A 57671-nucleotide genomic window follows, 5' to 3' on the forward strand; every position below is an offset into this window, starting at 1 on the left:
CGGGCTTTATTTTCCAGGGAGGAGAAAAGTCGGATATAACCCCGGACACAGACTTAACCCATCTGCTTGGTTAAATGCCTATATCACTTTAAGTGAGAAAAATAAGGCGCTGTCACCAGGAAATGATGATAGCGCCACATCAAACCTATTATTTTTGATAATACTGGCTAATAGGCCCCAGGCCGGCAATAAACTTCATGTGCTGATGCAATTTCGGCGCACAGCTTTCCACCAGATCCGTAGGAATAAAATCCAAATGACCGGCGCTTAATGCCCGGGTCCAGACAAACACTTTCAAATCGGCTATGCTCAGGCGATTTTCAATAAAATAATCTCCCCCGCCTTGTTCGAGTTTAGCTTGTGTCCATTGCAGGTACTGCTTTAATGGCCCGGCAACCAGGCTCTGACGTGCTGTTTTTAATTCTTCCCCCGACAAACCGAAGGTTGCCACCAGTTTATGGGTGGCATCTTCAATAGCATCTAAAATTTCATCGCACAATAACGCCTGAAAATCATCTTGTGGGTATAAATCCGCCTGTTTGCCAACATAACGGAGAATACTGTTGGATTGGGTTATTTGTCGCTCATTTAACATCAGCACCGGCACCTGGCGCAAAGGTGTTTTTTCCCGTACGCTGGGAAATTCACTGAAACCAAAGCGTTCATCGACAAATTCAATACCGCTAATATGCAGGGCAAGTCTTATCGGCTCGGCCCGTCCGCCGTCAATGTCAAAATAGGTTAATGTCATATTATTCATGATAGATCCCTTATGTTTTTAAATGCCTTCGGGGTTAACTTTGGGATCTCAGTGGAAAAAAGCAAGGCTGAACCAGGCTTTTTCCATTCAGAGCCAAATGAGCAGTGTTACCGGACAAACCCGAAAATGCCGACATTTACCGTGCAAACAGGAAATACTTGTTAACGAAAACACACAAACAAACAAGTTTGTTACATTTTGTAAACATCATTGTTAAATTATTTAGCATCCTGTATGTTAACGGCACTTTCAGATGGCGATATGTTTTTATCGCAACATCATGAAAAGTCATAAGAATAGTTTTACATTTTAAATTATAAAGGAAGATTTAAATGATTATTAAAAAAACAATTTTATCCGCTTTATCCGCAGGCTTATTTGTATCTTCAGCAAATGCTGTTGAAGCACCCGTTACCGCAGCAGATAATGCTGCAGATGCGCCTGTTCAATTGGCCGCAATCAAAAATTGCCCAAATTACTTTTTAATTCCAGGTTATGTCTATGAGTCGTATATCGGCGAAGATGGCTGCCGTCACTGGGTATTAATCTCAAAAGGCTAATCCTTCAATTATTAGCCTGCTCTCAAAAGTGCTTATGGCGCTTTTGAGACAAGGTATGAAAAATAAAGATCACAAGTTCCCCTCCTCCAAACGAGCACTTTACCCCCTGTTATCTTGACTGACCATGGACCATGGCAAAACATCACTCATCTATTATTAACTGTTAAAGCAACAATATACCGCCTGCAATGTTACAACACCTATTATGATCACAACCACGGCTAACCATTACAAGCCCGGACTATTACCGATGGAAATAAAAAACGCCTAATCCCGGTCTTGGCTAAACAGAAATGAAAGCCATTAAAAAGACACAAGCATAAATCACTTTAAGAGACATATTTTGTAACCCTTAATTTGAAAATATCGCCCCCTTGATGCTGTCTTTTTATTACCAGCCATGAATAATGATCTGGTTCCATAAAAGCAAATAACAACAATCTGGAGAATAAATATGCTCAAACCAATTTCCGCTCTGTTACTCGCCGCCACCTTAACGACCCCGGCCATGGCGGATGATTTTTCCGATAAGATCAAGCAGGCATTAAAGTCTGAACTGCGCAGCGAAAAAGAAAAAGAACGCGACAGAAACCGTAAACCGGTTCAAACCTTAGAGTTCTTTGGCATTAAAGACGATATGAAGGTAATGGAGCTGATCCCCGGCCGCGGCTGGTATACCAAGTTATTAGCCCCCGCTTTACGTGATAACGGCCAACTTTATCTTGCCCTCGGCACAAGCCGCATCGAAAAATCGTTGGAAAGCGAAAAAGCCCTGAATAAAGTGAAAGTACTCGCTAAAGACAGTGAATTTAAATACAACGAAAACGAAGAACTTTATGATCTCACCAGTACAGATCTTAAGGTTAAAGATCTCGATGCGGTATTAACCTTCAGGAACTACCATAACCTGACGCTTAAAACCCGTACCCAGCTCAATGATTCCGTCTTTAAAGCATTAAAGCCCGGCGGTATCTACGGGGTTGTTGACCATACCCGCCGTCATATGCAGGGTACTGACAATGAAAATGGCCGCCGCTTTGATCCGGTATTGGCGATCAAAGAAATTCAGGCTGCAGGGTTTGAATTTGTCGACTATTCCACACTGCACTATCGTCCGGATGATGAGTTACGTTATGAAGTAGGCCGCAAATCCGTAACCGGCAATACCGATCGCTTCACTTTCTTATTTAAAAAGCCTGAGTAATCAGGCTTAGCCGAAAATGCCCCAAAGCCATTGCTTGGGGCATTTTCGGGGTATGAACTATCACATAAGCAAATTTCCCTTTCCAAATCAGTAGAACAGATGCAGCTCCAGGAAAAACCTGTCCTGATTCCACAGGGAGTTTTGCGGAATGGCATCATAAACTCGAATTCCGGTACGTAACTGGGAAAAACGGTTCAGGAAATACTCCCCCACCACAGAGCCGCGCACGCGCTCATTCTCATCAATATCATCGTCGGGATCCAGGTACTCATAGGTAAACTTCAAATTTGTTTTCTTGTTCACCAGATAATTGACTTCAAACAAGGTCGCTATCATATCGGTTTGCTGATCGCCGTTTTCATTTTCAATCCAGTCTACTTCCCCCAGCAAGGTAAAGTTTTGCCAGTTAACACCGGCAAAAACATTATAGGAGGTGCTTTTCTGACGGTTCGGCGCTTCATTAGTCGAATAAGAAACACCAAGGCGGTAACTTCGCTGGATATAGGAGCCGACAAAAGAAAATTGCTTGTCCTTATTATTTTCCCCGCTGCCCTGAGTGCCGTTGGTCACGCCGAGACTAAAAGAAAAATCCCCCGGCTCTATGCCCACTTCCAGGCCGATATCGGAATTATCGAAATTAAAACCGGTGACTTCACGGATAAAAGCGCCATCATCTTCGAGCCTGAGGCCATAAGGCAGGAAAAATTTCCCCGCCTTGATATAACTGCCGCCGCTGAGGTTTTTCCAGATCACCGCCGCTTCCCTGGTTCTCCCTCCTTCAGGGGCCACCTGCTGATCCAGGTAAAACAACAGATCCGGCGTGAATTGCGCCCCGATATACAAGGTGCCGTTGGTAACCTCGAAACTGCTGGTATTGTCAAAATCAACCGGCTCAGTACTCGCCCCCTCAACCGCATCTGCCTCATCAAAACGGGTATAGCCATAGCGGCTGCGGATATTACCGCCGATCAGCAAATGATCATTAAGTTTAGGAGAGAAAGTACTCTTGCCCGCAGGCAGCAGGGTTTGCGGGTAAACAAAGCCAAAGTCCGTTCTCTGTCCTCCGCCGGTGATATTGGTATGGCAGGCCGAGCATTTTAATCCTTCTCTGACCGCAAAATAGGGCTCTGCTGCCAGCTGCGAAGATAGCAGACAGGCAAAAATCAGCCAGATCGCCACTTTAGGGCGAAGGGCTAACGCTGTAATGTGAATATTCATAAAAAAATCCTAGTGCTCAAATTAAACGCATTTTTAATAACAGTGATGTGATCAGGCAGGCTGCTCAGCCCGCCTTCCCGGACGCTAATTGTTTGTCGTAGCTTTGAGCCGGGTGAAAATCGCCATATCAGCAAAGTTAAAAGGATCATTTTCATGGTGGAAGACATAATCCTTGCCGTAACCACTGTCGGGGTTGGCCTGGCTATGACAGCTGGCACACATCCCATCCATCAGATTGGCCCCCCGGGTTTCATCACCGTTATCATCAAGCATGATCTCCAGCGAATCCGGATCTAACATAAACCACTCCCAGTCCTGATGATCCGGACTGAAATCGCCGCCCCGCTTCACCATGGCAGTGATCTCGACGATAACGCCTTCTTGCTCGACTTCTTTAACCAAGATGGTGCCTATCGGGTAGCCCTGCTCCATGCTATCGGGATTGGCATATAACTGTTTCTTGAAAATCCGCCGGGTCGAGTCGGGATTGTCGCCGCCATGGGCCATGCCGCCCAGTAAAGGGTTTTGATCCGAGCGCTCTTCAATTTCACTCCAGCTGCGAAAATCAGCAAAGTCACTGTTATCCGCCTGGTATTCACTCGGGTGCTCAAAAACATAATCTCTGCCGCCGCTTTGCGAGTTGGCCAGCGAATGACAGGTATTACAACCGTCATCCATCAAATTGCCCCCGCGCCCGACAATTTCAGAGACATCAGGATTAAGTTCAAACCATTCCCAACCACTATTGCCGGGATTAAACTCCCCGCCGCGTTTTACCATGGCCAGCAGGCCGCCGGCTGCAGAAAATTCTCTTTCCCCGTTTTGCCAGCTGGTAACTTCCTTAACAAAAATAGACCCGTTGGGATAGCTGTCGGTTGCCGTCAGCGCCAGTGCATTGGCATATACCCGGCGCGAGTAGTTATCATCTTGTGCCTGGTGGGCGCCGCCAAGGGCATTATTGGTGGCGCCTATGGAGTAATCTATCGCCGACCAGCTGCCATAAGCACTAAAGTCACTAAGCTCGGCAACAAATTCAGCCGGCGTGGCCACTTGTGGTGGTGGAGCGCCGTCATTAACCCAGTCAATCACCAGCTGGATTTGGCTGTCATCGAGAAATGGCGGGCCGCTCAGGGGCATTTGCCCGCCGGAAATATCTTCATCGCCACGAATTTTTTTTACCAGGTAACTGAGTTCGGGTTCATCCGGCTCGATCAAATTCAGCGTCGGCTGTTGATTGCTGGCGACGCCGACGATATTGCCATAGGCATTACCTTCAGAAAGATCCAGCCCCTGGGGAGCCTGGGCGCCGATATGGCAGGCAATACAGCGTGCGGTAAAAATATCGTCCTGGATTTGTACAAACAAGCCTATCACCGGCTCAGGCGTATCTTCAACAAGTGGCTGGCCATTGGCGTCCAAACCTTTGCCATCACCGGCTTTGCAGCCGATCAGTATAAAAGCGATCACGCAGATCCTGGCATAAATTAACACCGCTCTTATCTTTTCTATATTATGCATAGAGTTGCCCTCTGCACTGGCAAATAAAAAAGGTAGAAAAGTTGCTCAAACCCTAAAGTATTTTAAGGTAACTAGTTAGGATAGTTTAAAGTACGAAAAAAGCCGTAGAATATTCACAATTTTATAGAAAAAACCCGGCAAGCAGGTTTTAGTGCAGATAAGGCATCACTGCATCAAGCTATAACAGGCAAGGGCTGAGTCGCTCGTGACGGGCAGAAATAGCGTTATACTTAGAGCAAATCCGCAGATGTGAAATTGAGAAGCCTGTTTTGCTGCAACCTGGGTCACTTCTACGTTCATATGCCCGAGCTTACTTTACTACGCTGTTAATCGCTGTCATACCGGTTAACGCATGGAGCGGAGACTTTTTAATCAGCAAGCCGACGAATGCCCGAACCGTAGAATTATGCGCCCAAATGATCATACCCGCTTACCAGGCACTGGGAATAAATGCCGTAATGGTAGATCTTCCCGGCAGACGGGCGCTGTTTGCCTCTAATTCAGGTAAAACAGATGCCGAATTATGCCGGATTGATAATATTTCACAGCACTATCCGAATTTAGTCAAAGTAGAGCCCGCCCTGCAGCACTTAACCATAGTGGCACTGAGCATCAAGGCGTTACCACAGGTCAAAACAATGGCGGATCTGAAAGCATATAAATTGGGATCGCAAAGAGGCATGAAAGCGGCGGAGAATTATTTTCGACAAGGTTTTATTCACTATGTCAACAACTACCAGCAAGTGATACAGTTACTCGATGATGGTCTGATAGACTACGCGATTTTACCGCTTGAAGCGATAAAACGTCACCAGCAGGCGAATTACCGTAAAGATTTTTTCATTCACCAACCACCGCTATTTCAACATAAGCTCTACCACTATATTCATAAACGTCATCAGCATTTGGTTGCAGCATTGGCCTTGGAGATCTCCCTAATACAATACCGACAACAACAGAAATAATACCGTTATACTTATGATCACCCCTGCCAGTTAAACTTGAGACAACTGCCTTGTTGCAATTGACATCATTTTTATTTTCCTGTGCCCGCTCTTTCTCTATTGTGCTGTTAACGGCAACAGTTGTGGTTAACTCAGCCCGGGCCGGGGATTTTTTGATCAGCAGGCATGAGAATGTCGCCTCGATACAAGTATGTGAAGATATCCTGCACCAGGCATACCAGGCATTAGGGATCACCCCGGCAATCGTCGAATTTCCCGGCCGGCGGGCATTATTTGCCGCAAATACCGGAACAACCGATGCCGAGTTATGCCGGATAGACAATATCTCCCGCCAATATCCGAATTTAATCAAGGTGGGACCGGCGCTGGTTGAGTTTAGCATCATCGCCCTGAGTATTGCCCCCTTGCCCAAGATCAAAACCAAGGCAGACTTAACCGGCTATAGCTTAGGCTCGCAAAGAGGTATGAAAGCCGCGGAAAATTATTTTCAGGAGCATAATGTCTTATATGAAAACAACATAGAGCAAGTGATAAAGTTACTCGATAACGGCCTGGTAGATTACGCCATTTTACCCTTGGCTGCGGTCAGAAAATTCCAGCAAACTCGTGTGCGGGATGACTTTGTTATTCACCTGCCCCCTCTGTTCCATCATAAGCTTTACCATTATGTTCATAAGCGCCACCGGCATTTAGTACCGGCGCTGGCCTTGGAAATTTCCCGGATAAAGCACAAGCAAAGACAACAAGACTGAACATGCCCGGCCAACTCACTCTTGGCCGGGCACTGTTATTTAAACGCTAAACTAGCACTGCGGTATCAATTAAAGCGGCCGCTTCATCAATATCCAGGCAATCCCCCAGGCGGGCAATAAGCGGCATCGGCAATAACTGGCTGAGTTCAGCAATGTTTTCGTCAAGATAAGGCATCTGCTGCTGGCAATTGGCCACCCAGCCAACGCACTGTAAACCGTCAGCCTTTATGGCTTCATAGGTCAGCATGGCATGGTTAAGGCAACCTAATTTCATATTAACCACTAAGATCACCTGAAAAGTCCCCTGTTTGGCAAAATCAGATAAATAATGTCCCTGTCCCAAAGGCAAACGCCAGCCTCCAGCTCCTTCGGTGACAACAGTATCCGCCTTAAGTGTTTGAATCTGCCGGTAACCCGTCATGATCTCGGATAAAGTGATCTGCCGCCCTGATTTTTCTGCAGCAATATGCGGGGCTATCGGCTCGGCAAAAGCAATAGGATTTATCCGGGAGATACTTTGCTGACAATTAGCGCATGACTGCAATAGGCTTGCGTCTTCATTAACCAGCTGCCCGTCGATTAATTCACACCCGGCGGAAACCGGTTTATAGACGGCGACTTTTTGCCCCTGGCTGACTAATGCCGTCACCAGTGCCCGGGCAACATAAGTTTTACCGGCATCGGTATCCGTTGCCGTAATAAAAAATTCATTCATTGATATCGTTACTTCTTTTTGCGGTCACAGCAAAGTTAATCGCTGAGTTTTACCATCAAACCGGAAAACACCTTATAGGTTGCCGGGTAAACACCGCCCGGCTCCTGGAAATCCTGATAGGAGTCGGTCATTTTCTGCCATTTATCTTTTCCTGCCAGTCCTTTATTACCCTTGGCAGGCACCTGGTTGGCACCTAAGCCTTTAAGCTCATGGGCCAGATGCAGGACATTTTCATATTCGAGCACGATATCCTGACACTGGTGCTGTAATAATTTCGACTGAGGGCTGTCAAACATCGCCAGTAATTCCTGCTCGCGCTTGAAGTTAATCACATGGCGATCATCATCCACCTGGGCCCAGGAAGATTTCAGCTCATACAAGGTGCCGTCGGTTAAGGTAGTAAAAATAAACAGGCCGCCGGGTTTTAAAACCCGCAAAATTTCCTGCACCACATCTTCTAACGGATTACACCACTGGATCATCAAATTGGAATAGATTAAATCTATGCTTTGATCTTGAAGGGGTATGTGATGAGCATCCGCCTCCAGCCAGTGAATATTGTTATTCCGATTTCTTTGGGCAAAATGCAGCATTTTTTTCGAGAAATCCAGACCTATTACCTGATGGTAAGAGCCCGCCAAAATATCGGTAAAAAAACCGGTGCCCGCGCCTAAATCCAGCACGGTTAAATCATTACGGTTGGGTAACCAGGGCATTAAATGTTTGCCGCTAAAGCGCTGCAAACGGGCGGAAACATCGTAAGAGTTACTGGCGGAGCCAAAAGAGCGCGCAATTTTTATTCTGTTTTTTGTTTCTGGCATTAACCAAGAGCCTCATTCAAACAAGCTGCTAAATATTTGATATCATTGTCATTGTGGTTAGCGCATATAGTAACACGTAACCGGGAGCTGTTAACAGGAACCGTCGGAGGTCTGATCGCGGTGAGCCAGATGCCCTTCTTTTTCAATTTTTCACTGATGGCCAGCGCAGACTTTTCATCACCGATAATTAACGCATGTATCGATGACTCGGTCGGGGCTAAGGTTATCCTGGGATCAAGTGCCTGTGATAAAGAAAAACTCAGCTGTGCTATTTTATCTCTTCGCCATTGTTCTTTTTGTATTAGCTCAATACTTTTAACCGTTGCCCACGCCACAGCCGGTGATATTGCCGTGGAATAAATATAGTGCCTGGAAAAGTTGACCAGATATTCAAACAGGTTTTCTTCGCAGGCAATAAAAGCACCGCTACTGGCAATTGCCTTGCCAAAGGTGGCCATGACAATATCGACATCCCCCTGGCTGACACTTCCCTGACCCTGCTGGCCAATCACCCCTATGCTATGGGCATCATCTAAATATAGCCAAGCTTTGGCATTTTTTGCCACTGCTGACAGTTTTTTTATTTTAGCCTGGTCGCCGTCCATGCTAAACACCCCTTCCGAGACGATAAGATTATCATCATCTGGCGAGCACTTCAAAAAACCTTCCAGCTGGTCAATATCATTGTGACGAAAACGTTTCATGCTGGCTTTGCCGCCGCTAGTTTTGTCGCCATGACTAGCACCAAGTGCACCGTCAATTAAAGAGGCATGGCAAAGTTTATCCAGCAAAAAATGACATTTCTGCTGACCCAAGGCCTGCAATACCCCGGTATTGGCAGCAAAGCCGCTGGAGAATAACAGACAGCGGGGTTTATTCAGCCACAGGCAAATCTGCTGCTCTAACACCTGGTGGGCATAACTAAAACCTGTGATCAAACTTGAGCCGGTAGCACACAGGCCAAAACGGTCGATGCCTTCTTGCATCGCCCGGTTAATCTCGGGATGATTATTTAACCCCAGGTAATCATTGGAGGAAAAATTAAGGTAGCTTTTACCCGCGATAACCACTTCACGTCCGCCCCCGGAGGCAATAGATACCCTTTGGCGGTACCGGGACTGGCTTTGCCTTTGAGCCAACTGCTGATCAATAAATTCAAACGCCATGGTACTTCTTATAAAAGCTTTAAAAACAATGGGACTTGGGAAAAGCAAAATTTTCCCAATCCCGATAACAAATTCTACTTAGCGACAGATCTTAAATTCGGTTAACAGCTTTATTCTGCGTTGTAGAACAAATCGCTGTTTTCCTGATTAACAACCGCGGTACGTAACCTTTGCGCTTCATCACCTTCATCCAGCTCATGGTTACTGACGGTTTCGGTATTGATGCCGAGCTTTTTAAATAACATCATATCCTGGTTGGTTTCCGGATTGGCGGCGGTCAATAATTTACAGCCATAAAAAATTGAATTGGCGCCGGCCAGGAAACACATTGCCTGCATTTGTTCATTCATGGCTTCACGCCCGGCGCTTAAGCGAACATGGCTTTTTGGCATCAGAATACGAGCCACGGCAATACAGCGGATAAATTCAAAATGATCGAGATCTTGTACTTCGGATAACGGCGTACCTTCGACTTTTACCAGCATATTGATCGGCACACTTTCCGGTTGCTGCGGCAAATTCGCCAGTTGTACCAGCAAGGATGCACGGTCTTTCGCCTGCTCCCCCAAACCGACAATGCCGCCGCTGCACACTTTCATACCGGCGCTGCGGACATTATCCAGGGTATCTAGCCTGTCCTGATAAGTACGTGTGGTGATGATCTGGTTATAATGCTCGGGTGAGGTATCCAGGTTATGGTTGTAGTAATCCAAGCCGGCAGATTGCAGCTCATTGGCCTGATCCTCAGAAAGCATGCCTAAGGTCATACAGGTCTCCAGGCCCATGGCTTTCACCCCTTTGACCATATCTACCACATAAGGCATATCCCGCTCTTTCGGGTTACGCCAGGCGGCTCCCATACAAAAACGGGTCGAGCCCTGGGCCTTGGCTTTTTTCGCCGCTTCAAGCACCTTTTCCACTTCCATCAAGCGCTCTTTGTCGATATCGGTTTTATAGCGGGCGCTTTGCGAGCAATATTTACAGTCTTCCGGACAGGCACCGGTTTTAATGGATAATAAGGTACTGACCTGAACTTCATTGGGGTTAAAATGCTGACGGTGCACGGTTTGCGCCTGAAACATCAAATCATTAAACGGCAGGTCAAACAGCGCCTGTACTTCGGCCAGCGTCCAGTTATGACGGACAGCTGTGTCCCCGGCCTGGTTGGTTTCATTATTATTCATTGGCTGGGTTACACCCGGATTTGCTGACATAAAACTCTCAATTGCATCTTTATAAGTTAACGGGTAGTCTAGCCAGCCTAATAATGATGTCAACGTCAGCCAAACAAATTAGTTAACGAATGAATAAAAAAGATACAGAATTACTTACATTTGACCGGGAAAACATCTGGCACCCCTATACTTCCATGTCATCTCCCCTGCCTTCTTATCTGGTAGAATCTGCCAAAGGGGTAGAAATCACCCTGGCATCCGGCGAAACCCTCACCGACGGCATGGCGTCCTGGTGGGCAGTACTGCACGGCTATAACCACCCGAAACTGAACCAGGCCATTATCGAGCAGACAGAGAAAATGGCCCATGTCATGTTTGGCGGTTTAACCCACCAGCCGGCGGTGGAATTGTGCCAAAAACTGATCGCGCTGACACCAAAATCCCTAGAGCGGGTGTTTTTAGCCGACAGCGGCTCGGTCGCGGTGGAAGTGGCCATAAAAATGGCGCTGCAGTACTGGCACAGTAAAGGTGAGAAAAACAAACATCAGCTGTTAACGGTGCGCAACGGCTACCACGGCGATACCTTTGCCGCCATGTCGGTTTGCGATCCCGTCACCGGCATGCACCAGTTATTTGACCAGGTATTAATGAAAAACCTGTTCGCCCCGGCACCGGGCATTGCCATAGACCAAGAGTGGCAAGCACAGGATACCCAAGCCCTCGAAACCTTATTTGCCGAAAACCACCAGCATTTGGCTGCCTTTATCATAGAGCCTATCGTCCAGGGCACAGGCGGCATGCGTTTCTATCACCCCGAATATTTAAAAGCCTGCGCCGCGTTATGTAAAAAATATAAGGTGCTGCTGATAGCCGATGAAATTGCCACCGGCTTTGGCCGCACCGGCAAGCTGTTTGCCTGCGAATGGGCGGATGTTTCACCGGATATCTTATGCCTGGGCAAAACCCTGACCGGCGGTTACATGAGCTTGGCGGCCACCTTATGCTCAAAAGAAGTCGCCACCACCATCAGTGACGGCGAAGCCGGCTGCTTTATGCACGGCCCGACCTTTATGGGCAACCCGCTGGCCTGCGCCGTTGCCAGCGCCAGCATAGACCTGTTAACAGAGAACAACTGGCAGCAACAGGTGGCCACCCTGGAAAGCCAGCTAAAACGGCACCTGCTGCCGTTAGCCAAACATGCACGAGTTAAAGACACCCGGGTACTGGGAGCCATAGGCGTGGTGGAAGCGCGCCAGCATGTCAATATGGCCCAGATCCAGAAAAGATTTGTTGAACTTGGTGTCTGGATCCGCCCCTTTGGCAAGCTGATTTATATTATGCCGCCTTATGTATCCACCAAGGAAGACGTGCTCAAGTTGGTCCGGGCAATTGCCACGGTATTGGATGAAGAGCAATGTTTTACGCTTGATTAGCCCCTAAGCGCTAACGCCGCAGCTCAAAAAGCCTGGATAATAATATAGGTTATCCAGGAAACCGATACCAGAAACAGCAACACCAGGTTGAAATGCAGGTTATCGGTGCTGCGGCGGTTACGGAACCTGTCAATAATAAAACAGGCGATACTGCTAAAGGCGCTAAACCATAAGATCAGGTATAAATAGTTGGTGAGCGGCATCAGCCAATGGCTTCGGATCGGCAACTGGTAATAACGTACCAGACCATAATTTTTTTCCGGGGCGGCATAAAAAGAGACAATTAACGCGCCAATAAAGCACAACCAGCCGCCGATAGCTAAAAGCCGGGCAAAATATATCCAGCTGTCCGGGGCTTTGCGCCGATCTTTACCCCGCCAAATCATGGCCACAACTCCCTTTTTATTCCCTTATTCAGGTTAATAGGTTTATTTTCATTAATTATCGTACTATTTAGCAAGTTTTACTTGAGAAAAGCAATAGTCGCGGTAACATACCAAACCCTACAATTAGGATAATTATTAAAGAATAAGAGGTCGATAAATGTCTGTTATATCGATTACGGATGTATTAGCAGGAAAATACCCCGTTAACGAAACCATCACGGTACATGGCTGGATCCGCACACGTCGCGATTCCAAAGCCGGTATTTCATTTTTAGCCATTCACGATGGTTCATGTTTTGATGCCATTCAGGCCATAGTGCCGAATGAGTTAGACAATTATCAAACTGATGTACTTAAACTCACCACAGGCGGCGCGGTAAAAGTGACCGGCACCTTAGTGGAATCTCCGGGCCAGGGACAAGCTTTTGAGATCCAGGCAACGGCAGTTGAAGTATTAGGCCTGGTGGAAGACCCCGATACCTACCCTATGGCAGCCAAGCGCCACAGCATCGAATATTTACGCGAGCACGCCCACCTGCGCGCCCGCACCAATATCGGCGGCGCGGTGACCCGGGTACGTAATACCCTGGCACAAGCAATCCACAGATTCTTGCACAGCAAAGGATACTTCTGGATCAGCACGCCATTAATCACCGCCAGCGACTGTGAAGGCGCCGGTGAAATGTTCCGTGTCAGCACCTTAGACATGGAAAACCTGCCGCGCACAGACAAAGGCAATGTCGATTACAGCGAAGACTTCTTCGGTAAAGAAGCCTTCTTAACGGTATCCGGCCAGTTAAACGTGGAAACCTACTGTTGTGCCATGTCCAAGGTGTATACCTTTGGCCCGACCTTCCGCGCCGAAAACTCCAACACCAGCCGTCACCTGGCGGAATTCTGGATGGTTGAGCCGGAAATCGCTTTTGCCGACCTGGCCATTGCCGGTGATCTGGCCGAAGAAATGCTGCGTTATGTCTTTAAAGCCCTGTTAGAAGAGCGCGCCGACGATATGGCCTTCTTCCAGCAGCGTGTCGATAAAACCGTCATTGACCGTTTAAACACTGTCATTGAAAAAGACTTCGTGCGCATGGACTATACCGACGCCATCGAAATCCTGCAAAACTGCGGCAAGAAATTCGAAAACGAAGTTTTCTGGGGTGTGGATCTGAACTCAGAGCACGAGCGCTACCTGGCAGAAGAGCATGTCGGCGGACCTGTGATCCTGCAAAACTACCCGAAAGATATTAAGTCTTTCTACATGCGCTTAAACGACGACAAGAAAACCGTTGCCGCCATGGATATCTTGGCACCGGGCATCGGCGAACTGATCGGCGGCAGCCAGCGTGAAGAGCGTTTGGATGTGCTTGATGAGCGCCTGGCAGAAATGGGCTTAGATCCGGTAGATTACAGCTGGTACCGCGACCTGCGCCGTTACGGCACAGTGCCGCACTCAGGTTTTGGTCTAGGTTTTGAGCGCCTGGTGGCTTATGCTACCGGCATCCAGAACGTACGTGACGTCATTCCTTTCCCGCGTACGCCGAACAATGCCGCTTTTTAATCTGGCTTAAATTGTTAAAACAATTAAAAACCCTCATTTGAGGGTTTTTAATTACCTATGTTTTTTGCTTATTTCTCGGCATATCCCTGCCTACTAAGCTTATGATTCACCGGTTTAAGCAACTAAAGTCAAAGCTTAAACTCCCGCATTTTCTCTTCAAGATTTGTGACTAGAATACTGATCCTTTTTACATCTCCCTTATTTGCATCCGCTTTTTCAGAAATCTGTTGTGAGGTGCCGGCAATTTCGGTGATATTCTCATTGATATCATTAACCACTGTCGTTTGCTGCTCGGCAGCGGTGGCAATTTGTGCGTTCATATCATTTAATCGGGCCACTAATTCCACCACTTGACTCAAAGTATCTCGGTTATCGCTGCTGGCACTAATACTGGCATTGGCCATTTTGCCTGATGCTGCCACCATTTTAACCGCGGTGGATGTTTCGCTTTGTAGCGCATTAATTTTATCACGAATGTCTTCTGTAGATTGTTGGGTTCTGCTGGCTAAAGTTCTCACTTCATCTGCGACAACCGCAAAACCCCGTCCCTGCTCTCCCGCCCTGGCAGCTTCAATTGCGGCATTTAGTGCCAATAAGTTAGTTTGTTCAGCAATAGATTGAATGACATCCAGCACCGAGCCGATTGACTGGCTTTCCTGAGCCAGCTTTTCAATTGATGCCGAGGCCGACACCATTTGCTGATTTAAATCATCCATATAGCCTGTTAGCAAACCCGCAGCATGGCTGGTGTCCTGACACTTGCCGTCGGTTTCTCTGACAGTTTCTGCCGCCGTGGCCGCATTTCTGGCCACTTCCTGTATGGTCGACAGCAGCTCATTGGTGGCAACGGCAACACTATCGGCGTTTTGGCATTGATGTTCGGTTTGCCCCGTGGTTTCGTCCATCCCCTTTAGCATTTTGTTAGTTGACTGGTACAAGGTCTTGGCCAAATTTTCTACGCAATGGAGAATTTCCTGGATTCCGGTTAATAAGTGATTAAATGAATCGGCCAATGAGGATAGTTCATCCTTACCGCGATAGTTGACCCGGGTGGTGAGATCTTTTTCTGCGGTCACGGAATTTACCTGGGCAATAAAACTCTGGATAGGGTTTGAGATCCCACGACCGACCATATAGGCAACCGCAGAAATCACAGGCAATAACACCAGCATGATCATCATCATCACCCACCAGATTTGCGCGGTCAATTTATCCTTATCAGCCATGGCTTCTGCAACATCAATTTCACTGAGGATCCCCCATTTGACCCCGGGTATGTCTAAAGGAGCAAAAGCCGACAGCACCTCGACCCCCCGATAATCTTTGATTGTTCGAATACCGGTCTTCCCTGAAATAGCTGCATTTGCACCTTCGGTATCAACGGCTTGCAGCCCTATAGCGGTATCACTGGCATTAATTTTTTTCAATACCATCTCATCGAAACCAGCCTTTTTAAGTGCCGCCAGATAATTGGCCTTATCTTCCATCAAAAAACGGCTCTGGCTACGTAATAAATCATCGTCCCCCACAAGGTAAGTTTCACCACTATCCCCGAGGCCAACATCCCGCCAGCCTTGCTGGTAAGTCATCAGGTCGTTGATCCTGTCAATCGGCATTTGAAAAATCAGCACCCCTAATTTCTTACCATCGGGGGCAAATATCGCCGCGCCAATAAAGGCCGCTGCCGCATCATAAGAAGGAAAATAGGGCTTAAAATCTACCAGGATCCCGCTCGTTTCCGCTGTACTTTGATTAGCCATGGCATAGGCCTTGGCAATGCCGGTATCTTTATAGGGCCCGGAAGTGAGCGAAGTAGCAAAGTCCAGCTCTTTAAATACAGAATAAACAATATAACCGTTATCCGGTTCCACCAGGAAAATGTCATAGTAGCCAAATTCATCAAGAAAATGATTGAAATGTTTGTGGTACTTGCCATGGAGTAAGCTGTATTGGCTGCCATCATCAGCCATATCCAGGGCATTCTTACTCCCTAAAGCATGGGGATTTCCACTGATGTAAGCATGCTGCAGTGACTTGCTATTTTGGGGCAATTGCTGCAATTTCCCCGTAGCACTAACATCGGTACCGGGATTTTTACGCCGGTATTCGGGATCGAATTCTCCGCTATAATATTGTGCCAGGGCATCATTGTCCCTGAGTGAGGTTTGCTGATCAAATTTAAAAAACAGCTCAGGAAAGTCACGCATGGCATCGATCACCATGGTATTATCCGACAACGCTTTGAGCTGGCGCTTAATGGTCAGAAAATAATTTTCTATTTGGGTCTTCTGCAATTCTCTGACAGCAACTAGCTGCTCAAAAGCACTTTTTTCCATGGCTTTTGCCGCAACCGATGATGCTTGCCAACTCACTAACAATCCTGCTATTAATATTCCCATCCCTGATAATAATACTGACGCTAAAATTATCTTAGAGGAAACCTTCATACAACAACTCACTAATTTAACGGTACTTTTAAGTCTAGCGGATTTTGATCTCTTTGCTTAACACTGAAATCTTTGTCCTTTATTACTGTTTTTGTTTTGTGTATTTGATGGAAGATAAATGTCAACAGACAAATACAATCATCAGACAGCTCCATAAAGAAAAAACATACTTCTTGCCTTTAATCAATGAGATAAAAATCAATCTCATCAATATCCACACCTCAGTTGCCACTCCTCCATATATTTCAAAAAAATTAAACGAGCTTCTGTAAATATCACCAAGCCAAAACTCCCCCGAAGATGAGTTTATCTCCGATAAGGCCCTGATAATACGATAGCAAAGAGGCTGTTTTGAGCTTACAGCGGATACTTTTTTAAAATCGCCATTATTTCACCGTTATCCTGCATGGCCCTGATTTGGGCGTTTATTTGATGAAGATGATGCCTAAATGCAGAGCTTCTGGCTATAAACAGGGAAAAATCCGGGTTATACAGCAATGGCGATATTTGAACTAACTTATGTCCTCCCGGCATTTTATCTGTCAGTGACCGTGCGGTATGCTGATTTAACACCACCAGATCCAACCGGCTCTTCAATAACAGCGCCAGTGAGGCTTTTTCTGTGCTCGACCAATAAAGAGATATATTTTCTCTTTCCATGGCATCAATGAACTCAGGTCCATAATTAAAATCCCGGGTTGCCCCTATTTTATAAGGCCGTAACTGTTGCCAGGAATGCCATTGTCCAAGCGGAGCAGGATGTAGCGCATAAAAATAAAAGGGGCTGGACAAAATGCGGCTTGAATATAAGCCATAACGACTGCGCTCCCCGGTTTTAGATACCATAAGCGCCATATCAGCACTGCCGTTTTTTATACTATTAAGCACCCGGGTAAAAGGCATTACGGTAAAATCGGCTTTAATGCCGATATTCACCAACAACTGACGGGTGATATCAACAAAGATACCGCCGGTAACTGGCCCGCCTTCTTCCCCTTCTATCCAGGGAGGCCAGGGATCGCAGGCCACCTGAATCGTTTGCTTACCTTTATGGCTGTCATCGGCATTTATCAGGGGAGCATACAGTAAGGGGAAGAATAACAGAGCAAGGACAATCACTTGACTTAATCGGATATTTCGTCTTTGAGCCGTTCGTTTCATTGCTGATATCAAATCCTATATCACTGACCATAACTATAGCCCAGGGCAAAGGTGATCACTATCTACCAGTTTTACGTCTGCTTTCATTATCCAGCCCAACTCAGCAACGAATGCACTAAAGACTTGATCATTAATCTATTTATAGACCCTGTCACTTGACTAAAATCAAAAAAAACAACAACCAAGAAACCAGGTGCTAACAAGAAATTGACAAGTTCATTTTTTGATAATACTGTGCGGGCGCGTATTTCATTACGCAGCAAAAAGTATTTGGAATTTTTAAAAAGGAAGTATTAATGAACAAGCAAACCGCACTTACCCTGCTCTCTGTATTCTCCGTATTTACCTCATCGCAGACACTGGCAGACTCAACCCCCAAGAGCTGGGGCATGTATCGCCACCGGTGATTATGCTACGGCATTTGGTCTGAGTGCACAGGCTAAGGGTAATTTCTCCACCGCCTGGGGATTAGGTACAGTAGCAGATCAAGAGTTAGCTATCGTATGGGGACATAGCTCAAAGGCCATGGGGATACGTTCAACCGCCTGGGGCATGACCTCGCAGGCTTTGGGAACAACATCTACGGCATTTGGCTCCAACGCGATTGCCGAGGGTAACGGCTCAACCGCCTTTGGTAACAACCCTGTCGCCCAAGGTCACAACTCAACGGCCATTGGCCAGTATGTTACCGTTACCGGGGACAACTCAGTTGCCGTGGGTTTTGGTACTTCAGCCGAGCGAAAATACCTGGATCAGCCAGATAGCTTTGGCGTCATCGGTGGCACGGTAAAATTCTGTAATGCCGCCGGGGTCTGTATCGATGATGTGCAAAACGCCATAGAAACCCTGCAAAATGAAAACAATGCCTTAAAAGATCGTGTGCAGGCACTGGAAAACAGCAGTGGCGGCGATATAAATGATCTGCTTAACCGGGTTCAATATCTGGAATATAAAAATAGCGACTTAACCAATACCATCTTTGATTTAAGTTACCGAATCCGTAAACTGGAAGAAAGTGCAGCTAACTAGTTGCTCGTTTATCGCAAGAGCATGAGGTGCTCTTAGGCACCTCTTTAACAATACATAGCAACGCTGTTTATTTAAAAACAGTGACATAATCCTGGTAAGGTTTTACCGGCTTGGGCGGCAGTGTTTTGCTTTGCGACCCTATATATAAGAAACCGACAATTTGATCTATCAGTTTAATGTTCAGCGCTTCTTTCACCTGGGCATTGTAACTGAATTCGCCGGTGCGCCACATAGCGCCATAGCCTAAAGCAAAAGCCGCCATTTGCATGGCATGGGCCGCACAACCCGCCGCCACTAACTGCTCCTGCTCGGGTACCTTGTGCTCAACATATTTTGTACTGATCACTATGATCATCGGCGCGCGAAACGGCATTTTTTTCGCTTTAGCGATTTTGGCTTCTTCAGCGTTTTTGGCTATCGCGGCGTTTACCAGGATATCGCTTAACTTATCCAGACCTTCATTTTCTATCACGGTAAAATGCCAGGGTGCCAGACCGCCGTGATCCGGCACGCGCATGGCGGCGCTTAAGATTTTATCCAGATCTCCCTGACTAGGGGCCGGCTGTTCAAGAAAAGGGTTAGACTGGCGCTGCAGCAACAGCTCAATGGCATCTTGGGGTACTTGATTCATAGCTTAGCAATAATTCTAATTTATATTTATGCCGCTAGTGTACCCCATTAAATAGCAATAAAATACCCGCAGATATCAGGGGTATTCACAGCCTCCATTCCAGGTAAGCTGTGCTTTTTGGTGTAGTTAAGTTAACAACTCCCGGTGACGCTCTTTTGCAGCAATTGAGCGGCTAAGAAAATAATCAACACTGGTAAAGCGCCCCGCCCCGATAAAAAACAAGGCCAGCAGCATAATAAAGTAGGTGGTGGCAAATTCAATGCCGTTATTTAGCACCACGATATTGCCCTTTTCATATAACCAATCGGGATTACCGTTGTCATCAATGATCTCACGCATACGATCCAAGCGTTTTTTCGCCTCAAGGCTGTTCTCCAGACTTTGCTGCGATCCCTCAATCCCTACCCAGGAAAGCACTTTCGCCGGGCTGGTGTCCGGGTTGGTGGGGGTAATGGCAAACCAGCCGTTATCTAAATGCACACTGGTGGCAGCCACTACCATAGTAAACATCAAAGGAATGGAAACTAACCGGGTCAACAGGCCAAATAATAACAACCAGCCGCCGAAAAACTCGGTCCAGGTGGCAAGGTTTGCCAGCAAGGCAGGAAATGGCAAGCCCAAGCCCCAGTCGGCATTGCCGAACCAGGCAACAATATTGGGATCTGCGGCCAAACTTGCCAGGCCGGTCACGTCCGGGTTGCCCAGCTGGGTTTTACTGTAACCGGCAATAATAAACACCGGGGCCAAATATAAACGAATCAACAGCGCCGGCACACCGTCAAAAACAGGCAGTTTTTTTAACAAATCTTGATACAGGGTAAATAACTTCATAATTGGCAATTTTATCGGTAACAATTCTAATAAATGATGCTTATAAGACCCGCTTTAATCCAAATACTTTCATCCCTGTTATTTTTAGCTATTTAATCAACTTTTTATCCACGCTTTAGCAAAGATAGCCGTTCTTATAAAAAAACGTTAAAAATATTTACAAAATAGACTACTTAACTGTCAAAAGATTAAGTAGCATACGCACTATACTAGAAATTTAACTGATTAGAATTTTATGAATCAAAGTCCAGGTACAATCAAACGTTTGAGTTTATCGCTATGGCGCCTACTCAACATCTCGCGCAAGGTGATCGTCAACCTTGTGTTCTTCACCCTGTTGTTATTGTTTTTCGTCGCCATTTCCCAGGACGGCGATAAAGTCGTGATCCCCAAACAAACCGCCCTGGTGTTAAACCTCAAGGGTGATATCGTCGAGCAAAAACGCGAAATCGATCCCATGAGTGCTTTTATGGCAGAAGCCATGAACCAGCCGGAAGAAAATCCCGAAGTTTTATTAAGCGACATCCTGGAAGTGATCAGCCAGGCAAAAAATGATGACCGGGTGTCGGTATTGGTTTTACAGTTACAAAATATGAACCGTGCCGGTTTAACCAAGCTAAGCGATATCGCCAAAGCCATCGAAGATTTTAAGACCTCAGGCAAGCAAGTCATTGCCGTAGGGGATCAATACACCCAGGACCAATATTATCTTGCCAGCCACGCCAACAATATCTGGCTCGATCCCAAAGGCTGGATGATTTTAGACGGCTATGGCCGCTACCAAATGTACTTTAAATCGGCACTGGACAAATTGGCCATCAGCCAGCATATCTTCCGCGTCGGCACCTATAAATCTGCGGTTGAACCTTATATGCGCGACGACATGTCCCCCGCTGCCAAAGAAGCCAACCGGGTATGGCTAAACGATCTTTGGGGCCGCTATAAAGAAGATGTTGCCAAGCAAAGAAAATTCGGCGTCGAAAACTTTGACGAAAGCATTGATGACTTAGTCACTAAATTTAAAGCCGCCAACGGCAACTTTGCCGAATATGCCTTAAATAATCACTGGGTAGATGCCCTAAAAACCCGCGAGCAAATGCGTGATGAGCTGATCAAACTTGCCGGTGAGAACAGCACAGGCGACAGCTATAGCCATGTGACCTTCAAGGAATATTTATCCACCATTAAATCTCCTTTCCCTGTCGTCAACCCGGGCAGTGACAAAATTGCGGTTGTGGTTGCCAAAGGCACCATATTAAACGGCACCCAGTCGCCGGGGACTATCGGCGGCGACAGTACAGCCAAGTTACTGCGCAAAGCCCGTCAAAATGACAAGGTGAAAGCCGTGGTCTTACGGGTCGACAGCCCGGGCGGCAGTGCTTATGCCTCAGAAATTATCCGCCGTGAAATCGAACTGTTAAAAGCCGCCGGCAAACCTGTAGTTGCTTCTATGGGTACCTATGCCGCCTCAGGAGGCTACTGGATTTCCGCTTCCGCCAACAAGATCATGGCAGCCCCGACCACCATCACAGGTTCTATCGGCATCTTCGGCCTGATGATGACCTTTGAAAAGTCATTAGACAAGTTAGGCATCCACACCGACGGCGTCGGTACCACAGACATCGCCGGTTACGGCCTGACCCGGCCATTAACCGACGGCATGGCGCAAATCTTCCAGCTCAACATCGACCGCGGCTACCAGGACTTTATTTCCCTGGTCGCCGACAGCCGCAACATGACGGTGGAGCAAATCGATGAAATCGCCCAGGGCCGTGTCTGGTCAGGCGCAAGGGCCAAAGAGCTGGGTCTGGTGGATGAACTGGGTGATCTTGATGATGCCGTGAATGCCGCAGCAGGCATTGCCGGTTTAGACAATTACGATACCCTGTTAATAGAAAAAGAGCTGACGCCGCAGGAAATTTTCATGCAAAACCTGCTGGGCAATGCCCTTGCCCTGATTGGCACTGAGCCGGTAGCAAATTCAGGTCCGGTGGAACAATTTATCTCGACTGTGCGCGGTGAGCTAACCCGGTTAAACCAGTTTAATGATCCCCAGGGCATCTATTCTTTCTGTCTAACCTGTGAGGCTTATTAGCCCGTAAGGGTAAACCGCAGTCAGACATTACACAACGGCCCCGCTTAGCGGGGCTTTTTACACTTTCCTTTATTGACATATAACAAGCCAAGCCATATGAAAAAACGTATTTATGTCGCCTACACCGGCGGTACCATAGGAATGAAAGAAAGCAGCCAGGGTTATGTACCGGTTAAAGGCCATTTAACCGAGTTTATTAAGCAAACCCCTGAATTTCAGCGGGATGAAATGCCCGATTTTGTTATTCACGAGTACCAGCCGCTGATCGACTCTTCCAATATGGCGCCCAGTGACTGGCAACGTATCGCCGAGGATATCCGCGACCACTACGATGACTATGACGGCTTCGTGGTCCTGCACGGCACAGATACCATGGCCTATACCAGCTCGGCGCTGTCGTTTATGTTTGAGAACCTGACCAAACCTGTGATTGTCACCGGCTCGCAGATCCCGTTAAGCCAGTTAAGATCCGACGGCCAGGTCAATTTGCTAAATGCCTTATATATCGCCGCCAATTATCCGATCAGCGAAGTCGGCTTGTTCTTCAACAATAAGCTGTTTCGCGGCAACCGCAGTATCAAGGCCTATGCCGACGGCTTTAACGCCTTCGACTCCCCCAATATGCCGCCGCTGCTCGAAGCGGGCATCAATATCCGGGTGATTGCCGGTAAGGTTGAACATAAGCCGCACCAGCCACTGAAATTAAGCGCGATCACGCCACAACCTGTGGGGGTGATCCATTTATATCCGGGGATCAGTGCAGAGTTGGTGGCCAATGTCATCAAGCAGCCGGTCAAGGCGCTGATCTTAAGGAGTTACGGTGTCGGTAATGCCCCGCAAGATCCCGAACTGCTTGCCTGCCTGAAAAAAGCCAGCGAGCAAGGCATAGTGATCGTCAATATCAGCCAATGTACCAAAGGCACGGTTAACATGGGCGGTTATGCCACAGGCTCTGCATTAAGCCAGTGCAGTGTGATCTCAGGTTATGATATGACCTTAGAAGCGGCGTTAACTAAATTACATTACCTGCTGAGCCAGGGACATGATTATCACCAGGTTTGTCATCTGATGCAGCAAGACCTGCGCGGCGAACTGGTTAGCGGATAACCCTGAAAACCAGAAAAAATTAGCTATTGCCCGGTTTATACAGCAATAGCTAATTTTTCTGCTGCCGCAGCAAGTTATTCAATACTTGTAAACGTTTCCTGTTTTCTTCATCATCCCGAAACGCGACAACTAACTCTTTATCCATAATTTTTTTTACATACACAATATTATCAATACCCTGCTCGCTCGCCAGATACAACATCACTTTAGGATCGGTAATGGCCACCTCATCACGGCCAGTTTCAAGCTTTTTCAGCAAGGTCATTTCATTCGATGAACCATCGCTATGATGCGGATATTTTTTCATCGCCTCCATCACAACCTTGGGATAAATATAGGTACTGACTACACCCACGGAATATTTTCTAAACAACTCATCAACACTGTTAAAACTTATCCGGGTACCGGCACGTTTAAGCACGGCGATTTCCGACCAGTCAACCGCAAGTGAAATGAGCGCCTTGTCAAAGATATCTTCAGGCCACACGGGAAAGGCGCCAACATACTCTTTATTCTTTTGGGCCAATAGCTTAGCACGATTCCAGGGATAAAATTCAACCTCCAGCATGATACCGGCCTGTTGCAGTATCTGCTTTAACTTTTCAATAGAATGCCCTTGATTGGCAAGTTCGGCGCCGGCATATGGCTGCCAGTTCAAAGAAGTAATCTTCCAGGTTTCCTGTGCCGGTAAAGTTAACACTGGTATCATCAAAAAAAACAACAGTATTAACCTGGATTTATTCATTGCTCTTCCCGCGCCAATATCATTTTCCATCTAGTATGGAGTAGCAATCAGCTTTTTTCCTGACTGATCATACTCAACAAAACCGTCGCCGAAGCCATGCTCGGGGATTTTCCCGAGTTTCAAGGGAAACTGCACCAGGGCAATAAAGCCGTCAATGAAACCCGCAACTATATTTTATTATCGAAAAATCCCCCCCATAAAGCCCTGCTGCCAAAAATCAATGACACGATAAAAGCGATGAAACAAGACTGCAGCATCCACCACCTGCTCAGAGGCGGCCAGCTACCTTCAGGCACAGCCCCCGGCCATGATTAATGCCCCTGATCGGGAGATTAACCCAAAGGGATGGCCAGCTTAAAAGCAGCTCCGCCCAAATCACTTTGCTCCACCCGTAAATCCCCCTTATGCAGAGCAGCAATTTCCCGGCAAATGGTCAGCCCCAGGCCATAACCTGACACCCGATGATGGTTTTTACCGCTGAGTCTGAAGTAAGGCTGAAAAATTTGCTCCCGGTATTGCTCGGGTATGCCCTCGCCGTCGTCTTCAACGCTAAAGAGCAGATACTCTTGCTGGCGATACACTTTAAGCTTTATCTGCTTTTTACCGTATTTTATCGCGTTACGGAGCAAGTTATTCAGAGCGCGGCTTAATTTTCCCTTATCGGCCTGAAGCCGGGTATCGGATCCTGCGGAGATCTCCAGCACTATCGGGGGAGAATTGTCCTTGCTCAGCTTTTCATCTCCCTGGCTTTCTCTGCTCTTGGCTTCAATGGCCAGGTTCTCACACAAAGCTTCAACAAACGGGATGATCAAAACGGGCTCATTTTTTAACGCCAGCTCCGAGCGCTGCATTTTTCCATATTCGAGGAATTCATCCACCAGTTCATCGAGCTGAAAAACATCTTCTTCCAGGCTGCGTAAATGTGCTTGCCTGTCTTCTTCACTGGCATGCTCGAGCAAATCAAGTTGTAGTTGCAGCCTGAACAGCGGCGAACGCAGTTCGTGGGCAACCGCCTGAGTCAGACGTTTATGTCCGAGCAACAATTGTTCGATACGCTCGGCCATTTCATTAAACCTGAGATTGAGTCGCCCCACGGTGAGGCTTTTTTTTGTCGGCGCCCGCTGGTCCAGCTGGCCCTGGCTGATTTTATCGGCAGTATTTTCCAGATAACGCAGCTTCCTGTGTAAGCCGTATAACCAGATAAAGCAATTGAGGGCGATAAAGACGATAAAAGCGATAAAAATGGCCATACCTACGTCATCATCGATAAGCAGCAATTCATGGTGTTCATCTTCAGCGAGACGGTAATATTGCACCGGGGTAAAGGCCTTAAAATAATTATATTCGTCATCGTCAAACCAAACCGGATGTTGGTTAAGTTGTGCCTGGATCGCTTCCGGGATCTCTTTTGGCGCCACTTGCTCTATCAGCAGCTGATTTTTTTCAGCGATCTGCTTTATCAGTTGCTCACGCTCCTGCCTGCTGATATGGGCATCAAGGCGTTCCAGTAAAGCAACTTCGGCACTAAACTGCTCGGCATCGATAATATTCTCGATATCTATGATCAAAAAGGTATTGATCAGGTGAGCGACCAGAATAAACACCATAAAGGTCGCCAAAATTCCCAAATACAGGGAGATAAATAATCGGGTCATCTGCTTATCCGGTGAACCTTATGCTCGTCATTACCAGTAGTCGGGAACAAAAAGATAACCTTTCCCCCGTACGGTAATAATGCCTTTGGGGCGGCTGGCATCGTCATTGAGTTTTTTTCTCAGCTGGGCAATTTTGTTATCTATGGTCCGGTTAAGGCCGTCATATTCAAGTCCGGATAACACTTGCAGCAATTGCTCGCGCGAAAGCACAATTTCCGCCTGACTAGCCAGGGCCCATAGAATTAAGAACTCCGAAGGGGTTAACGGCACAACTTCTTCGCCAAGCTTGCATCTTTGCAGGGAAGCATTAATCCACAACCGGCCAAAGGCCAGCACCTTGTCACTTGCTGCTAACTCGCCGCTGCCTGCCTGCTGAATGTTATCCTGACGCCTTAACAGCATGCGCACCCGCGCCAGCAACACCCGGGGTTGAATGGGTTTATGGACAAAGTCATCGGCGCCCATTTCCAGGGCCGCCACCTGATCCATATCATCACCGGTGGCCGTTAGGATCAAAATCTTGCCGCTATATTTTTCCCGGATATTACGGCAAATCGACAAACCGTCCTGTCCCGGCAACATCAGATCCAAGATCACAATCGAGGGAGGATCTGCCAGAATTTTTTCCGCAGCCTCACTGCCACTGGAGATAACATTGACGCTAAAACCAAAGCCTTGAAAATAACTTTGCAGCAAAAACGCCATTTTCTCGTCATCTTCAACCAGGGTAACACTTTCTTTCACAAATAACAGAGTCCGCTCTAAAGGAGTGAACTCCATTATATAACATAATCAAGCATCTACAGCGGTTAATCTGTAACTAAATCGTATTGGTTCAATTCTGCTTCACTCATAATATGCACACCGTTAAAAGGCGCAGCATTGATAGTATAAAAGTAAAATTTCGGCCCTTTTTCTGCTCCCATCATTTCCCTGAAATAAGTCAATTGTGCACCATGGGCCTCATGCTCCTCTCCCAGCTCGTTAGCAGGTTTGCCTGCACTGCAGCACCATGAGTGTACCCCTAGCTTACCGCCGGTGTGATATTTTCTTTCCACACCGGCAGCAAATAAATCAACACCGCCGGAATATGCCTCGCCATCGGCTGGCATCAAGGTGGTTAATCCCGCTTGACGAATCAAACGGCCAGTATGCATGTTGATAGCGTCATTGACCGAACCGTCAACACTGTCAAAAACCAGAGTACTTATCGTGTGGCTATTCAGTATCTCCTGCATATCAATATAGGTTTGCGTGCCTAAAGTTCCCGAGATTGTCATCCGCTCACCTTCATGAACTAAAGTACTGCTGCCACCGGAAATTAAAGATTCATTAAAAACAAGCCGAACCGGGTAGCTGTTTTGAGTTTGCGTATCCACAGCCGAGCCGGTGTAAATATAATTATCATCATCTTCTGTTATTTCAATGGCCGTGCCTTGCAATAACCGACTGGTCTCAAAGTTCTCCAGATCGCCGGTATCTCCTTCCATAAAAATCAGCTCACTTACCGGTTTTTCTCCATTAAGATCAAAACCTATTCTCACCATACCTGCCGAATACTTTGCCAAAATAAAATTGTTTTCAACAGACATATCAATAAAGCTGATAGCAGATTGCCGACCGTCAAACTGCAACTGTAACTGTGCCTGCTGTTGTTTAAATGTTTCGACATAGGCCGGTACATCCTGCGGCTGGATATGATGTACCTCGACAGCTTTATTTTCACCAACAACCGTATTTGACTTTGAACCAGAGCCGCCACACGCCTGCAACACCATAGTCGTAATAACGACCAGAGGAATTAACTTTTTCATAATGACTTCCTTAACGAGTAATTGACGGCATTATGAATGTTCCCCAAAGATGACAATAGAACGAATAGGTACGGCTTTGTAACGAAAACCGTTACATTTGCCAACAGACCTGCTTCCTGGTACGGGAAGCCGCAGCCGACAGCGAACGTATACAGGCTATCAATCTACCACGGCAACACCGGGAGGATAGTAAGTGATCTCAAAACGTATGCCGTCATCATCTTTCATAAATAACGCCTTGGCGCCGTTAAAGTCCTGCACTTCGGGCACCTCAAAACCCGCCGCATGCATTTGCTTTTGTACCTGATAGACAAAGTCTGTAGACGGCGCCGAAAAACCAATATGGTTCATGCCCGCACCATAGCGTTGATAGGCCCTTGTGCCCTGCCTGGCCTGGTGAAACTGAATAAAGAAACCCTCGCCGTCGGTCCAGATGTGGTCCCGAACTTGTTCAAAGCCCAATAACACCAGCAAGCTTTGATAATAAGGCATACTTTTTTCCAGCGAGGTCACCAGCAAACTCAGGTGATCAATTTTTAACGCCATAAATACTCCTATTGAGATAAACACGGCCGCTATCAAATCATTTATTGGCGCTAAAAAATAATTAATGTTACAACTAACTATTATGAAAAATACTAATAACCCTGATTTAAACCAGCTCAATATCTTCCGCTTAATGATGGAAATACGCCATGTCGGTAAAGTGGCGAATAAAATAGGCGTCAGCCAGTCGGCATTAAGCCATATGCTCAAAAAACTGAGAGCACAGTTTGACGATCCTTTATTTCATAAAACATCCACCGGCATGGAGCCTACCGTACGGGCTCAAGAACTTTACAACACCATCATCGCCCCCCTGCAAAGCCTGAACAGCGCATTACTAGCCAGCCATGAATTCAACCCTTTAACTAGCAACAGAACCTTTATCTTAGGTACCTCAGATTACCTGGAGAAACTGCTGCTGGTGCCCCTGACCCACCACTTACACCGGCTGGCCCCCGGCATAAAATTAAGATGTGTCAGTTATCAGGATACGGACTTGGCTAAAGCGCTGCAAAATATCGACTTTGTTTTTGGCCGCTATGGTACGCCGCCACAAAACCTCTATCAAAAAAAACTCTGGCAGGACAGTTTTATCACCCTGGTCAGCCGTGAGCACCCGAACATTCCTGGTGACGAGCTCACCCTGGAGCAATTTATTCATGAGCAACACATATTGATCAGCCCCCATGGCAGCGGCCGCTCGATAGTCGATAAAGCACTGGCAGCATTAGGCCATAGGCGGGAAATCATACTGGCCAGCCATTTGTTCACCACCCCGACAGCACTCGTTGAATCCAGCCAAATGATCACCACCATGCCCAAACGTCTGGCATTGTGCTGCGCCAACCATAAAAAAGTTAAATTTCTCCCGCCGCCGCTAACACTGGCGCCTTTTGAAGTCAGCATGTTATGGGGGCCGCTGAAACATCATGATCCCGGCCATCAATGGTTTCGACGTCAGATAGCAGAGCTGGCGGCTGAACTCGAATAGATCAAGACATTCATCGGTCATAATGCTTATCATGCCGCTATTTTCTGCAGCCGTGTCAACCAAAGCAGCCGACAGGCGTTATCAAAGGCAGATAAAAACAATATGGGAAATAAAATGAAAAGCCATTACCGCAAACTTTTTTTATTAGTCACTTTGGTACTCAGCTCGGTTATTTACGGACAGGTAAAAGCCGCTCCCTGGCTGCTTCATTACCTCTAAGCCCAAAAGCCACACTGGCCGACGTTAAGCCTCGGGCACCTTTACCGCCTCCTGGTTGCGCCGAAATTCTTCCAGTCCTATATTGCGAATGCGCTCTATCCAGGCATCTGCCACCTGGGAAGAGGCATCGAAATGACGAATAGCCACTTCCTTTAAAATCCTGTGTTCATTGGCGATGGTGGTGGGAAACAAGCCGGCATCGTCGGTATTAACGCAAAAGCGCACCGGTCCCTTGCGTAAACCGAAACGGTTAAATTCGCTGTCCTTGTCAAGCAAGGCCTCAAGCGGCGGTGCCCAGCGAAATAACGGGTGCTGACTGAAGCAATCAAAATGACCTATATAAATATTCGAGCTGGGGCAAGCCTCTATAGTGATACCTTGATCATCATATTGGTGCATCAGATGATCCTGAATAGCAGTGATCCAGTCAATTTCATCCAGGGTAAAATAATCTTGCCCCTGCGTCACACGGGTCCGGGCATCAGGATGATGTGATTCGAGATGCCGTACAAGCAAGCTTTGTTCAAAAGGATTGTCTTCAGCTTTTTTAAAAAACTGCTTGCTTAAGAAATAGCTTTGCCAGATTTTTATGGCAAGTTTATTTCTTTCTGCATCAGATAAAGGTCCTTCAAAAAAACCCGGTAAATATTCAAGATATAACAGACTATCTTTTGACTCCATAAAGCTTAGTGGACAGTTTCGCCTTAACTGCCAGGCGCAGTATAAAGTGGCAAGATCATGATTCTCACCGTAAATCTGCTGACACCATTTAGCAGCTCTGACTTGCAAACGATTGGCAAAAGGCAAGATTTCGGGAACAGACAAGGATAACTCTACCGCTTGGTGATAGAGCCAAACCAGGTTGTCCAAGTGCTCCCCGGCTGTAATTCTAACGGTATTATGCTTTTTCGCCCAGACATCGGCTGCGATACCTAACGCCAGGGCATGCCCTAACCTATCCCCTTCGCCAAAATCACAAAAAGACACGGTTTCATCAATATGGCGCAAACCTGAGATCAAATGATGAAAATCTTCCCCGCTATGAATACTTAAGTGCAGCCTGCGTTGGGGTTTGTATTCGCTATACGAATTTTTCCATGGGCTGGCTCGCAGGTATCGTAGTGACGGGGCGAAGATTTCTATTTTCACCTGGTTTTCATTACCTGCTACATCCAGCCCTCTTACCAGATTAGGCAGGTTTACGGTTCTTTCTTTATCCGGCGTAAACAACTTACTTTTCACTTGATGGTTTTGTGCTCCATAAGAAGAAAATAAAGTTACCAGGCGCTGGCATTCCTGCTTCAATGCCAGCCGCTTGTTCCTTTGTAACTTATCTTGTCCATGGCCACTGCGGGTAAAATGGATACAAAACTGGATATTGTGCTCAAGTTTAGATTTTTCCAGCTTTTTATAAACTTGAGATAAAGTCCTTTCGTTAATAAATGCTGGTGCTACCTTAAACTCCCGAAACACCTTGCCATGCATATCAGTGGTTAAGGCGTACCGGCCATATTTTTTACTACTGTGGCCCTTTCTGGCGTTGAAACGGAAAAATTCAGTGAAATAACTTAATCCCAACCCTTTGTGTATCATGCCGGTTCTTAAGATCTGGCTAACATGGATATAAGCACGAAAAGCCGTACGCCAGGCGCAGGAAACTTCCAGGTAACGCTCAGCATAAAATAATGCCGACCAAATAAGCAAAGCGGATTTATCTGCGTCAGCAGTTAATGCCCTATTTAGTAATGTTAATGAAAGATTAAAGCTTGCCGCTTGTTTGATCCTTGCCGGTAAACCGCGATTTTTATATAACATCTGAAAATCATCATAAAGACTGATGTTAAGATCCGGCATTTCTTTTCCGGGAACGAAGGTCAAGGCTTCCACCAGGTGACAAAACAAAGCATGTTGCATCCGCGGTAAACGACTGGCATCGATTTCCCCGGTGCTGATAAAGCGATATTCGCGTAAACTGGGCCAGTTAAAAGGCGCTTGTGCGCTATTCCCCTCAAATGAATAGTCCACAAATGCCTGTCGCTGACCGCCGTGTCCACCGATATGGGCATGGTTGTCGCCATATGCCTGGTGTTTGGGGCGGCTCAGGCCCTGCATGCACTGTTCAAGATTAACCAACTGCTCAGGCTGCAAACGGTCATGTTTGAGCCTTTGTGCATAACTCCATCCTAATACCAGGCTCGGCTCTATAATTGAACACAGCGCCAGCCACTCATCCAGATAAGGTTTGGCCACTTCAAAACGATTACCCTGCCAGTCAAGAAAGCGTATCTGCCACTGGCCGATGAAATCCAACGAGTAGTTTTTATGCCAGGAACTTGCCAGGGGTTGCAGCACTTTTTCTATATCATCACGGCGCTCATTGGCCAGCAATTTATCCGTTAAGCTCTCTTGTGCTATCTCGTTAAAAGCATTAAGAGACACCTCATCCGATAACAAATGAAAAAGCCAACGGTCAGAATTAAGTAAGCTCACCTTAGCGACATTTTCCAGAGAATTAGTCAACATAGTTAATCACTGACTTTTTTACTGTATTCATTAAACAACTTATGAATTCTATTCAGTGCCCTCTCATGCCTTGGGCTCAATTTATCAGGGTGTAATTCTGACCAGCTGATAACATCCGATAATACATCCAGAGTTACTGGCCCATATTCTTCAAAGAGCTCTTTAAATTCCTTTATGGTTAATTGATTTAATACTCTAATGGGATTATCAAACGCTGCGAATCCTAAATCATTTAATGTCGGAAACGTACGATTCGATTTTTTTGACTCATCAACAAATTTTCCCCCGAGTGATTCACCTGCCACTCTTCCCCCAACGGTTAACTTATTCCACAGTAATTCATGGGAGTAATCTTTGGTTAAGGTAAATAACGGATGCGCTACCAACGCCTGCATCAGCCGGTTCCCTGCCATAGTCTCGTCACTGACGAATTCCATCACATTAACCTTATAAGCCCTATCACTATTTTTCCCTGAAGAAGTCATTAAGTGCTGGTTATTTGGGGTGGTGGCAGTATTTTGCAGTGCGATATCCCCTTTATCTTTTAAAAAGGCCCCGATGGAGGTTAACAACACAAATTCAAAGCGTTTGGCAACATGAAACAAGTTATCCGGATTAGCTGATTTTGGCAGCAAGGTATTATTCACCCGCATTTGCAATAACTGATTAAACACCTTGTTAAATACCAGGGATAACAAATGACATAAACCGGCACTGCGTGCCTGTTCTAGCTCTTCTTGATAATCCTCTTGCCAGGTTACTATATCCCGAGCAAAGCTTTGACTGTCGCTAACATAGGAAATACTGCTGTCTTCGCCGCCTTGCTCCGTTTCATCCTCATTAAAATCAAATGTTTTAGTCGGGGCGACAAAATGAATGGAGTTTAACGGCTTAGTATTAAAGATATCTTTAATGATATAGCTCAAGGCAGACTCATCACGAAAGCGGTTTATTAAACTCAGCGTAAAAATTTCAAACGCCTTGCCAAAAAAGATCTGCCGGGCTCTATAGGACGAGGTGCCATAAAAATCACTATGGGTAAATAAATCCAATAACAAGTAACTGTTTTGCTTAACCTTGCCGTCATCCATATTATCTTTAATATCACTGATCGATGCCTGGGAAATAATATATTTTTCCTTAAACACCTCTATCGTAGGCATAGCGACTAAGGTATTGCTGATGGCGGGAATAGCGGTCAAGCTGTTATCGGCATCCTCTCTTCTCGTCGTTAAGGCATCGAGCTGACCTTGCCGCCAATTAGACAACCTTTTGCCGCTAATATAATCTTCAAAATATAATAGCGGGTCTAACTCTTTTTTAAGTTGGGCAAAATAGTCTCTTTTCTTAAATCCCTGCTTATGCCTAGCAAGTTTACTTTGTAGCTCGACATTAAATAAGGCCAACTCAGATAGACGTTTTATGCCGGCTTTCACGCGAATTTCAGCATCGGCAAGCAAATAGCCTTGGGCAAAACGGGCACTTTCGGCATACCTGACATAATCTGACCAGAAATTATCAATCACCTTGCCTTGCTTAACATCATCAACATAACCGATAAAGTTTTTGGCGAACTGCACCAGTTTCCTTGAAGTATCCGGCCGTTTCAAGGTATGGCTATTTTCCAAGCCGTTGACCAATGGGCTGGTGAGTTGCGTAACCCTTTTAAATAATTCTGACGGGGTTAACGATTGCTCGCCAGTGCCCGTTATGCTGATATCCGGCATCAGGTAATCTACATCAAGCAGACCTACCCTGAGGTGCTCAGGAAAAACCTTACGCCAGTATTGCATCGCCAAATGCTCTGCATACTGACTTTCTTCAGTATCGGCAAAAGGTTTCCTACGCTCATATTGCTCATTGCCGGAATAGGCAAAATAATCCCTGAGGATCTGATGATAGATATTTTCATCACCACAAACAATGGGAATAAGCCGCGGGCAGGACAAGATACGGCGTATGGTTTCCAGCACGTCGTGGGCTTTACCCAACGCCATATCGACATCATCTACCGGCAGCACAAATACTTCTTTACCTATGCATTTACAACAATGCTCAAGGTAAAGGTGAAAATTATTCTCCAAATCCATAGACGACTGATAGCTGATAATACGATCTAATCCGCTAACATCACGGTTATTGTACTCCGTTTGCCCTAACGACTCGGCCAGGCGCCCCAGCAGATTCTGGTAAGCTTGTTTATCTTCAAGTTTGTGTATTCTTCCGAGCATATAATTATGAATGTGGGCAATGACCACATTAACGAAATTATCATGGTTTACCAGTAAAGTAGGATCAATGATATTAAGAAATACCGCCTTATCTTTATTTGCTAATCCCTCAGCCTGCTGCCACTCTTGCTCAAGATTATATAGAAACACGGTTTTCCCGGTACCGCGACTACCGGAAATAAAAATAGCGTCATGAATGCGCGGTAAAGTTTTTTCTTTACTATGTTGTGTTTGTTCAATAATGCTGCGGCTTTCTTCCACCAGCGCGCTAATATTCGCTATGGCCAGCTCATAGGCACGCCTTTGCCAGCGCTGGCTTTTATCTTTATATTCCCCGGAATATTCCGCTGAGCTAACATCTAAAATCAGGTTGGGTTGTTGCGCCATCCTTGTTGTTCCTTATTATTTTTATTTAATCACTACTTAACCGCCCGATTGCCGTCACTTATATAAACACGGCCATTATTTCCAGCGGACTAACCCCTTTCAAAGAGCATTTTACTACGCATATGCCTGCCTCAGGCTCTATAAGTAAGCTTTATTTTTTCAGGCTCTTAACCCAAGAAAAAGCAGCATCATTCGTTGAAAGGTAGTCACCGATAATATCGCGTTGGCGTTCATGGATCTGGGTTTCAATAATTTGCACGTATTTCTCATGAAGCACGGCCATTCTTTTGTCTTTATTATGCCCGGAATATAACGTGGGCACCTGAGTAAACTCCCACAACAGCACTTCCAAGAGGTCCTGTGTTTTCTCATAACGTGACCACGCCCGGGTAAAGCCATGCTGCTTATTCAGAAAATAGCAAAAAGCAAAAACAGCCAGGGTGACAGCCGCAATAATCGGGCAGGCATTTTCACTGTTTGTTATAAGTAACAGAAAGATAATTAAGAAAAAATCAGAAATTATCAGCCAATTAAGCTCTTTGGAAAGTTTCTTCTTAAAGCCTTTATATTGCTCTGAAGTGGTTTTCAAAATCTTGTCTGCTTTAGCGTTAAAGCTCAGGCAAGCAATCCAGGTTGAAATGTTTTTATATCGATATACTCGATATAAAAGACTGCTAATAAATAAAGTAGCCCAAACCCCTAATAAAATCGGCTTTAGTCCTTCATGAGAATAAGCCGTTAAAATATCCCAATCAGCCCAGGCCAGTTTTTGTCCGATAACCAAAAATAAACTGATAATGCCAATAAACAAACTGAAAGTACCAAACCTTCTGCTTGCCAAATGATCAACATAACTGCTTAATTTAGCTTCTTCAAAAGCCAGTATTTTCTTTGTTATTCTTAATTCCATCTACATTCCGATTTAAGCATTTTCTTATTATATATACAGCCAATGACTTGCTTGCTAATAACCAAACAACGGCGCTGAATTAAGGCAAGGGGCAGTCAAAGAGATTTCGCTGTTAAAAGTGCAGTAGATCACCGCATTTGTCAAACAAATCAACAGGAAATAACATCAAAGCAAGGGCTAAAACATAAAAAACAGCTACTTTGGTGAATAATTCACCTTAATGCGTTCTTTATCACTATAGAGTAGAGCAACAGCGTTACGACAGCCCGTTACCGGGCCCTGACGGGACAAACTTTCTGCCCTTTGGGTAAATGCTCTAACAACAGGCTGCCAAGCTCAGCTACCGGACAGGGCCGGCTAAAATAATAGCCCTGAAATTCTCCGCAACGCTTTATTGCCAGCAACCTCAGTTGCTCTACAGTCTCAACCCCTTCGGCGATCACGGTAAAACCAAGGGAATGGGCAATGGCAATGATCGCCTCGACAATAGCGCCGTCATCACTGTCATCAGGCAAGCCGCTGACAAAGGTTCTGTCTATCTTGATTTTATTCAAGGGAAAGCGTTTTAAATACGACAGCGAAGAATAACCGGTACCAAAATCATCCACCGAAAGCTGAACCCCCAAAGTTTTGATTTGATGAAGGATAGCTATGGTTTCCTCGATATTGCGCATCATCATGCTTTCGGTGATTTCAAATTCTACCTTAGCGGGTGGAATGTCGTTAGCAACTATCGACTGCTCTATGGTGGCGAGTAAATCTCTTTGGAAAAACTGCCGTGCTGACAGGTTAATAGCCATACTCAGCTGCTCAAAACCCAGGTCATGCCAAAGCCTGAGCTGATAACAGGCCTGGTTAATCACCCAGGCGCCTATGGCGACAATCAAACCGGAAGACTCCGCCACCGGAATAAATTTATCCGGAGAAATTAATCCCTTATGCGGATGATACCAGCGCAATAAGGCTTCCACCCCGGTGATCTGCATGGTAGCCAACTCGACCTGCGGCTGATAAACCAGGGTAAACTCATCATTTTTCAGGGCATTTCGTAAATCTTGCTCTAATTCCACCAGCTGCTGGGCGTCAATATGCATTTGCTCGGTATAAAACTGATAACCGCTGCGGCCGCTTTCTTTGGCACGATACATGGCATTGTCGGCGCAACTGAGTAAAGTAGAGATCTCATCGCTGTTATCCGGATAAATGCCTATACCGATACTGGCGCTGGTAGTCACCTCACAGCAGGTCAGGCAAAAAGGGGGTTTCAAGGCGTCAAGCAGCGCCTGGGCGACTTTTGCCACCTGTTCAATGCCGGCAATAGCCGGCAGCATTACGGTAAACTCATCGCCGCCAAAACGGGAAACCATGGCATCTTCCCCCACCACCTGCTCAAAGCGGCGAGCCACCTGCTGCAATAATTCATCTCCCACCGGGTGGCCCGAAGTATCGTTAATCAGCTTAAAATTATCCAGATCAATAAACATCACCGCCAGGCGTACACCACTTTTGATGGCATCGGCCATGGAGATTTCCAGTTGCTGATGAAAAGAAACCCTGTTGGGCAACTGGGTTATGGCATCGTGGTGGGCCAGTTGAAAAATTTTTTCTTCGGCGCGTTTTTTCTCGGTAATATCATTGATAATAAAAATATATTGCTGCACTTTATCATGGTCATCAACAGCAGATTTGATCATTTGCCAGCTGACATATTCTTCGCCATTTTTTCTCCAGTTAGTCATTTCCCCGTGCCAGGCCCCCTGTTTTTCAATTGCTGGCCACAACTCACGATAACAGTCGCCATTTTCTTCTGCCGACATGTAACGACAAGGTCTCTTGCCGATAACTTCCGCCAGGGAATAACCGGTAAGTTCAGTAAAGGCAGGATTGACCCGGATGATCTGTTTTTCAGCATCACAAATCATAATAGCTTCGCTGCTTTCATTAAAAACCTGCTCAGCCAGTTCCAGCTTATCCATAACCCGCCGGCGCTGCAGCTCCAGCGCCACCCGGTTGGAAAAAAGCCCCAGCAAAGGTTTTTGCCAGCTGGAAATAAACATAGGCCTGGTGTCCATAACCGCCATAATACCGATCACTTCATCCTCTGGCGTGATAATAGGTGCGCCAAAATAACTTTCTATGCCCATCAGCATTAACAACTTATCCTCTGGATAACGCTCGGCGGCCTTTTCCGATACCAGCTCAATCGCATGGTTCATCACGTCTTCACACGGCGTTCCTTTAAGTGCGTAGATAAAATTGTCTTCCGTCTGGTTACCGTTCCAAACCGCAAGGGTTGCGATGCTATTCTTGGTTTGATCGGCAAACACGCCAATCAGGGCAAAACGGGTTTCAAACGTTTGTGCCAGGCCGCGGGCACAGCGGATAAAAAATTCCTGCTTTGCCGAGCCGTCAACAATATGCAGCAAGCCTTTTATCGCCTCCGTCAAATGGGTTTGATGATAAATTTCTTTTTCCAGCAAGACATTGGCACTCTTTAATTCCAACGTTCTCTGGCTGACCTGGCTCTCAAGGCTTTCCCGGCTCTGCCTGAGACCGGTAATAGCATGCAGGCGCTCTTCCTGGCTTGCGATCAGCAATAATACCGTGATCATCACACTGCCAACCGCGGCCTGCAACACCAATAGCGAGTCATGCTCCGTTGCCAGCACAAAAGGGCCAAAGCCGTTTAAAGTGCCAACAATGGCCAGTACCGACATGATCAAAATCATCAGGGTTGCGCCGTGATGGTGAAAACGAAAGGACATCCAGAACAAAATAGGCAATAAAGCAAAAATCAGCAGATATTGGCTGGCGTAGGAAGAAAATTGCGTGAAAAACAGCAAGTACATTAACGCCAAACTGAGCAGGATCAGCCCTATTGCCTCTACCTTCTGCGCTGCGCTGTAGCGCTCTTTCGGCACCCTGCTCCAGGTCAGTAAAAATGGCGTTAAAATAAGCCCTCCCGCCAGATCCCCCAGCCACCAGGTATGCCACAGCAATCCAGCAGCTTCTTTAGCCAGGGTTCCGGCCAGATACAAACTGGCAACGCCGCCGCTGGCACTGATCATGGTCGCAACACATAAACTCAGGATAAAAAACACGGTTTGTTGTAATTTGGCAAAAGGCCAGCGGCTGGCAAAACGGATGATCAGATACCCTGCCACCAGCACTTCCAGGGTATTACAAATGGCAATGAACAACCCCGCCATCACATGGGTTTGCAGGTAGAGATTAATCAGCACAACTCCGAGAAAGATCCCCGGCCATACCTGGTAACCGTAATAAAGCAGCGCGGCAAGGGCAATGCCGGTAGGCGGCCATAGCGGCGTAATGTTGACTTCGTCAAAAGCCAGTTGCAAACCGAGCCAGGCGGTAAAAAAATAAATGATTGCTAAAAAAGAAATATGAACTAAGTTACGGCTAGCATTATTTGGCATATTAAAGAAGTTAACCCCATCATATAGCCAATATTCTTTCCAGTATAATGCATTAGCAATGGTTAGCCGCAGCTTTGTTCCCCCCATACAACAGAAAAGAAACCGCTTGCACTTGACAACAGGCAAGACAAAACAACAAATACCACAATAACAAGCTATTAACTGTCAGTAAAAACCATGGAGTTCGCCGCACAGGCTTTATTTCCGTTCGTGCCTCAAAAAGCAAACTTTGCCATTGTGATATAAGCGGCTATTGCTCCACACCAGCCTGCTTGCTGATTACCGCCATCGCCAAATAGCAGAGGTGTTAGCAGTAACTATGAGCTCCATTTTCCATCCGGTAGTCTAAAATTAATCTAATTGACTTTTATTTCATTATGTTAATACCAGTTAAAGCCGCCGACTTCCGAAAATAGACCATATGCTTAACTTTGAAAAAGCAATAAAAGCGCTCTCGAAATTAACCTTCACCATACGCCTGACCATACTGGGCACTTTCCTACTGGTAACGGCGGCTACCGCTTTAACGGCACTGGCATTGCAGTTTTATTTAAGCCGTGAAATCGCTTTCACCGCCACCATAACCCAGTTTAACAACATTGCCCAAAACGTCAGTGAACGTTTGGAGGAAATGGATAATACCGGAGAAAACCTCACCCGAATGCTTGAGCTGTACCAGGAATTAAAAGTACCAGCCAGCGCTTCAACCGGCCACCCTTTGCTACCGATACTAACCCGGGCACTGAGCGACAATAAGCTTATTTACCAGATATTGATCGGCTACCCCGACGGCAGTTCACTACACCTGATCAACTTAAATACCTCGCCACTGATCAGGAAAAAATTCACCGCCACCTTAAATGACCGCTGGGTGATGATAAAAGTGTTACCGCAAAAGCAGGCAAAAGCCCAGATCTGGGAATATTATAACGCCGGACTGCAACTGCGTACCAGGCAGCAAAAAAACACCAGTTACGACGCCAGAACACGCCCCTGGTATAAAAAAGCCACCGCCAGCAACCGGGTGATCAAAACCCCGCCCTACATGTTCAGCTTTTTAAAATCTCCCGGGGTCACCTACGCTAAAAAAACCGCCGGTGACCATGTAGTTGGTGTCGATATCTCATTCCACAGCATGTCGGCCTTTCTCCGCGATCAGTATATCTCCGAGTCGGGAGAAGTATTCATCTTTAATGACAAGGGCCAGGTGACCGCACGCAGAATCCCCAAATCGGCAAACGAACACACCGACACCTCGGCTATTGCCTTATCTCCCCAGGAACAGGCATATATCAAAGCCCTGCCGACAATCCGGGTATCCAATGTCTACGACTTTCCGCCATTTGAGTTTTCCGTCAGCGGCGCCCCTAAAGGCTACTCGGTGGATTACCTGCAACTGATAGCGAAAAAAACCGGCTTAAGCTTTGAGTTCATCAATGGCTATAGCTTCAGCCAATTGATCGCCATGTTTCGCAACAACGAAATCGAAATATTGCAATCTATGATCCCAACCCCCGGCAGGCAGGAGTATGCGCTGTTTTCACAGCCCTATTTCAAAAGCAGGATAGTTGCCATTACCCGTAAAGGCGAGCCGCCAATAAGCCGCTTCGAACAGCTCAAAGGTAAACGCATTGCCTTGCCCCGCAGCTACGCCCTGAGCGAGTATCTCACCACAGAGCTCCGCGAGAACTTCCCCGAGATCCAACCGGTGATCACCCAGGACTCTTTAGATTCGCTAAAGGCACTGCAACAAGGACATGCCGATATCTATTTCGAATTAGCACCGGTTACCGAGCATTTAATCAAAAACTACTTCATTAATAATTTAACGCAAAATACTGCCTTGGCAGAGCTATCAGCCATGTCGGAAAAATTTGCGACTTATCATTTTATGCTCAAGCCAGAAAATGCCCGACTATTGACAATTATCAACAAAGCCATAAGCTCGATTACCGACAGCGAAAAGCAGTGGCTGAGTAAGAAATGGCTGCCCTCTTCGCAGCAAAAAAACGACCAAGCCGCCCGGGATAAACTGACCCTCGACAGATTACCGCACCGACAACTGCTGACCCAGGTGGGCGACGGCCAGGCGACCACGCAGGAACTGACCATCAAAGGTACGGTTTATTTGAGCTATACCCGGGCACTGCAGTCGCTGGACAACGACAAAGAATACCTGGCAATTTTGATCCCGATAGACAATATTATCGGCCCCTATATGGAGCAGGTTAAAATTTCCTTGCTGATCACGACTTTGACCATCATCGGCTTTATACCGCTGATCTTTTACCTGACCCGCACCATCGTCAACCCGATCAAACTGCTGATCATGGAAAATGACAAAGTCAGAAAGCGCTGCTTTGACCAGGTCACTAAAGTGCCGTCGATGATCAAGGAAATCAACCAACTGTCCCATTCCATGGTTTACATGGCCAGCGCCATGGAAAAACACGAAGCCGAGCAAAAAAACCTGCTCGACTCCTTTATTCAGCTGCTGGCCCAGGCCATCGACGATAAATCCCCCTATACCGGCGAGCACTGTGCCCGGGTGCCTGAACTGGCCTTTATGCTGGCAGAAAAAGCCGATGCCTGCCAAACGGGCCGCTTTGCCAACTTTCATTTTAAAGACGAGCAAGAGTGGCGGGAATTTAAAGTAGCCGCCTGGCTGCACGACTGCGGCAAAATCACCACCCCCGAACACATAGTAGACAAAGGCAGCAAACTTGAAGCCATCTACAACCGTATACACGAAATACGAATGCGTTTTGAAGTACTGCTGCGCGACACCGATATCACCTGCCTGGAGCAAATATCGGCCCACCCCGACCAGGCAGAGCAACTAAGGCAGAAACGGGACAGAAAAAAACAGCAAATCGCCGACGACTTCGCCTTTGTCGCCGAATGCAATATCGGCGGCGAATTTATGGACGATGACAAAATAACCCGGCTCCGGGCCATTGCCGAACAAACCTGGCAACGCAACCTGGCGGATAACCTGGGTTTATCCCCCGAAGAAAGCCGCAACCTGCCGCCAGAGGACACCTGTCTGCCCTGCACCGAGCCTTTGCTTATCGATAAAGCCAGGCACCTGACCCCGCGCAGCGACGGTGTTAAAAGGCAAAAAGCCTTCGACTTTAAAGTTCAGGTACCCCGGCACAAGCAAAACCTAGGGGAAATCTACAACCTGAGCATACAACGCGGCACCCTGACCCCGGAAGACCGCTATATCATCAATGAGCATATTATCGCCACCATCATGATGCTGGAAACCCTGCCGCTGCCAAAAGAGCTGGCCAAAGTGCCGGAATACGCCGGCGGCCATCATGAAAAGCTCGACGGCACCGGCTACCCGAGACAATTAAACGCCGGGCAACTTTCCATTCCTGCCAGGATCCTCGCCATCGCCGACATCTTCGAGGCCCTGACCGCCTCCGACCGCCCCTACAAAAAGGGCAAAACCTTAAGCGAATCCCTCAATATCTTGCACCACATGAGTCAAACCTCGCATATCGATACAGACCTGTTCGAACTGTTTTTAACCAGCGGCACCTATTTGCAATACGCACAGCGCTTTATGGCAGAAGATAAAATCGATATTACGGATATCAGCGCTTATCTGAGATAAAAGGCATAAAAAAGCTAAAGAGCGCAAGCAGGAAACCCAAATAAAAATCACAGAAAACGGCCGGTTTGGCAGAAAAACTGGCTCAACCTTGTAAAAACAGCCGTCAAACCGGGGGAAAACGGCCCGGGGCCAGCTATCCCCCTTAGAACAGCACACAAAATACCACCTAACTTTCAAATATTTAAAAATTATTTCCTCAATAGTCCCGAATCATCTAAACAACAAAAACAAAACAACCATTTAGACTAAAAATTCATCCCCTCCATATGGATTTATCCCCCCTTTTACACTATAAAAAGTAATGGAAAACCAACCATAGGAGTCACTTTAAACACAGCGGTTTACCCGCCCGAATATAAGCGCGGACAAACAGCAAGCAGACAAGCAACATAAGCAATACAGACACAACAAGCGCTACCCCTGAGTGGTAGGACACCCAGAGATAGCTAACCTCAATAGATACATAGGATATCCATCATGGCTAAAGATAATGATATGTCAGAGTTAAACTCGGCTAAAGTTTTTTTAACACCTTTTTTAAAAAGCATTTCCCACAGGCTACCGAGCAAACAGCCAAGCCGGCACACCAGCAACCCCAATCACGGGCAGCCGCCAACTGCCGGCAATACTAACCTCAATAGGATAACGGTTTCTGATGCGAGGCACTCTCGCTGTTGGCGCACAGCTCAGCAGATGATGCTTGCTAAAGGCTCTTTGTCATGAAAAAGCTAGCCGTACTAACCGTTAGGGTGGATTCGGCGACAGATGACGCCATTCAGGCGTTAGCTCAGGCAGATGACAGAAGTGTTGCCTGGATCGCCCGCATGCTGATCACCGAAGCACTCGAAGCCCGTAAAGGTGCAAAACCCCAAAATGACAAGCAACAGCCGGGCAAAAGCTAATTTATAGCTACAACGAGTAAAATTAGCACAGGCCAAACAGCACCGGACAGCCAAAACGGATTGCCAACAACAATCCGTTTTTAATTGCCAATAAACCGCTGTCCAGCTTTTGCATTAGTCCAGCTTTTGCAATGCTGCTGGCTTTTAGCTTTTCCCTGTAAACATACCGCCCGCTTGCCCGGGGGATAAAGCAATAACAGTACAGCATCAGGGAAAAAGCCGACCCGGTGCAGGCATAACTTTTTCGGGCAGGAAGCCTTTTAGCCAAGATAAAGAAAAACGCATAAATCCGGTTATATGCTCTCCCGCATGCCCAGGCAGGCCGAGGCAGGATGAAACTAAAGCCGCAATCCCAAACAGTTAAAACTTCGCCATCGGATAGGTAAAAAACAACAAATGCAGCATATTCAGCAGAAAATGCACCACTATCGCCACACTCAGCCGCCCGCTATAGAGATAAGTAAAACCATATAAGGCCCCGGCCAGTGTCGCCACCACAACATAAGCGACACCGCCGCCAAAGTGAGCAAGCCCGAACAACACACTGGCAATGGCCATTGCCCCATAAGCCGCCGTTTTCGCCGAATACTTCAGGCTAAATTTCTCGGTTAACTTTTGCTGGATAAAGCCCCTGAAAAACGCCTCTTCGGCAACACAGGTAAACAACAGGTTATTAATGGCAAACAGCCACCACCACCCGGGCAGGCTGAACTCAAGCAGGATCAACTCCATCAGGAATGCGGTGATAAAAATCAGCCCGATAGCCCCGCTAATGCCAAAGACCGGCTTAACATGCTTGCCCACCGAAACATGCTGCTCCTGCGCCGCCTGGAAAATACCCGGCAAAATAACCTGCCGGTTAAGCATCCCCGGCAGCATTAACAGCAAAGCAAAAAACAACATAGGCTTGTCCAGGTTCAGATAGAGAGTAAAGGGCAAACTTTGCGCGCCGGTAGTAACCTGATCTAAAACATGCAAATTATTAAAACCCGGCAATAAATGGGCGGCTAGCGCCAAACACCAGACAACCACGACCCCCTGCACTAAGGTTTTTACCTTCCCCGATAAAAACTGCTGCCCCCCGGCCAGGGCAAAACCCGCTAACAACACGGCTGCGCCGACAAAGGTGAGGTGTTGGTAGATAAGTGCCAGCACTAAGGTCACCGCCAAAGGCGCCAGCCATAAACGTTTACTATAAAAAGCGCTGATAACGGTAAGCGCCAGGCATAACCAGATGAAACCGCTGTGTTGTAATTCGTTCAGGTAATACATAATGTTTTTATTGGGGTTGGGCTTTATCCTTTAATGCCGAGAGCTTAACATTTTTTTGTTCGCCAGGGACAGATTCGCCCTGTAAATCTTTTTTTATCAAGGCACTAAGCGGTTAAGGTTTGCAATTTGTATAATTTACCTGCTTGAACGCCCCGGCTTGCGTATTCGTCTGTTTGCTTTGATAGTGAATGCCTGTCGAAGCCTGCCATGTGAGAACGTCAATCATATTAACGGGCCTTGATCGTGTCGTGCCCGTGACCAGGTTGGTTTCCTGCCATTGATAGAGAAATCCGGTCAGCTCTACCCGGTCGCCGTCTTTAAATGCAGCTACAGCATGCGGGTCGGGAATGTCAGTCGGCATATTGGGAAATATGCCCGTATCCGTTATTTTTCCATCCATCACCCGATAAAACTTGGTACACAGCGGATCGCCGGTAACCGTAAAATACTCCGCTTCTATCGTTATAGGGCTGTTACTGATACGCACGTATTGGCGCTGCATGTAAGGTTCAGATAGCCAGAGAAAGCCGGCGATTAAACACAATACAAGTAAAAACACTGATTTTACCTTCATAAACTATGCTCCGGTAGTGATTAGGATAGAAGCAGCTATCAAGTAACTGATGCCGGTAATGTAAATTAACCGGACTTTATCATGCTGGTATCCATAAAACCGGACATGGTCTAGACTTTTCTTGTTCAATAAAAAGCAATCAGGGACTGATGACCATGACTTGGCTTAATACAGGAAGTATTTCAGAAAAAGATGCCTTTGACACCCTCGCACTCGACCGCCAAAGCGCCATAGATTATGGGTTAAGGCTACCCAATGATTATGCCTATCATAAAACACAGTTTGCCCAGCAGGCTCTTGCCATGCTGTCCAGCTTAAACGATTATGACCAGTATCAGGTGCTCAGGGAAATTGTCTTTATTAGCTCGAATCCCGGTACGCCTTCATCAGTCAGGCACAGCTTAAATCCGTTCAACCGTATATATAGAACCAGATACCCTTTCCAAAGTTACCATTATCTTATTGAATATAAACTAACTACAGATGATAAAGTTATCATCAGCGATATCCTTTTTGACAAGCAACTACGTGGCAGTAAAAGCAACAGCGCCGCCGAACGAACTATGTTGTATCACGTAGACAGGGTTCCAAATGGTCCTTCTTATGATGAAGCAAAACCACAGAAAGAAATTGATAAACTCACCGGAGCATGGCAAACCCCAATAGCGACAACACAAATACGCACCGAGCATGCCGCGGTCAACGGCATGAAAAATGATTTGGACAAAGCTGCCTGGTTGATGGGCACCCATGCCGATGCGGCTTATCAAACCGATACCATTAAAGCCTATACCTTGTTTCATAACCCCTCAGATAATACCGGACTAGATGTAATAGAATGTGCTTTTGACAAACGCCAGGGCAGTAAATCACACAATGCCCAGCATTTAGCCGCAGTGCTTGCCCAGCGCCATCAACAAGGTAAAGCAACTAAATGGGTGGCACATAGCCAAGGGGTTATTGTTTTTTGTGCAGCCTTAGAGCATTATCGTCTTCATTACGGCGATGAGTTAAAAGAACAACAACTCGCAGTACACGGCAGTGGTGCCAATATCGAAAGATTAACCCGAATTGCCAGCAACCTGGGGGTGAAAATACACCAACCTAGAAATAACCCTTTTGATATTGTGCCGAATATTGCCGGTGGTAATGACTTATCCCCCAGCAGTTTAGTGCGTTGTTTAAAGTTCAGCGGCTTGGTTATCAGCGGCAGTATTGGCGGCAGCCCACATACCTTGCCGTTTTTAGGGTTGAAAACTTATCACAAGCAGCTGACCATGCTGGGTGACTATAAGAATGCCGCCCGGGTACAGAAATATATTGATAAAATTGGATAAGGCCAAGAATTATGATAATGCATTTGCTAAAAGGTTACTGGCGCGGCTTTGTCGGCGGCCCCGATTTCAACGACCAGCAAACACTGCAATTTATATTGGAAGATCACCAGCTCAGTATCAATCTGCCACAAAGCAACCTGATCACAGAAGAACCACCTAGGCCAGTTAATTTTCCTTATAAATCAGAAGGCTGGTTTGACTCACATAAAGAACAGCAGCAACACAATAGCTGGGTGCATATCAATACAGCGCTTTGGATGTATCTACCGGTGATTTCCTTCACACCCAGTTCGGAATATGGCATGTTAGGCTGTTCCTTATGGATAAAACGCCTGCCTGCCGGTGCTAAGATAGATCCTTTTAACCTCAAAGCATTAGCCCGCTTTGTTATTGATGAATATGATAGCTTTCATAATGGCGACATAGACGAAAACTTAGCGGCCGGGAGAAATACCCAAATCAAACGAGATCTTGAAAAAGAATCTGCGGCCCGATCAACCCCTTATAGTGAAGAACGTTTTGCAGAAGCACTAAAGTTGGATATTGAATGTCATGGCCAACCGCCGATCCCACCGGCCAAAATAGTTAACTTTGATAACCACCAATGGGTGTTCTACCAAGAAGTAAGAGCAAATAGCCGAAGCAGAAAAGATTATTACTGCCTGGGGCTTGATCAGCAGCATTACTTAGTTTGCCGTTTTACTCACAGGGTGGACTTGGGCAGCAAACATAAAAAGTGGCGTGACCATGCCTTCGCTGCGCAAGAAAAAATTATCAAAAGTATTGCGTTAACGCCTATAGAAGAGTCTGTTCAAATACCAACGGAGAATACAGCTGGCAGAAGCAATTTACTCGAAACAACTGCAGCACAAAAGTCATAACAGCAAGCCACTTGCATCCTATCGTGGATAATGACCTAAAAAACTTAGCACAAGGCCAGAAAACAATATCGGAATAGCAATAAAACATAAAATACTTTTATGCTGTTTGCTATTAGTCTTTGCCACGCTACTGGCACTTACCTACTACGATATGACAAAAATGGATACCGACAAAGTGCTACAGTTACTAAACATTGTCAAATAATTCACGAGCTAAACTGCTTAAAATCAAGCTATTGGTACTTGATATTGAAATATGGGCAGGTTTTGCCCATAAATAGCACAATGCTTTCGCCCGTGTAGGAAGGCAATAAAAGTAGCAACGCCTGGCGCACAGATATCATCAACAAGAGTCAGGGGGCAAATCCAGCTAGCTAAAATAATGAAGGCCGGTAATGTGAAATATTTAAAATTTATAAATTTTATGCTTTTGCTGCTGCAAACCATTACCTTTGTGGTTATTGCCCTCATCTTGCATGTTGCTAATGCACAATTTAATGCAATAAGCGACAGCAGGTATGGTGCTGATTCGGCCTTAATGAATAATGCCTTGCTTGATTTTTTTACCAATACCTTCTTTGCCGTTGCCATCCTGCTGACCGGTATTTTTGTTTGTTATCAGGCCCTGCGCGTAAAAGATCTTAAGGTTAAATTATCTATCAATGGTGCAGCCTATTTTATATATACCTCAATTGGCACCTTGCTCATTTATCATTTGTATATGGTGTAATTATCAATATTGGCGGTTTAGGGACAGTTTTCGCAAAAGTGCTCAGCACCTGCGCCGAGTTCTGCTCATACCAGGCTGCACTATACTGGCTATAAGTTAACACCCGGTAAAAGTATAAGGATCAGGTATGCAGCTATACGCAACTCAGCGCTTGGCAAAAAGGCAGTCATCCAAGGTGATGCCATTAGCAGTAATCCCCCCGGGCTTAGCTCATTCCAACCAACAAAAGATGCGTAACATTTTAAATCCTTCGCAAACAACAGCCACCCTCTCTACACAGGTGGTGCAACAGCAAAACAGCACAAGTACTGTTATCCAACGCATCCCCGGCAACTCTTCCGAGTATCATGAAGATTACCGCCCTACCTATTTGATCACCAAAGCCGAGTTACTGACCTTTGGCGGCAATCAAAGCTGGCCCCATAGCCTGCCGCTTTTTACCGGTAAATTAGCTAAGAATAAAGGGGAAAAAGCCAAAGGCGGCAAAGCCAGGGTTGAACCTTCGGTAAGCATCTCCAAGGCAGGTATGGAGCAGCCGTCATTAGATCACCAGGTGGTTACCGAGCAGGCCCGGGATGATTTTGAGCAGCAGATAGACAGCAACCGCGCCGCCTTTGTGCCCCCTACCGCTTCCGGTGAGTTTTTACTTTACCGCAATAAGGGCGGATATGCCTTTCGCAGCGCCTCCAACCAGGCGTTTGAGTCCGGCGGTAAGCGCCCTAATGAAGAATTTGTCACCTGGCTCGAAAGCCGCACCATAGATGATGTTATCGACAAACCCACGGCTGCCGATAAAAAAGTCTGGAAAAAGTTTAGAAAAGTCGCCGCGGGCGAAGGCGGCACCGCAGCGGTAAACGCCTGGGACAAGCAAACCTTAACTTTGGGGGCGGGCTTTACCGGCGCGCGGCTCATTCGGGTGTTAAATGCTATGCCCAGCGAATATCACCGGCAATTGTTTGCTGTCGGTATTGCCGTTACCTCTGATTCGCTTTTAATCTACGACACAGGCATTCACGCCATAACCAGCGGTAAAAATGCCTTTAGGGTCGCTGCTGTCACCTCTGAAATTTTGGCGGCCTTTATTCAACTGGCACAGTCAACACAAATGGCCACGCAGGACGGAGAAAGCAAAGAGCTGAGGTTATGGATGCTGATGGCGCAATTTGAAGAATTTAAAAAACGCACCGAAAAATGCCCGAAAATCCATAGCTGGGGCAAGCAGGAGCAAAGCGCAGCCGAAAAGCTGATGCACTGGCTCGGGGCGGTCAGCTGTAAGGCGATAGAGAAAACAGAAGGCGATCCGCAGAAAATGGCCGATGTCGGCGCCCGCGTGATCCGCAAGCACTGGAAATCGGCGGGTTTTGCCAATGAGCAGGCTGGGCTTGATCGCCTGAAAAACTTATTCAGCAAGCGCGGCTTTACCGTGACGGTACAGGCATCGGAGAGTGCTGAATAAGGATAAATGAAGGTAAACCTGGTTTAGCGCCGTGTACTTAAAAAAGGGCCCGCAGGCCCTGATACAACTTATTTTGGTTTCAGCCTTAATATTGCTTGCGCAAACTCATGGTATCTCTGCCGTTAATCATCACCGTATTACCGAATAACCAGCCGTTTAATCTCAACAGCTGCACATCTTCATCGACATGGCCAACTTCTGTATCAAGCGATTGCTCTTCATCAAGCTTAATGCTAACGCCGCTGTCCAATTCAAGCCATTGATCATTGACTACCTGAATTTCACTGGCAAACGGCAGGGGTAAAGCAGTGTCAGGAAACGAAAGCGTGCCGCTGCTTTGCGCAGCATAAATGGCCAAATAACCTATGGTTTCTGCTCTGTGGGTGGAATCGTTTAAACTTTCCTGTTCGTATAAACTGATGTTAAAGCCAGTGGCCGTAATGTCGTATACCCTCGGCACATAAGTATCAGGGCCGTTCGTGCTTGTGCCTGCACTATCATCACAGGAGCGGCAGCAAAGGTCGTGGCAAACGACATGGCATGAACGGTTGAATCCACCGTACCGCTGTCATTAATATCCATCGTGCCTACTTCCACTATGGTGCCGTCGGCCATAGTATAAATACCGGCTTCAATCGTCACAAAGGCCATTTCTTCGGGTGCATGCTCGCCGGATAAATAATTCCAGTTTTTAAATTTCGCTTCAAAGCCGTCATTGCCGATATTGCGTATGGCAACCGTGCCCGGATTGTCATCGAAATAACTGGGAATAGCAGAAAACACCACGGAATTTTCTCCCATATGGTTAATATCTATCGTTGTCCAGTCATTGCCAACCCAGCGGTATGCCTGATTGACCGGGTTATCTATGTCCGTTGAAAACTGGCTTAAAATTTGAAAATATTGCCGAACGTCTGCTGCCGTGACCCCGGTTGGCGCTATCAGCATGTAGGCAGCAATAAAATTATCTAAGCTGATATCCGGATTATTTTCCAGAGCGCGGCTGTAGGTATCCCGAATATCCACCAAAGTCCCGTATTGACTCAGGGCACTAAGTTGCGACTGGTAAAAAATATCAAAATTTTCCGGTGTCACTTCAAAATCATAAGAAAAATGCGCAGCTTCTCCGGTTAACTGTTCAAGCGCCCTTACCAGGGTTTTAAAACGAAGCACCTCTTGTGCTATGCCGCTATTGATTGCCGTCAGCCTGGCATTAAGTTCACCGCTGTAATGCTCCAGCTTGGCAATACCGTCGCTTAACTCCTCTATGGCAATATCGAGTTCATGGCTGGCATTGCTACTTTCAAACAAGTCAATGGCAACATCAATACCAAAAGCGATGGCGATCACCGGCCCGGTCATCGCTTCAAGGGTTGCCAAAGTGACTCCTTCAACAACAGCACCGGCCTCACCCACAGCAACCTCCACGCCTACTTGCTCGGCGGTGATAGCTTCTGCGGCTCCTGCTTCGGCGTCCACCCCGACCCCGGCCGAGATTTCTGCCAGTTCCACCGCCTCAACTTCTACCGCTTCTCCTGCTTCATTACTGATATTCTCCGCCAGATTATTGTTAGCAAGACGTTCGTTCACATAATTTCTAAATTTAAAGATCTGCCTAAGGGCAAGAGTAGCGCCGCCGAGCACATCGACCACGCCTCTGGTGGTATCGAGCCAGGCAGGAGGCGCACCGGCCATATCGACATTGCTCAGTTCAACGCGATATTGCTGCCAGCTGAGTTCATCCATTACTATGCTGTTAGAGCACAGTAATAAATACTGGTTGGCAATCACCATGGTTTGATATTGCTCCAGTGCGGCATTGAAAGTCACTATGTTATCGTCAACAGCATCCTGCTGTGCAATGAGTTGGTTGTGCAGCTCAAAAACCTCCTCCCTTTTATAATCAAGGTGGTATATCCAGTTATCCCAGGGATAAGTAAAGGAATAACCGGGCAGTGAAACGGCAATGAAAATGACCGCCGTCAGTACTTTAGAAACAGATATTTTTTTCACAATCCTAACCTCCGTATTTAAGGTAAAATTAACCGTAACGTTCGATGTCAACGAGTCGTTTTTCATGGCCGTTGATACCGGGACAGCCGTAGCAGAAACGGCTCCGCTAGCGCAAACTCAGGTTAGGAATACGCCTTTTTCTTGTAAACCGTTAGGGGGGAAAGTGTCCAAAATTTCAGGATTGTTGACCATTTTGTCTATGGCAAAGCTAGAATGTACTCAAACTAATGGCGCAGATCCGATGGTTCGGCATGGTCTGTGCCAAACACTTCAAGGTAGGCTTTATAGGCTTTATTAAAGTGGGCGGGATCTTTAAAACCCACGGCACTTGCCAGGGTTTTGGTGCTGCTATATTTATTTTCAAGCACAAAGCCGTAGGCAGTTTTCATACGGTATTGCTTCAGGTATTTTCCGGCATTTATGCCGGTGCTTGAATGGACTTTTCTTCTTAATGTTTTTTCACTCATAAAGGTTAACTGTGCCAGCATCTGGCAGTTCAGATCAGGGTTGGAGATGTTTTCATCGATGAGCAGGTTAAGCTTGTGCATAAACTGCTCTTTTTTAATGTCCTGAAATGCATTCGGGGCAACGGCTATTTGCTCTGCTCCCTTATCGGACTCTTTGGCTTGCTTCCCTGCCTCTTTCGCCCGCAAACTTTCTGTAACAAGTCCCTGGAACTGTTTCAGCTTATATCGCGTTTTTGCCAAAAATACAGAAGTTAAGGTCAGGACCAGCAAAAAAACCAGTGGTAAGGGCTTAACCATCACAATAGGCAGCAAAATCCCTTTAGCCATCAAATCATGCACAACCAGAGCTACGGCACTGATAAGCAAAACCAGCAAGACCGCACAAAAAGACGATATGGATTTCTTTTCAAAAAAATGAAACATTATTGAATAAACAAGATAAAAATATACCGAAAACAGCCCCATAGGCATGAGAATATTCACAGGGAATCCCAGGTAATTAACCTTTTCTCCGGCAGGAACAAAGGGCCTGAGCGTTGCTGAGATATTATTCATCCGGGTTAGCCGGGTGGCGACTATCACCAGCAAGGCTATATAGCTGACTGTCACAAAAACAGGGAAAAAAACAGCCGAGCTGACTGCTATAAGGCGCTCCTTTGCCATAGCTACCATCTATTCGCTTTACCATAGAGATAACCTATAGTGACATATTCCTGGAAAAAATAAACCCGGCGAACACCGGGTTTTCATCTATGAGCCCTTGTTTCTGGCTGCTGATCACATGACTATTTGCCTGCACCGGGCAAAATCAGCTTAAAGGCCGCACCGCCGAGTGCGCTGTCTTCAACAATTAATTGCCCGCTGTGCATTTCGGCTATTTCCCGGCAAATAGTCAGGCCCAAACCATAACCTGATACCCGCTGCTGTGTTTTGTCGCTGATACGAAAGTAAGGCTGAAAAATGTCCCGGCGATACTGTTTGGGTATACCCGGGCCGTCATCTTCAACGCTAAAAACCAGCTGCTGCTTCACCTGGTATACCCTTAACAGCACTTGCCTGTGACCGTATTTAAAGGCATTTCTGAGCAGGTTTTTCAGGGCGCGGGCCAGCTTTAACTTGTCCGCCGTTAACCGGGTATTATCGCCAATGTCCAATTCCAGCTTAATATCCGCATCGGTTTCTATAGTCAGGTTTTCACACAGGGCGTTGACAAAAGCCGGGACTTTAATAAGTTCGGCATTTAAACGCAGCTCTGTCCGCTCCATTTTGCCGTATTCCAGAAACTCTTCCACCAGTTCATCCAGCTGATAAATGTCTTCTTCAACGCTGCGCAAATGTTCATGCTGCTCTTGCGGTTTGGCATGTTCAATAATGTCCATTTGCAGGTGCAGGCGAAACAGGGGCGAGCGCAACTCGTGGGCAACGGCATGGGTCAGGCGCTTATGCCCAAGCAGCAGCTGCTCTATTCTTTGTGCCATTTCATTAAAACTGTGGTTTAGGCGCCCTACCCTGAGCCTTTTCTTCATCGGCGCCCGCTGATGCAACTGCCCCCGGCTCAGTTTGTCTGCGGCATTTTCCAGGTGGCGTAATTTTCTGTGCAGGCCGTATAACCAGAGGAAGCTGTTGGCGGCAAAAATAAAAACAAAGGAAAACAGCACGGTATACATGATGGTTTCACTTAAAATGATCAACTCGTTTTCTTCATCTACGCTCGTGCGGTAGTAGTTAACCGGGGTAAAGGCACGGAAGTAATTGTACTGGTAATCGTCAAACCACACCGGGTGATTATCCAGCTGCACCAGTACTTCCTGCGGTACCTGGTCTTTGGCCACTTGTTCGATAATCAGCTGGTTTTGTTTGGCGATCATTTGTATCAGTTGTCCGCGTTCATGTTCGCTGATCTCGCTATCGAGCCGCTCCAGCAATTGCACTTCGGCATTAAACTGCTCGGCGCCGATAGTATTGGTGATGTCGATAAACATCGAGGTAATGATCAAATCTACAACCAGTAAAAAAATAAACATGGACACTAAAATGCCCAGGTACAGGGAAATAAATAATCGGGTCATGGCTTTGTCTTGTCCGGTTAAGCTTGTTAGTAAAGGGGATTAGGGTCTTAGTGCTACCAGTAGTCGGGCACAAACAGGTAGCCTTTGTTGCGCACGGTAATAATGCCCTTGGGACGGCTGGCGTTGTCTTTGAGCTTTTTTCTCAGCTGGGCGATTTTATTGTCGATGATCCGGCTAAGACCATCGTATTCCATGCCCGACAATAAAGGCAGCAGCTGCTCACGCGACAGCACTTGTTCCGCGTGGTAGGCCAGGTGCCAGAGAATGGCAAATTCCGATGAGGTCAAGGAGATCTCAACTTCCCCCAGGCTGCATGACTGCTGCGAGCGGTTCAGATACAGCTCGCCATATTGCAACACTTTAGTTTCAGCCGCACGGTTTTCCTCCGCCGGGTGATCTACCAAGCCAAAAGCACCGCTGCGTCTTAATAACATCCGGATACGGGCCAGCAACACTCTCGGGTTAATGGGTTTATTGACAAAATCATCGGCCCCCATTTCCAGCGCCGCCACCTGATCCATATCGTCTCCGGTGGCGGTTAAAATGAGAATTTTTCCATTATATTTTTCCCGTATGCTGCGGCAAACAGATAAACCGTCTTGTCCCGGCAACATCAGGTCAAGAATCACAATGGTAGGCGGGTTATTGATGATTTCCCGGGCGGCATGCTCGCCTGAGTTAATAATATCCACCCGGTAATCAAAACCACAAAAGTAGTTTTTCATCAACAAGGCCATTTTTTCGTCGTCTTCGACTATGGTAATACTTTCTTTCACAAATAACGGCGTCCAATCCATAGAGGCGGGCATATTCCACTTCTTTATTACAAATTAAAAAACAATCAGCTGTTCATCAGCGCTTGTATGTCTGGGGTTTCGGCGATAAGGCTGCCGGCCACTGCAGGTTTCATAACGCCATTACTTAAGCATAAGTACGGGCGCAGTTATGAGCACAGCTACGGGCACAGGCACATGGGGGGCTTTCATCACTTGCCACATGAATATCATTAAAATATTCCGGATTCAATACAAGAAAAGACAATAATCAGGCCTGACCGGCGGCGTCATTTGGGCGAACTTGCCTGAAAAGCTAATGCTTATAAAAACTTAAGCCCAGTGCTGCGAATAACTTAAACGGAGAAACCATTACAAAGCCGTACAAAGCCATACAAACCGCGACAAAAAGTTGATTCATTTTTCGCCGGATGCAGAGATATCCTTTGCCCAAGGGATAAAAAACAAGCTATCGGCTGCTTTATATCCCCAGGCCTTACTCTATTTCATTGAAATCCTTCGTTTTAGGATCCGTTATTACAAGGTAGTAAATCTATGACTAAAGCTTCGACCGGCAAGGCTTATGCTTTGCCCTTCTCTCTGACTGCGTTAATCGCGTTGTCGGCGCCGGCAACTGCGCTTGCGGCAACACCGGCGCTATCGAGCAGCCAGGCGTTAAATCATCAATACCGGCTGCAGCAGCATGAGCCCATCGTTGCCGGTGTTATCGCCGGTACCCATAACTCGTACAGCTCAAATGCCTATAACTTAAAGCTGGCGGAGAACCAGAACCTGTCCATCACAGAGCAGCTTAATGCCGGCGCCCGGATATTGGAGTTGGACTTGTGGCGTACCCGGGCGGTGGAGTATGGCGCGGTCTATTTATGCCACAGCAAAGTCACCTGCGGCAGTGTGATTAACGGCGGCGATTACATTTACCTCGACAGCGCCTTAAGGGAAATAAGCACCTGGACCCGGGAAAACCCGGATCAGATCCTGATCATCAAACTTGAAAAGCAGATGCATGATGACGATTACCACTTATTTACCGAGTCGGTACAACGCCAGATAGGCGATATTATCTACCGCCCGCTGCAGGCACAAAGCCAGCAGCAATGCCAGGGATTCCCCGCCGCCTTAACCCCGGCGCAGATGCTGGCCCAGGGAAAACAAGTGATCTTCTACGGCGCTTCCGCCTGCAACGGCAAGTCCTACAACTGGGTCTTTAAAGGCACCAACCCGGAAAAAAGCGCCGACCGGGTAAAAGACAACCGCAGCGCCCTGCTAGCTTGCAGCGATCACGGCGATGGCCGCTTTGCCCTCTTTTACGATCAGGCAGAAGAAGATTACGGCACAGATCACTATATTCCCACCGATATGATCGCCGGTTTGTCTGCCTGCGGCGGCAGTGCCTTTGCCTTTGACTGGTTAACATCAAACGACGACCGGATGAAAGCCGCACTTTGGAGCTGGGCACAGGGCCAGCCGGACAGCAAGCCAAGCGATGCCGGCTCAGGCAAGGCCACTTGCGCCGTCAGCAGCAACGGCCGTTTCTATGATGAAGACTGCTCTTTATCTTATGCCTATGCCTGCAGCAACCAACAACAGCAGTGGCAGATCACCCAAGGCAAAGGCAGCTGGCAAAACGGCGAGGCCGTATGTCAGGCAGAATACGGCACAAGCTTTCATTTCGACGTGCCCCGTACCGCCAGGCAAAACCAACAAGCTAAAGCAGCCCGTAATTTTGAAGGACAAGACTACTGGCTCAACTATGCCTACGGCGAAAACGAAAAGCTGTGGTTAAGCCCCGAAGACAGAGCGGCAGTTAAGCCGGATAAGTCCCGTTACCTTAAGGTACAACGCTGGACGGATAACCAGTTTGTCTACAGCGATTATAAAACCGGCACAGGTAATAATATTTCCCTCTGGCGCAGCAAGAACCTGCCAGAGAACTGGTACCCTTTAGGTGATATTCCCGGCCTGGCCACCGACGGCCCCTGGGCGTCTTCCTATTCCCGCAACCCCGGCAGCTCGATCGTGGTTTTTGATGACGGCACAGGCAAGCTGGCGCCACCGGCAAGTTATGCCTGGCGCTGGAACGACTGGAAAACCGGCGGCGCCTACGACATCACCTTTTGGCAGCCGATCCCTCCTGCGGGCTACACCTGCCTGGGGGATATCGCCATCAGAAGCCACAGCCGGAGCCAACCGGATAAAGATCATCTGCGCTGTGTCAGGAACGACTTGTTGCTTGAGGGCCAGGCCCACTGGTACTGGAGCGACTCGGGTTCAGGCGGCGAATATGATGCCACGGTTTATACCAGCTCAACAAAAGTCGGCGCCGATTTAGCCGCGGGATTGCCCGCCAATGTCTGGAAAACCCGGAGCAGCGGACACAAGGTTTTAAACTTCAATAAAGTCAATATGCTCACCCCGGATAGCAGCTTATAACTGCGGCATAAGCACACGGAAAATTCACAAAAACATCGGCCTGAATGCAAGTTAGGCCGCAAGCAAATAAACATAAGTGGATAAACAAAAGCGAATAAAAAAGGAATGCTTCTATGAAGACAACAACAATG

The 57671-nt window shown here is 46.8% G+C and carries 48 protein-coding genes (2 of these 48 cut by a window edge); 20 read left to right on the forward strand and 28 right to left on the reverse strand.

Annotation, left to right across the window (positions count from 1 at the left end; all coding sequences use genetic code 11):
- On the forward strand, window positions 1-74 hold the final stretch of the coding sequence (gene pepE, locus QL234_RS09775; RefSeq protein WP_281557630.1) for a dipeptidase PepE. It extends 637 nt beyond the left edge of the window; 74 of the gene's 711 nt are visible here — the last part of the coding sequence; the start codon falls outside the window, past its left edge; the stop codon is at window positions 72-74.
- A 74-nt stretch (window positions 75-148) separates the two neighbouring features.
- Here pepE and QL234_RS09780 read toward each other — a convergent pair whose 3' ends face one another.
- Window positions 149-760 (reverse strand): glutathione S-transferase family protein, encoded by a 612-nt coding sequence (locus tag QL234_RS09780; protein ID WP_281557631.1) that lies wholly within the window; start codon window positions 758-760, stop codon window positions 149-151.
- A gap of 332 nt (window positions 761-1092) precedes the next feature.
- Here QL234_RS09780 and QL234_RS09785 point away from each other — a divergent pair, with 332 nt between their 5' ends.
- Both QL234_RS09785 and QL234_RS09790 read left to right on the forward strand, forming a co-directional pair.
- Window positions 1093-1320, forward strand: coding sequence for a hypothetical protein (locus QL234_RS09785; protein WP_281557632.1), 228 nt, complete (start codon window positions 1093-1095; stop codon window positions 1318-1320).
- Between the two features lie 454 nt (window positions 1321-1774).
- Window positions 1775-2524, forward strand: a complete 750-nt coding sequence (locus QL234_RS09790; RefSeq protein WP_281557633.1) for a methyltransferase — start codon at window positions 1775-1777, stop codon at window positions 2522-2524.
- 87 nt (window positions 2525-2611) lie between these two features.
- Here the strand turns inward: QL234_RS09790 and QL234_RS09795 are convergent, their stop codons facing one another.
- Window positions 2612-3742: a porin gene (locus QL234_RS09795; protein WP_281557634.1), complete on the reverse strand. Its 1131-nt coding sequence runs from the start codon at window positions 3740-3742 to the stop codon at window positions 2612-2614.
- Between the two features lie 84 nt (window positions 3743-3826).
- Window positions 3827-5260, reverse strand: a complete 1434-nt coding sequence (locus tag QL234_RS09800; protein ID WP_281557635.1) for a cytochrome P460 family protein — start codon at window positions 5258-5260, stop codon at window positions 3827-3829.
- Window positions 5261-5676: 416 nt separating this feature from the next.
- Here QL234_RS09800 and QL234_RS09805 point away from each other — a divergent pair, with 416 nt between their 5' ends.
- Both QL234_RS09805 and QL234_RS09810 read left to right on the forward strand, forming a co-directional pair.
- Entirely contained in the window at window positions 5677-6225 is a 549-nt protein-coding gene (locus tag QL234_RS09805) for a transporter substrate-binding domain-containing protein (RefSeq protein WP_281557636.1), read from the forward strand.
- Window positions 6226-6275: 50 nt separating this feature from the next.
- The gene (locus tag QL234_RS09810) at window positions 6276-6977 is read left to right on the forward strand and encodes a transporter substrate-binding domain-containing protein (RefSeq protein WP_281557637.1); all 702 of its coding nucleotides are present in this window, start codon (window positions 6276-6278) and stop codon (window positions 6975-6977) included.
- A gap of 46 nt (window positions 6978-7023) precedes the next feature.
- On the opposite strand, the gene bioD is transcribed toward QL234_RS09810, so the two are convergent.
- The 4 genes from bioD to bioB form a co-directional block, all read right to left on the reverse strand.
- Window positions 7024-7692 carry a dethiobiotin synthase gene (bioD, locus tag QL234_RS09815; protein WP_281557638.1) on the reverse strand — a complete coding sequence of 223 codons (669 nt, stop codon included), beginning with the start codon at window positions 7690-7692 and terminating at the stop codon, window positions 7024-7026.
- 35 nt (window positions 7693-7727) lie between these two features.
- Window positions 7728-8513, reverse strand: a complete 786-nt coding sequence (bioC, locus tag QL234_RS09820) for a malonyl-ACP O-methyltransferase BioC (RefSeq protein WP_281557639.1) — start codon at window positions 8511-8513, stop codon at window positions 7728-7730.
- On the reverse strand, window positions 8513-9679 hold the full coding sequence (locus QL234_RS09825) for an 8-amino-7-oxononanoate synthase (RefSeq protein ID WP_281557640.1): 1167 nt from the start codon (window positions 9677-9679) through the stop codon (window positions 8513-8515). The genes bioC and QL234_RS09825 overlap by 1 nt, the downstream gene beginning before the upstream one ends.
- Before the next feature lie 110 nt (window positions 9680-9789).
- The gene (gene bioB, locus QL234_RS09830; RefSeq protein WP_281557641.1) at window positions 9790-10863 is read right to left on the reverse strand and encodes a biotin synthase BioB; all 1074 of its coding nucleotides are present in this window, start codon (window positions 10861-10863) and stop codon (window positions 9790-9792) included.
- Between the two features lie 119 nt (window positions 10864-10982).
- On the opposite strand from bioB, the gene bioA reads away from it, so the two are divergent.
- Entirely contained in the window at window positions 10983-12287 is a 1305-nt protein-coding gene (gene bioA, locus QL234_RS09835) for an adenosylmethionine--8-amino-7-oxononanoate transaminase (protein WP_281557642.1), read from the forward strand.
- Between the two features lie 23 nt (window positions 12288-12310).
- Here the strand turns inward: bioA and QL234_RS09840 are convergent, their stop codons facing one another.
- Window positions 12311-12673: a hypothetical protein gene (locus QL234_RS09840; RefSeq protein WP_281557643.1), complete on the reverse strand. Its 363-nt coding sequence runs from the start codon at window positions 12671-12673 to the stop codon at window positions 12311-12313.
- Between the two features lie 157 nt (window positions 12674-12830).
- On the opposite strand from QL234_RS09840, the gene asnS reads away from it, so the two are divergent.
- Window positions 12831-14231: an asparagine--tRNA ligase gene (gene asnS, locus QL234_RS09845; RefSeq protein ID WP_281557644.1), complete on the forward strand. Its 1401-nt coding sequence runs from the start codon at window positions 12831-12833 to the stop codon at window positions 14229-14231.
- Between the two features lie 128 nt (window positions 14232-14359).
- On the opposite strand, the gene QL234_RS09850 is transcribed toward asnS, so the two are convergent.
- Both QL234_RS09850 and QL234_RS09855 read right to left on the reverse strand, forming a co-directional pair.
- Window positions 14360-16603: a methyl-accepting chemotaxis protein gene (locus tag QL234_RS09850; protein ID WP_281557645.1), complete on the reverse strand. Its 2244-nt coding sequence runs from the start codon at window positions 16601-16603 to the stop codon at window positions 14360-14362.
- A 432-nt stretch (window positions 16604-17035) separates the two neighbouring features.
- Window positions 17036-17839, reverse strand: a complete 804-nt coding sequence (locus QL234_RS09855; RefSeq protein ID WP_281557646.1) for an ABC transporter substrate-binding protein — start codon at window positions 17837-17839, stop codon at window positions 17036-17038.
- 525 nt (window positions 17840-18364) lie between these two features.
- Between QL234_RS09855 and QL234_RS09860 the strand changes: the two genes are divergently transcribed.
- The gene (locus QL234_RS09860) at window positions 18365-18868 is read left to right on the forward strand and encodes a hypothetical protein (protein WP_281557647.1); all 504 of its coding nucleotides are present in this window, start codon (window positions 18365-18367) and stop codon (window positions 18866-18868) included.
- A gap of 67 nt (window positions 18869-18935) precedes the next feature.
- On the opposite strand, the gene QL234_RS09865 is transcribed toward QL234_RS09860, so the two are convergent.
- Window positions 18936-19499, reverse strand: a complete 564-nt coding sequence (locus QL234_RS09865; RefSeq protein WP_281557648.1) for an NAD(P)H nitroreductase — start codon at window positions 19497-19499, stop codon at window positions 18936-18938.
- Window positions 19500-19625: 126 nt separating this feature from the next.
- Window positions 19626-20330 (reverse strand): DoxX family protein, encoded by a 705-nt coding sequence (locus QL234_RS09870; protein WP_281557649.1) that lies wholly within the window; start codon window positions 20328-20330, stop codon window positions 19626-19628.
- Window positions 20331-20565: 235 nt separating this feature from the next.
- Here QL234_RS09870 and sppA point away from each other — a divergent pair, with 235 nt between their 5' ends.
- Complete coding sequence (sppA, locus tag QL234_RS09875; RefSeq protein WP_281557650.1) at window positions 20566-22425, forward strand: signal peptide peptidase SppA; 1860 nt, start codon at window positions 20566-20568, stop codon at window positions 22423-22425.
- A gap of 96 nt (window positions 22426-22521) precedes the next feature.
- The gene (ansA, locus tag QL234_RS09880) at window positions 22522-23532 is read left to right on the forward strand and encodes an asparaginase (RefSeq protein WP_281557651.1); all 1011 of its coding nucleotides are present in this window, start codon (window positions 22522-22524) and stop codon (window positions 23530-23532) included.
- 49 nt (window positions 23533-23581) lie between these two features.
- On the opposite strand, the gene QL234_RS09885 is transcribed toward ansA, so the two are convergent.
- Window positions 23582-24277 carry a hypothetical protein gene (locus tag QL234_RS09885; protein WP_281557652.1) on the reverse strand — a complete coding sequence of 232 codons (696 nt, stop codon included), beginning with the start codon at window positions 24275-24277 and terminating at the stop codon, window positions 23582-23584.
- A gap of 96 nt (window positions 24278-24373) precedes the next feature.
- On the opposite strand from QL234_RS09885, the gene QL234_RS09890 reads away from it, so the two are divergent.
- Window positions 24374-24592 (forward strand): hypothetical protein, encoded by a 219-nt coding sequence (locus tag QL234_RS09890; protein WP_281557653.1) that lies wholly within the window; start codon window positions 24374-24376, stop codon window positions 24590-24592.
- 17 nt (window positions 24593-24609) lie between these two features.
- Here the strand turns inward: QL234_RS09890 and QL234_RS09895 are convergent, their stop codons facing one another.
- From QL234_RS09895 to QL234_RS09910, 4 genes are all read right to left on the reverse strand, one after another.
- Window positions 24610-25932: an ATP-binding protein gene (locus tag QL234_RS09895; protein ID WP_281557654.1), complete on the reverse strand. Its 1323-nt coding sequence runs from the start codon at window positions 25930-25932 to the stop codon at window positions 24610-24612.
- Window positions 25933-25962: 30 nt separating this feature from the next.
- The gene (locus tag QL234_RS09900) at window positions 25963-26676 is read right to left on the reverse strand and encodes a response regulator (protein ID WP_281557655.1); all 714 of its coding nucleotides are present in this window, start codon (window positions 26674-26676) and stop codon (window positions 25963-25965) included.
- Between the two features lie 65 nt (window positions 26677-26741).
- On the reverse strand, window positions 26742-27746 hold the full coding sequence (locus tag QL234_RS09905; protein WP_281557656.1) for a hypothetical protein: 1005 nt from the start codon (window positions 27744-27746) through the stop codon (window positions 26742-26744).
- A gap of 159 nt (window positions 27747-27905) precedes the next feature.
- Window positions 27906-28292, reverse strand: coding sequence for a VOC family protein (locus QL234_RS09910; protein WP_281557657.1), 387 nt, complete (start codon window positions 28290-28292; stop codon window positions 27906-27908).
- An 82-nt stretch (window positions 28293-28374) separates the two neighbouring features.
- Between QL234_RS09910 and QL234_RS09915 the strand changes: the two genes are divergently transcribed.
- On the forward strand, window positions 28375-29283 hold the full coding sequence (locus QL234_RS09915) for a LysR family transcriptional regulator (RefSeq protein ID WP_281557658.1): 909 nt from the start codon (window positions 28375-28377) through the stop codon (window positions 29281-29283).
- A 243-nt stretch (window positions 29284-29526) separates the two neighbouring features.
- Here QL234_RS09915 and QL234_RS09920 read toward each other — a convergent pair whose 3' ends face one another.
- The 4 genes from QL234_RS09920 to QL234_RS09935 form a co-directional block, all read right to left on the reverse strand.
- On the reverse strand, window positions 29527-32025 hold the full coding sequence (locus tag QL234_RS09920; RefSeq protein WP_281557659.1) for a hypothetical protein: 2499 nt from the start codon (window positions 32023-32025) through the stop codon (window positions 29527-29529).
- 2 nt (window positions 32026-32027) lie between these two features.
- Window positions 32028-34643 carry a hypothetical protein gene (locus tag QL234_RS09925; protein ID WP_281557660.1) on the reverse strand — a complete coding sequence of 872 codons (2616 nt, stop codon included), beginning with the start codon at window positions 34641-34643 and terminating at the stop codon, window positions 32028-32030.
- 151 nt (window positions 34644-34794) lie between these two features.
- On the reverse strand, window positions 34795-35553 hold the full coding sequence (locus QL234_RS09930; RefSeq protein WP_281557661.1) for a hypothetical protein: 759 nt from the start codon (window positions 35551-35553) through the stop codon (window positions 34795-34797).
- 269 nt (window positions 35554-35822) lie between these two features.
- Window positions 35823-38990 (reverse strand): EAL domain-containing protein, encoded by a 3168-nt coding sequence (locus QL234_RS09935; RefSeq protein WP_281557662.1) that lies wholly within the window; start codon window positions 38988-38990, stop codon window positions 35823-35825.
- Between the two features lie 421 nt (window positions 38991-39411).
- On the opposite strand from QL234_RS09935, the gene QL234_RS09940 reads away from it, so the two are divergent.
- Window positions 39412-42615 carry an HD domain-containing phosphohydrolase gene (locus QL234_RS09940; RefSeq protein WP_281557663.1) on the forward strand — a complete coding sequence of 1068 codons (3204 nt, stop codon included), beginning with the start codon at window positions 39412-39414 and terminating at the stop codon, window positions 42613-42615.
- Window positions 42616-43334: 719 nt separating this feature from the next.
- Window positions 43335-43517, forward strand: a complete 183-nt coding sequence (locus tag QL234_RS09945) for a ribbon-helix-helix protein, CopG family (RefSeq protein ID WP_281557664.1) — start codon at window positions 43335-43337, stop codon at window positions 43515-43517.
- 360 nt (window positions 43518-43877) lie between these two features.
- Here QL234_RS09945 and QL234_RS09950 read toward each other — a convergent pair whose 3' ends face one another.
- Both QL234_RS09950 and QL234_RS09955 read right to left on the reverse strand, forming a co-directional pair.
- Window positions 43878-44789: a CPBP family intramembrane glutamic endopeptidase gene (locus QL234_RS09950; protein ID WP_281557665.1), complete on the reverse strand. Its 912-nt coding sequence runs from the start codon at window positions 44787-44789 to the stop codon at window positions 43878-43880.
- A gap of 112 nt (window positions 44790-44901) precedes the next feature.
- Window positions 44902-45363: a hypothetical protein gene (locus QL234_RS09955; RefSeq protein ID WP_281557666.1), complete on the reverse strand. Its 462-nt coding sequence runs from the start codon at window positions 45361-45363 to the stop codon at window positions 44902-44904.
- Window positions 45364-45518: 155 nt separating this feature from the next.
- Between QL234_RS09955 and QL234_RS09960 the strand changes: the two genes are divergently transcribed.
- From QL234_RS09960 to QL234_RS09975, 4 genes are all read left to right on the forward strand, one after another.
- A complete protein-coding gene (locus QL234_RS09960) occupies window positions 45519-46700 on the forward strand; it encodes a hypothetical protein (protein WP_281557667.1) in 1182 nt (393 codons plus the stop codon).
- A 17-nt stretch (window positions 46701-46717) separates the two neighbouring features.
- Window positions 46718-47581 (forward strand): hypothetical protein, encoded by an 864-nt coding sequence (locus QL234_RS09965; protein ID WP_281557668.1) that lies wholly within the window; start codon window positions 46718-46720, stop codon window positions 47579-47581.
- 397 nt (window positions 47582-47978) lie between these two features.
- Window positions 47979-48311 (forward strand): hypothetical protein, encoded by a 333-nt coding sequence (locus QL234_RS09970; protein WP_281557669.1) that lies wholly within the window; start codon window positions 47979-47981, stop codon window positions 48309-48311.
- A gap of 127 nt (window positions 48312-48438) precedes the next feature.
- Complete coding sequence (locus tag QL234_RS09975) at window positions 48439-49767, forward strand: hypothetical protein (protein WP_281557670.1); 1329 nt, start codon at window positions 48439-48441, stop codon at window positions 49765-49767.
- An 85-nt stretch (window positions 49768-49852) separates the two neighbouring features.
- Here the strand turns inward: QL234_RS09975 and QL234_RS09980 are convergent, their stop codons facing one another.
- The 5 genes from QL234_RS09980 to QL234_RS10000 all read right to left on the reverse strand — a co-directional run bounded on the left by QL234_RS09980 (window position 49853) and on the right by QL234_RS10000 (window position 55125).
- On the reverse strand, window positions 49853-50227 hold the full coding sequence (locus tag QL234_RS09980; RefSeq protein WP_281557671.1) for a hypothetical protein: 375 nt from the start codon (window positions 50225-50227) through the stop codon (window positions 49853-49855).
- The gene (locus QL234_RS09985) at window positions 50161-51780 is read right to left on the reverse strand and encodes a hypothetical protein (RefSeq protein ID WP_281557672.1); all 1620 of its coding nucleotides are present in this window, start codon (window positions 51778-51780) and stop codon (window positions 50161-50163) included. Before QL234_RS09985 ends, QL234_RS09980 begins: the two co-directional genes overlap by 67 nt.
- Before the next feature lie 224 nt (window positions 51781-52004).
- Entirely contained in the window at window positions 52005-52919 is a 915-nt protein-coding gene (locus QL234_RS09990) for a helix-turn-helix domain-containing protein (protein WP_281557673.1), read from the reverse strand.
- A 113-nt stretch (window positions 52920-53032) separates the two neighbouring features.
- Window positions 53033-54316 (reverse strand): ATP-binding protein, encoded by a 1284-nt coding sequence (locus tag QL234_RS09995; protein WP_281557674.1) that lies wholly within the window; start codon window positions 54314-54316, stop codon window positions 53033-53035.
- A 53-nt stretch (window positions 54317-54369) separates the two neighbouring features.
- Window positions 54370-55125: a response regulator transcription factor gene (locus QL234_RS10000; protein ID WP_281557675.1), complete on the reverse strand. Its 756-nt coding sequence runs from the start codon at window positions 55123-55125 to the stop codon at window positions 54370-54372.
- Window positions 55126-55644: 519 nt separating this feature from the next.
- On the opposite strand from QL234_RS10000, the gene QL234_RS10005 reads away from it, so the two are divergent.
- On the forward strand, window positions 55645-57540 hold the full coding sequence (locus QL234_RS10005; RefSeq protein ID WP_281557676.1) for a phosphatidylinositol-specific phospholipase C domain-containing protein: 1896 nt from the start codon (window positions 55645-55647) through the stop codon (window positions 57538-57540).
- Window positions 57541-57653: 113 nt separating this feature from the next.
- Window positions 57654-57671, forward strand: partial view of a phosphatidylinositol-specific phospholipase C domain-containing protein gene (locus QL234_RS10010; protein ID WP_281557677.1) — the 5' end (the start) only. It continues 1617 nt past the right edge of the window; the window shows 18 of its 1635 coding nt (coding positions 1-18); it begins with the start codon at window positions 57654-57656; its stop codon lies off the right edge, out of view.

Source organism: Thalassomonas sp. RHCl1 (assembly GCF_947387555.1).
Lineage (GTDB): Bacteria > Pseudomonadota > Gammaproteobacteria > Enterobacterales > Alteromonadaceae > Thalassomonas.

Excerpts from the sequence above, each read along its gene's own strand:
- QL234_RS09865 (WP_281557648.1), bottom strand. The coding sequence starts at position 19,499 with ATGAATCAAGTACCCCAAGATGCCATTGAGCTGTTGCTGCAGCGCCAG.
- QL234_RS09910 (WP_281557657.1), bottom strand. The coding sequence starts at position 28,292 with ATGGCGTTAAAAATTGATCACCTGAGTTTGCTGGTGACCTCGCTGGAA.
- bioD (WP_281557638.1), bottom strand. The coding sequence starts at position 7,692 with ATGAATGAATTTTTTATTACGGCAACGGATACCGATGCCGGTAAAACT.
- asnS (WP_281557644.1), top strand. The coding sequence starts at position 12,831 with ATGTCTGTTATATCGATTACGGATGTATTAGCAGGAAAATACCCCGTT.
- QL234_RS09975 (WP_281557670.1), top strand. The coding sequence starts at position 48,439 with ATGCAGCTATACGCAACTCAGCGCTTGGCAAAAAGGCAGTCATCCAAG.
- QL234_RS09930 (WP_281557661.1), bottom strand. The coding sequence starts at position 35,553 with ATGGAATTAAGAATAACAAAGAAAATACTGGCTTTTGAAGAAGCTAAA.
- QL234_RS09890 (WP_281557653.1), top strand. The coding sequence starts at position 24,374 with ATGCTCGGGGATTTTCCCGAGTTTCAAGGGAAACTGCACCAGGGCAAT.
- QL234_RS09790 (WP_281557633.1), top strand. The coding sequence starts at position 1,775 with ATGCTCAAACCAATTTCCGCTCTGTTACTCGCCGCCACCTTAACGACC.
- QL234_RS09905 (WP_281557656.1), bottom strand. The coding sequence starts at position 27,746 with ATGAAAAAGTTAATTCCTCTGGTCGTTATTACGACTATGGTGTTGCAG.
- QL234_RS09785 (WP_281557632.1), top strand. The coding sequence starts at position 1,093 with ATGATTATTAAAAAAACAATTTTATCCGCTTTATCCGCAGGCTTATTT.
- QL234_RS09805 (WP_281557636.1), top strand. The coding sequence starts at position 5,677 with ATGATCATACCCGCTTACCAGGCACTGGGAATAAATGCCGTAATGGTA.
- QL234_RS09950 (WP_281557665.1), bottom strand. The coding sequence starts at position 44,789 with ATGTATTACCTGAACGAATTACAACACAGCGGTTTCATCTGGTTATGC.
- QL234_RS09990 (WP_281557673.1), bottom strand. The coding sequence starts at position 52,919 with ATGGTAGCTATGGCAAAGGAGCGCCTTATAGCAGTCAGCTCGGCTGTT.
- QL234_RS09925 (WP_281557660.1), bottom strand. The coding sequence starts at position 34,643 with ATGGCGCAACAACCCAACCTGATTTTAGATGTTAGCTCAGCGGAATAT.
- bioC (WP_281557639.1), bottom strand. The coding sequence starts at position 8,513 with ATGCCAGAAACAAAAAACAGAATAAAAATTGCGCGCTCTTTTGGCTCC.
- QL234_RS09870 (WP_281557649.1), bottom strand. The coding sequence starts at position 20,330 with ATGAAGTTATTTACCCTGTATCAAGATTTGTTAAAAAAACTGCCTGTT.
- QL234_RS09935 (WP_281557662.1), bottom strand. The coding sequence starts at position 38,990 with ATGCCAAATAATGCTAGCCGTAACTTAGTTCATATTTCTTTTTTAGCA.
- QL234_RS09960 (WP_281557667.1), top strand. The coding sequence starts at position 45,519 with ATGACTTGGCTTAATACAGGAAGTATTTCAGAAAAAGATGCCTTTGAC.
- QL234_RS09840 (WP_281557643.1), bottom strand. The coding sequence starts at position 12,673 with ATGATTTGGCGGGGTAAAGATCGGCGCAAAGCCCCGGACAGCTGGATA.
- sppA (WP_281557650.1), top strand. The coding sequence starts at position 20,566 with ATGAATCAAAGTCCAGGTACAATCAAACGTTTGAGTTTATCGCTATGG.
- bioA (WP_281557642.1), top strand. The coding sequence starts at position 10,983 with ATGAATAAAAAAGATACAGAATTACTTACATTTGACCGGGAAAACATC.
- QL234_RS09885 (WP_281557652.1), bottom strand. The coding sequence starts at position 24,277 with ATGAATAAATCCAGGTTAATACTGTTGTTTTTTTTGATGATACCAGTG.
- QL234_RS10005 (WP_281557676.1), top strand. The coding sequence starts at position 55,645 with ATGACTAAAGCTTCGACCGGCAAGGCTTATGCTTTGCCCTTCTCTCTG.
- QL234_RS09800 (WP_281557635.1), bottom strand. The coding sequence starts at position 5,260 with ATGCATAATATAGAAAAGATAAGAGCGGTGTTAATTTATGCCAGGATC.
- QL234_RS09940 (WP_281557663.1), top strand. The coding sequence starts at position 39,412 with ATGCTTAACTTTGAAAAAGCAATAAAAGCGCTCTCGAAATTAACCTTC.
- QL234_RS09895 (WP_281557654.1), bottom strand. The coding sequence starts at position 25,932 with ATGACCCGATTATTTATCTCCCTGTATTTGGGAATTTTGGCGACCTTT.
- QL234_RS09945 (WP_281557664.1), top strand. The coding sequence starts at position 43,335 with ATGAAAAAGCTAGCCGTACTAACCGTTAGGGTGGATTCGGCGACAGAT.
- QL234_RS09965 (WP_281557668.1), top strand. The coding sequence starts at position 46,718 with ATGCATTTGCTAAAAGGTTACTGGCGCGGCTTTGTCGGCGGCCCCGAT.
- ansA (WP_281557651.1), top strand. The coding sequence starts at position 22,522 with ATGAAAAAACGTATTTATGTCGCCTACACCGGCGGTACCATAGGAATG.
- bioB (WP_281557641.1), bottom strand. The coding sequence starts at position 10,863 with ATGAATAATAATGAAACCAACCAGGCCGGGGACACAGCTGTCCGTCAT.
- QL234_RS09955 (WP_281557666.1), bottom strand. The coding sequence starts at position 45,363 with ATGAAGGTAAAATCAGTGTTTTTACTTGTATTGTGTTTAATCGCCGGC.
- QL234_RS09995 (WP_281557674.1), bottom strand. The coding sequence starts at position 54,316 with ATGACCCGATTATTTATTTCCCTGTACCTGGGCATTTTAGTGTCCATG.
- QL234_RS09855 (WP_281557646.1), bottom strand. The coding sequence starts at position 17,839 with ATGAAACGAACGGCTCAAAGACGAAATATCCGATTAAGTCAAGTGATT.
- QL234_RS09795 (WP_281557634.1), bottom strand. The coding sequence starts at position 3,742 with ATGAATATTCACATTACAGCGTTAGCCCTTCGCCCTAAAGTGGCGATC.
- QL234_RS09920 (WP_281557659.1), bottom strand. The coding sequence starts at position 32,025 with ATGTTGACTAATTCTCTGGAAAATGTCGCTAAGGTGAGCTTACTTAAT.
- QL234_RS09915 (WP_281557658.1), top strand. The coding sequence starts at position 28,375 with ATGAAAAATACTAATAACCCTGATTTAAACCAGCTCAATATCTTCCGC.
- QL234_RS09780 (WP_281557631.1), bottom strand. The coding sequence starts at position 760 with ATGAATAATATGACATTAACCTATTTTGACATTGACGGCGGACGGGCC.
- QL234_RS09860 (WP_281557647.1), top strand. The coding sequence starts at position 18,365 with ATGGGGATACGTTCAACCGCCTGGGGCATGACCTCGCAGGCTTTGGGA.
- QL234_RS09825 (WP_281557640.1), bottom strand. The coding sequence starts at position 9,679 with ATGGCGTTTGAATTTATTGATCAGCAGTTGGCTCAAAGGCAAAGCCAG.
- QL234_RS10000 (WP_281557675.1), bottom strand. The coding sequence starts at position 55,125 with ATGCCCGCCTCTATGGATTGGACGCCGTTATTTGTGAAAGAAAGTATT.